Genomic DNA, 55,147 nt, shown 5'->3' on the forward strand with positions numbered 1-55,147 from the left:
AGCCTGTGTCGCCAGCGCCCGGTGCGAGCGGTGTACAGCATGCCGACCCTGCATAACCCGCTGGGCTGGGTGATGAGCCTGGCGCAGCGCGAGCGCTTGGTGGCAATCGCCCGGCAGCACAACCTGATGATCATCGAGGATAGCGCCTATGCGTTTCTCGCCGAAGAAGCACCGCCGCCCTTGACGACCCTCGCACCGGAGCGCACGGTGTACATCGGCGGGCTGTCCAAGAGTGTCGCCACCGGTTTACGCGTGGGCTTTATCGCTGCGCCTATGGCTTGGGTAAGCGGCTTGGAACGCACGATCATGGCCACTACCTGGAACGTGCCGGGGGTGATGAGCGCGATTGCGGTGGGCTGGCTCGAGGACGGCACGGTGGCGCAACTGGAGGCGCAAAAGCGTGCGGATGCCCAGGCTCGTCAAGCGTTGGCAGCACAGGTGCTGAGGGGCGTGAAGACCATCAGTCACCCGTCCTCCTACTTTCTGTGGCTACCGTTGGCGGAAGACGCCCGCGCCGATCAGGTCGCCATGACCTTGCAGCGCGCGGGCATCTCGGTTTCAACCGCCGAACCGTTCGCGGTCTCGGCCCAGGTGCCCCACGCGCTGCGCCTGGCCCTGGGTTCGGTGCCCATGGCGGCATTGCGTGAGGCGCTGGTGAAGGTGCGCAAGGTGGTGGCGTGGTGAGTTTTGCTCAGTACTTGTAAGCCTGGCGCCCAATCAGCAGCCATTGGCCGTGCTGTTTTTGCCAAACCTGAAAGTTGTCGATATCGGTTGGTGTGTCCACACCGCTGTTCACCGCCAGGGCATGGAAGTGGTTGCGCACCAGGGCGGTATCGCCGTTGAGGGTGATGGTCTGGTTTTGCATCTCCAGGGTTTTGAATGCGCTGGTATGGGTTTCCAGGTCGGCAATGAATTGCGCCTTGTTTTGCACCTTGCCGCTGGAGTGGCCGTAGGTGAGCTTGTCGGACGTCAGTGCATGAAGCTGCCTGAGGTCCAGATGCAGCATGGCTTGGGTCAATTGATCGACTGCCTGGGCTACATCCTTCTCGGCGGCGCCGGGCGCGGCGGCGACGTAGCCGGAGAAGAGGCACAGAAATCCGATCAGCACTTTGAAGTTGGACATGGGTGTTTCCTTATTGTTGTTAAGAAATACGATGAGGTATGTCGTCGTACAACCATGCAATATTCTCAAGGCGGAAGGAAAGTGAAATTTTGCAGGAGCTTGAGGTGAGTAGGCGCTAGAGTGTTCATCACATCCGCGCAGCCGAGGTACATGATGGATTTTGACTGGCACAGCGACGTCATCACCCGCGCTACACCCGTCACCCCTAGCTATAAAAACACCCAGAACGTGCGCCGCTTTATGCTTGAGCAGTGTGGCCCGGCGTTCAAGTTCAACCGTCCATTCATGGCGTGGATTCGTAACGGCGCACCCAAGACTTTGGGGGATGTGGTTGAGGAGTGGCAGCGTCGCAACGAGGTGCTTCGGTCCTCGCACCACGGTGTTTGAACTGAAATATGAACAAAAAGTGTGGGAGCGGGCTTGCTGTGGCGAGGGAGCTTGCTCCCGCTCGATAGCGCAGCTGGAGCCGGCTTTTTGGGGGCGCTACGCACCCCAGCGCAAGCAAGCTTGCTCGCCCACAGCAAGCCCGCATTTGAGTGAGGAGCCCAGCTAGATAGCCGCCAGCGGTGGCGTACGCGGCGGGATCATCCGTTTGCTGCCGGTGGCTTCGAACGCCGAGGCAAAGCGCAACAGCGCCGAATCGTCATAGGCACGCCCGGCGAAGGTCAGCCCCACCGGCATGCCGATGTCTGCCATCACCCCCATCGGCACGGTGACGGTGGGCACGCCCAGGTGGCGGATGGCGAGGTTGCCGTTGGCCACCCACACGCCGTTGCTCCAGGCAATGTCGGCAGACGCTTCGTTCACATCGGCATCCGCCGGGCCTACGTCGGCCACGGTGGGGAACAGCACGGCGTCGAGCCCGAGGGTGTCCATCCAGTCTTCCAGGTCCAGGCGCCGGGTTTGCTCCAGGCCGCACAGGCCATCGGGCACGGTGCTGATCTGGTCCCATGGCGTGATGCCGCGTTGGGCCATGCGCACGTATTCGTCCATGCCGGCGGCCAGGTCGTCTTCACGGTTGGGCAGGGTGCCGGGGTCGTGGGGGAAGATGTTCGGCCCGTCCACATCGGCCAGGCGGTTCAGGTGCGGGTCGCCGTTGGCACGCAGGAAATCATCGAAGGCCCATGCAGACAGCTCCCACAGTTCGTCGTGGAGGAACTCTTTAGAGACCAGGCCACGGGTAAACACCGTCGGCGCGCCGGGGCGGTCGCCTTCGCAGTTGGACACCAGCGGGAAATCCACTTCGATCACTTCGGCACCCGCCGCTTCCAATGCCTGGCGCGCGGCTTGCCACAGTTCGATCACCGTGGCGCGGGTGTGGATCTTTTGTCCGGTCGGGCCGCCGATACCCGGTTTTTCGCTGGTGCCAGCATCCGGGTCGGCGTTGATGTACATGCGCGGCACGCCAAAGCGCTTGCCGGCCAGGTTTTCGCTGTCGACTGCCAGCGCGGCGTAGGACACCGGGCGCACCGAGGTGACGCTGGGGATCGGCACCCAGGGTTGCAGGCGCCACAGGTCACCACGTGTGTCCGGGTCTTCGGCCACCACGACGTCGAGCACTTCCAGCAGGTCGGCCATGGTGCGAGCATAAGGCACCACCACGTCCATGGTCGGGGTCAGTGGCCAGTTGCCGCGCACCGAAATCACGCCACGGGACGGCGTGTAGGCACACAAGCCATTATTGGAGGCCGGGCCGCGACCGCTGGACCAGGTTTCTTCAGCCAGCCCGAACGCGGCAAAGCTGGCGGCGGTGGCGGTACCAGCGCCGTTGGAGGAACCCGACGCAAACGGCGCGGTGAGGTAGTCGGCGTTGTAGGGGCTTTCGGCGCGACCGTACACGCCACGCTGCATACCGCCATTGGCCATCGGCGGCATGTTGGTCTTGCCCAGGCAGATAGCGCCACCGGCACGCAGACGCTCAATGGTGAAGGCATCGCGCTGGGCCACCAGCTTGGCAAACGCCGGGCTGCCGGATGCAGCCGTCAACCCCTTGACCAGGTAACTGTCCTTGGCGGTGTAAGGAATGCCATCCAGCGGCCCCAGGGTTTGCCCCTTGGCACGGCGCGCATCGGACGCCTGGGCTTCTTTGAGCGCATCGGGGTTGCGTACCACCACGGCGTTCAGTGCAGTGGCCGTCTGCGGGCCATCGTAGGCATCGATCCGCGCCAGGTACGCCTGCACCAGTTCAACTGCCGTGGTCTGGCCGGCTTCAAGCGCAGCGCGCAATTGGGCAATAGAGACTTCAGTAACTTGCATCACGTTTTTATCGCCGCCTTCAAGTGGGGGTATGGCGGCAGTCTACGTACAGATATTTCACAAAACCAGCGCGGCATACTTCGTGTAGGCGGCGGGAACGACATCACCAAGCAAGGCGTCAGCAACATTGCGAGTGGCCGCCCTTTATCGCTAAGGTGGCCGCGTTGATTAACGTTGCACTTCAAGGAAGAGACCATGCACAGACCTTATATCGCCCTGGCTGCCTTGCTCGGCTTTACCCTCTATACGGTGGCGACCATGCTCACGGCAGAGCAGTCACTGCTGGCATTTGGATGGGAACTGATGTCCCGGCCCGATACGGCGCAGGTGGTGATTGACCTGTATCTGATGGCGGTGCTGGCGTGTGTGTGGATGTACCGGGATGCGCGTGGGCGAGGGCGGTCGATGGCCTCAGTGCTGCCGTATTTTTTACTGACGGCAGTGTTTGTGTCGGTAGGGCCGCTGCTCTATATCGTGGTTAATGGGTTTTCCCGGCGAACGCTCAACTAAGCCTGTATGGCAAGGGCGCAAGCTCCCTTGCCATGGGTAGTGCGCGGCCTTCAGGGATTAAGGAACGCTTGGTAGTTGTCCTTGGTGATCTGCTGATAAGGAATCGTCAGCTCCGCCGTGTACGGCTGCTGCTTGACCATCTTCACCGCCAGGTCGATGGAACCCACTGCCTGGCCCTTGTTGTCCTGGTACACCGTGACCAACAACTGGCCTTTTTTCACCGCGTCCAATCCCGCTGCGCCGCCGTCACTGCCGGCCACTAGGATGTCCTTACCCGGCTGCATGCCTGCCTGGCTGATAGCCATGGCCGCGCCAATCGCCATTTCATCGGCATTCGCGGCCACGGCATCGATTTTGCGCCCTGATACGATCCAGTTGTTCATCAGGTCAATCGCCTTGCCACGCTGCCATTCGGCGCTTTGCTCCTCGACGATCTTGATGTCGGGGTAGTCCTTCAGCACGCTCTTCACCCCCAGCGTGCGGTTATGGGTGGCGTTGTTGGACAGCAGCCCGAGCATGATCGCCAGGTTGCCCTTGCCGCCCATTTTCTCGGCCAGGTAGCGCATCTGGATTTCGCCGGCCTTGATCTCGTCCGAACCGACATAGCCCACGCCCGCTGGTACCTCCTTGAACTCCGGGCGGCGGTTGACGTACACCAGCGGGATCTTGGCCTGCTGGGCATTGAGCGTCATCTTCTGGGTGGCCGCTGTGTCCACCGCGTTGACGATAATCGCGTCCATGCCCTGGGCGGTGAAGTTTTGCACCTGATTGAGTTGTCGCACCACATCGCCCTGGGCGTCTTCAAACTGCAGGGTGACATCGGGCAGTTCCCTGGCGTGGGCGGCCATGTAGTCGCGCATTTGTGCGAGGAATACGTCGTCCACCTGGGCGATGCTCACGCCGATGCGAATGTCGGCCAGCGCCCAAGGGCTGAACGCCAGGACTAACAGTGCCGCAAGGAGTTGCTTCTTCATGGTTTTGCTCCGTTGTTTTTGTTGTTGTCAAAGCAGGGCGGTTTACGCTTGGCGTTTGGCCCGTAGCTGCACCACGGCGGCGGCGAAGTCCGAGCACGGCCAGCGTTCGTCGAGGGCTTGCAGCATCAGCTGTTGCCCGGTTTGTGGGGCCAGGCCCCTCAAGGGTGGGTCGGTGTCGAGGTTGGTGGGGAAGGAGTACCCGTCTGCGGTACAGGCGACCACGGCGTGGGCATCCAGGTTGGGGTTGGCGAGCAGCACCGGGTACACCGCCAGCATCATGCGGTCGCGGTCGATGGCTTCCATCGGCTTGCCGAACGCCGAGGAGATTTGCAGCAGGTTAGCCATGCGCTGGCGATCGGCCGTGCGGTTGGTGCCGGCGGCATGGAACAGCGCCGGGTTGAAGAACAGCAAGTCGCCCTTGTTCAGCGGCAATTGCACCGCGTGTTGCTGGAAGTAGTCGATAAACTCCGTGCGACGCCACGCCAGGTACCCCAAGGCGTACTGCTGGGAAAAGGGCAGCAGTTGGGTGGGGCCGGTTTCCAGCGGCATATCCGAGTGTGCGATAGCACCTTGCAACGTCAAATGTTGGGACAGCGCATGCAGCGGCAGCGGAAAACGTTCGACCACATCGTTGGTCTGAAAACCCAGGTGATAGTCACGGTGCGGCTGCTGCGCCTGGCCACCTGGATGCACCACATTGACTTGCGCCGTGACTTGAAAGCCCGGCCCCAACCAGGCTTCGGCAATCAACCCCAGCAGAGGGTTGGCGTAGTACTCGGCAAAAGACTCGGGGGACTGTAAGGCCGCCTTCTGCAACGCGTTCCAGATCCTGCCATTGCTACCGGCCTTGGCAAAGTGATCGGCAGCCACGCCTTGGGCGGCTTCATGGGCAAAGATCGCGTCGAAGACCTGGCTGTGGCGGTCCACCACTTCCAGGTCTTCATAGGCTTGGCGCACCACCATTACGCCGGGCCCGTCACGGAACAGGTGATGCAGCTCGTTCATGACGACCAGGCGGTCGCTGTTGCGCAAGGTGTGGGCCTGATAGATCGGCACACTGCCTTGTACCTCAAGGCACAGCGGGTAGTCGCTGGCGTTGGTGCGCTGCGCACAGATCCGGCTGAAGTCGGCCAGGCGCACCGCGTCGCCGTTTACAAAAGCCGACATCACACACCTCCTGGAAGGCTCAGGGCCTGGTGAGGTTGCGGGGTGCTGCTGTCGGTGCAGCCGACCACGCCCTGTTCCAGGTCGATGACCGCGCCGCTCATCATTCCCGACTCGGCGGACAGCAAAAATGCCACGCTGCGCGCCACCTCTTCGGGCTTGAGCAGGCGCCCAAACGGTTGGGCGCGTTCGGCTTCGGCCAGCCAGCCGTCCTGGGCGCCGTGGTACTGGCGCTGGATCTGATCCTCGTGGGGCGTGTCCATCCAGCCGATGTTCAGGCCATTCACGCGGATGCGGTTGCGCAAGGCACTGAACGCTACGTTCTTGGTCAGGATCGCCAGCGCGCCCTTGGACGCCGCGTAGGCACTCAAGAACGATTGCCCACCATGGCCGGTAACGCTCTGGATATTGACGACCGCACCTGCGACACCGTTGCTGATCATCAGCTTCAACGCTTCCTGCATGAGGAAAAACGGCGCCCGTACATTGACCGCAAACAAGCGCTCGAACAGCTCCGGCGAGGTGTCGAGAATGGTGCCGCGGTCAGACATGCCGGCGCAGTTCACCAAGCCGTGCAAGGTGCCGAAATGGACGCGCGCTGCTTCGATGATAGCGCGGCAGTCTTCGACCTTTTCCAGGTCGGCCTCGACAAAAATTGCCTGGCAATCCAACTGGGCCAGCTGGCGCACCTGCGCGTCGCCCTCGGTACGGCGACGCCCGCAAATGATCAGCCCGGCCGCACCACGGCGAGCCAGGGTATGGGCCACCGCCGCGCCGAGGCCCTGGGTGCTGCCGGTGACGACAAAGTATTGGCCGCTGAACGAGGTCGCAAGATCGGTGTGGGGCATTGGGGTTCTCCTGGAATTTTTGTTGTTTTGCTGGCCCGGCTCGACGCCGGGCAAAACTGAGACTAGCATTGCAAAACCTCAATAACGCCCAAAAAAGACCTCAAAAACACCTCAGGCGAAACCCATGCTCGAACGCGCAAAACACTTTTCCATCAAGCAACTCGCCACCCAGGCTGGCGTCAGCAAGGCCACGGTGGACCGCGTGTTGCACCAGCGCGGCAGCGTGCACGCCCAGACACGGCGGCGTATCGAGCAGGCATTGGAGGAGTTGGAATCCCAGGAAAAAAATGGCTTGGCCGTGGGGCGTACCTTCCATGTGGACGTGATCATGCACACGCCCCAGCGTTTCAGCGCGGCGGTGCAGGCGGCGATCGTTGGCCAATTGGCCAGCCTGGCACCGTTTCGCATCGCGCCACGTTTTCACCTGTTCGAGGAGATCGAGCCCCAGGCCATGCATGACCAACTGCTGCGCTGCCTCGACACGGGCAGCCAGGGCGTGGTGCTCAAGGCTGCGGATGAGCCGGCGGTGAACCTGGCCGTCAAGCAGCTGATTGCGGCCGGTATTCCGGTGGTGACCTTGGTCACCGACCTGCCCCAAAGCGAGCGCATCGGCTATGTGGGCATGGACAATCGCACGGCCGGCCAGACAGCGGCCTACCTGATGTCGCGCTGGCTGCCGACCGAGGCGCAGGACGTGGCGGTGGTTATCGGCAGCGAATTGTTCCGCGGCGAAGAAGAGCGCGAGATGGGTTTTCGTACCTGGCTGCGTGGCCGCGCCGAGTACCTGCGAGTACTGGATATCAGCGGCGGCTACGGCGTGTATGAGCGCACCTTTGAGCGAGTGACCCAAGCCTTGCTCCAGCACCCCGGGCTGAAGGCGGTGTACAGCGTCGGCGGTGGCAACCGCGCAATTGTCGACGCGTTTACCGCCCAGGACCGTCCATTGGAGGTGTTCATCGGCCACGACCTTGACGAAGAAAACCGCCAACTGCTGAGGGAAGAAAAAGTCGCGGCGATCATCGATCACAACCTGCAGATCGATGCCCGCCACGTATTCCTGCACATCCTGCACTACCACCGGCTCTGGAAGGCCGGGCCGATTGCGCCGTCACAGGTGCAGATCGTCACGCCGTTCAACCTGCCGGACTGAAGCGCTGAAATACCACATCCAATAACAATCCAGGAGTTCGACCATGCTACGTATCGCCGTTCTAGGTGCCGGGCGCATCGCCAAGATCCATGCCGCCAACGTTGCCGCCCATCCCAATGCCACGCTGGCGCTGGTGGCCGATCCCTGGCGCGCAGGTGTCGATGCCTTGAGCACCCAGTTGGGGTGTGAAGCCGCGTATGACTGCGCCGCCGTGCTGAGCCGCGAGGACATCGATGCGGTGGTGATCGGCACGCCCACCGACACCCACATCGACCTGTTGCTGGCTGCGGTGGCCCAGGGCAAGGCGGTGCTCTGCGAAAAACCCATCGACCTGGACATCGCCAAGGCGCGCAGCGCGGCGCAAACCGTGGAGCGCCAGGGCGGCAAGGTAATGCTCGGTTTCAACCGGCGCTTCGACCCAGACATGCTGCGCCTGCGCCAGGCGCTGGACGCCGGCCAGATCGGCGTCGTGCGCCAGGTGATCATCACCAGTCGCGACCCTGGCCTGGCACCGCGTGACTATCTGGAACACTCTGGCGGGATCCTGCGCGACATGACCATCCATGACTTTGACACCGCTCGCCATTTGCTCGGCGAGGAACCGGTAGAAGTCAGCGCCTTCGCCAGTCGCCTGGTGGACCCGACCCTGGAGCAGATCGACGACTACGACAGCGTCATGGTTTTGCTACGCACCGCTTCGGGCAAACAATGCCATATCAACTGCTGCCGCCAGGCGGTGTATGGCTATGACCAGCGCGTAGAAGTTTCCGGCGCCAGCGGCGTGCTGCTGACCGACAATCACCGGCCCAGCACCGTGCGCCATTGGAGCGCTGAGCACACCGAAGCGCTGGAGCCGTTGCAGCATTTTTTCCTTGAGCGTTACGCGGATGCGTATCGCAATGAGCTGACGCAGTTCATCGATGCGTTGAACGAGGGGCGCGAGTTGCCCACCAGTATGCGCGATGGCCTGTATGCGTTGCATCTGGCTGATTGTGCGTTGGAGTCGGTGAAGACCGGGCGCAGTGTGAGGGTCGGTCATGACCTGTAGCACGGCTGGGGGGTAGCTTACGTGGCCAGCGATGCGCTGTGGGTGCGGGCTTGCTCGCGAAGGCGGTGTGACAGTCAAGAACCTCATAGGTTGTGCCACCGTCTTCGCGAGCAAGCCCGCTCCCACATTTGGGGGGCGTGGAGTCAGTCAGGTACCCGTTGGCTTGCAGTCCAGCCCAACCAATCAGACCCCCTTGGTAGAAGGCAGCAGTACCGTCAGGATACCCACCAGCGGCAGGAACGAGCACAGCTTGTACACGTATTCGATGCCGTGATGGTCAGCGAGCATCCCGAGCAGCGCCGCGCCGATCCCGCTGAAGCCGAACATCAGGCCGAAGAATATCCCGGCGATCATGCCCACATTGCCCGGCACCAATTCCTGGGCAAACACCACGATGGCCGAGAACGCCGAGGCGATGATAAAGCCGATGACCACGCTGAGTACGGCGGTCCAGAACAGGTCGACGTAGGGCAGGGCCAGGGTGAACGGCGCGGCGCCGAGGATCGAGAACCAGATGACTTTCTTGCGGCCGATCTTGTCGCCGATCGGGCCGCCGGCGAAGGTGCCCACGGCCACTGCGCCGAGGAACAGGAACAGGTACATCTGCGAGCTGGCTACCGACAGCTGGAATTTCTCGATCAGGTAGAACGTGAAGTAACTGGTCAGGCTGGTCATGTACCAGTATTTGGAAAACACCAGCACAGCCAATACCACCAGGGCGAAGGTCACGCGGCCTTTGGACAAACCGTGGGTTGCCTGGCTGCCTTGCTTGAGCTTGAACAGGTTGAGGTGGTGGCGGTACCAGCGGCTCAAGCCGTACAGCACCAGGATGGCGAACACCGCAAACAGGCCGAACCAGGCAATGTGGCTTTGGCCGTAGGGAATGATGATCGCCGCCGCCAGCAGCGGGCCGAAAGCGCTGCCGGTGTTGCCGCCGACCTGGAAGGTCGATTGCGCCAAGCCGTAGCGCCCACCGGAAGCCAGGCGTGCGACGCGGGAGGTTTCCGGGTGGAAGGTCGATGAGCCCACACCCACCAGCGCCGCCGCGAGCAATATCGCCGGGAAGTTGCCGACAAAGGCCAGCATCAGGATGCCGATCAAGGTGCACACCATGCCCGCTGGTAATAACCAGGGTTTGGGGTGGCGGTCGGTGTGGTAGCCGATCCACGGTTGCAGCAGCGAGGCGGTCAACTGGAAGGTCAGGGTGATCAGGCCGACCTGGGTGAAGCTCAGGCCGTAGTTGGCCTTGAGCATCGGGTAGATCGATGGCAGCACAGCCTGGATCAAGTCATTGATCAGGTGCGCCAGGGCACAGGCGCCCAGGACGCGCATGACTAAGGGGCTTACTTGCGGGCTGGTCGAAGGTGCGGCGGGTGACGCTGTGACTGTGGACATGCGGGCATTCCGTACAAGGCAGCTAACAGGCGTGGAGGCGGGCGGCGGTGATGTGAACCGCCACTCCATCTGGACTCGGCGTTTATGCTAGATTCGGCGCCAATGCCTGTCTCGCGCAATTCGGGCAGAAACCATCGCAAAAAGGGCGAAATGATCAAATCACTGGATAAATTTCTGCGAGAGATCGATGAGGGCGACTGGGCCGTCATCAGTTCGGCCACCGATTACCCCGAAAACTGGGTGATCCCCGAACACAGCCACAACAAGCACCAACTGCTGTACGCCATTGGCGGTGTGATGGTGGTGTACTCGGCCCTGAGGCAATGGACGGTGCCGCCCAATCGTGGCTTCTGGATGCCTTGCGGTCAAGTTCACTCGCTGCGCTGCGTGGGTACGCTGCAGATGCGCAGCGTGTTCGTGCGCCCGGACAGCTTCCCCAACCTGCCGGCCGAGCCCAAGACGGTGACGGTCTCGCCGCTGCTGAGCGAACTGATCAAGGCCTCGGTCAGTTTGAAACCGCCATATGCCGAGGATTCACGTGACGCGCGGATCATGCACCTGATTCTTGACGAGCTGGCCATTCTCCCGGCCTTGCCGCTGTCGCTGCCCCAGCCTGCCGACCCGCGTCTGAGACCGATTTGCCTGGCGTTGCAGGATGAGCCGAGTGATGCCTCCACCGTCGCCGACTGGAGTGCGCGGTTGGGATTGGACCAGACCACCATCCAGCGCCTGTTCCGCAAGGAAACCGGCATGACCTTCGGCCAATGGCGCCAGCAAGCGCGGCTATTGCTGGCGCTGGAACGCATTGCGGTGGGGGAGAAGATCATTGATGTGGCGTTTGAATTGGGCTACGAAAGCCCCAGCGCTTTTACCAGCATGTTCAAGAAACAGTTTGGTAAAACGCCGAGTCATTTTTTCAAGTAGCGTCGCTCGCCATGCGCGCATGAGCAGGGCGGCGGGATGCCAGGTAAGCCAGCAGCGTGGCGACTATCAGCAAGGCGGCGCTCAGCTCGAAGGTGGCCCGGTAGCCGCTCAAGTCGAATGCCACGCCACCGACGGTGGCACCGGCGGCAATCGCCAACTGGATGATGGCGACCATCAACCCCCCGCCGGCCTCGGCGTCGTCGGGCAAGGTGCGTGCCAGCCATGTCCACCAGCCAACCGGAGCAGCTGTCGCTACCAGGCCCCAGCAGCCCAACAGCAGGGTGGTGACAATCGCTGAACCGCCGAACCCCACCAGCGCAAGGGCAATGCCGGCCATGATCAACGGAATGGCAATCAGCGTCGGGTACAGGTGACGCTTGAGCAAATGCTCAATCAACACCGTACCCGCCAGGCCGGCCAGGCCGAGCACCAGCAGCATCAGCGACAGGGTGGACACCTCGACCCGGGTCATGCCTTCCAGGAATGGCCGCAAGTAAGTGAACAGCATGAACTGGCCCATGAAGAACAGGCTGACGGCGCACATGCCCAAGGCTACCTTGGAGTTTTTCAGCAGGCGCAGCGCATTGCCGGTGGCCGCCGTGCCGCTGTGCTTGAGCGCCGGTAAGCTCAGCCACAGCCAGGCCAGCGCAATCACGGCCACTGGCACCACGCAAAAGAATGCGCCGCGCCAGCCAATCAGGCCGCCAAGAAAGCTGCCCAGCGGCGCCGCGATCACCGTCGCCAGGGCGTTGCCACCGTTGACGATGGCCAAGGCCCGTGGCACTTGGGCGGGCTCGACCAGGCGCATTGCCGTGGCCGCCGACAGTGACCAGAAGCCGCCAATCGCCACTCCAATCAACGCGCGCCCGAGCATGAACACCGCGTAATTCGGTGCGAACGCCACCACGCTGCCAGAGACGATCATCAGCAGGGTCAGGGCCATCAGCAGGCGCTTGCGATCCATCCGCGCGGCAACCGCCGCGATCACCAGGCTGGTGAGCAAGGCAAACACCCCGGACACGGAAATGCCCTGGCCGGCCTGGCCTTCAGTGATGTGCAAGTCAGCGGCCAGCGGTGTGAGCAGGCTGACCGGCATGAACTCGGAGGCGACCAAGGCAAACGCCGCGAGCGACATCGCCAGCACCGCGCCCCAGCGTTGCGGTTGAGGGGTAACGGACCTCACTGCAAGTGGCTCTGGAAGAAGGTGGTGAGCGTGTCAAACGGGATCAGTTCGACGCGGTCGTACAGGTCTACATGGCCGGCGTTGGGGATGCTCAGCAATTGCTTGGGCTCGGCGGCGCGTTGATAGGCGTCTTCACTGAATTCACGGGAGTGCGCGTTGGCCCCGGTAATCAGCAGCAGTGGGCGCGGCGAGATCGTCTCGATATCGTTGAAGGGGTAGAAGTTCATGAACTTGACGTTGCTGGTCAGCGTCGGCCGGGTGGTGGTCTGCGATGAGGCGCCTGCCGGGGTGACTTCGCCGCGGGGGGTGCGGTAGAAGTCGTAGAACTCGTCGCCGACCGGGTCGCCGGTAAGGCTCTGCGGCGTGCCACCGGTGTAGAGGGTCTCGCCGCCCTGGAACTCTACATAGCGCTGGTTGGCGGCCTGGCGCAGGATCTGCTGGCGCTGTTGCAAGGTCATGCCGTGCTTGAGGCCATTGCGGTTGGCCGCGCCCATGTCGTACATGCTGACGGTGGCGATTGCCTTGAGACGCGGATCGATCTTCGCAGCACTGATCACAAAACTGCCGCTGCCACAAATGCCGATGGCACCGATGCGTTCCCGGTCGACCTGTGGGCGAGTGCCGAGAAAGTCCACGGCGGCGCTGAAGTCTTCCACGTAGAGGTCGGGCAACACCGCGTTGCGTGGTGTGCCAGCGCTCTGGCCCCAGAACGACAGGTCCAGCGACAGGGTCACGAAGCCCTGTTCGGCCATTTTGGTGGCGTAGAGGTTGGCGCTTTGCTCTTTGACGGCGCCCATCGGGTGGCCGACGACAAGGGCTGCGTGCTTTGAGCCTGGGGCAAGGTGCTTGGGCACGAACAGCGTGCCTGCGACCTGCATGCCGTATTGATTGTTGAAGGTGACAGGCTCGGCCGTCACTGTGTCGCTGCTGTAGAAGTTATCCGCACCGTTAGACATATCGGCTCCAAATGAAGAAAGAGAAGTCACCAACAAACCCAGGGCGAGCAAGAGGCGTTTCATAGGGGTGTTCCTCGTGAAGTGTCAGCACATTTTCCGGGTGACGGCAGGGCTTCTGTAGTGCATTTGAGTGGATTACTTGCCTGATCCTCTGAGTTTCAGGGCCAGGTGACGACGCCCGTGACTTGCGCGGGTAAAGTGCAATGAAGCATTGAAAGGGTCTGTCATGACGTCCACTCCCACCCCACTGAACGCGCTGATCCAGTCGATTGGTTCGCGCACCCCGTCGTCCGGCGACTACGCCATGCCGATCCCCGGCCTGGGCTTTTATCGGCGTGAGCAACCCGCTGCGCCGGTGGTGTGCATGGTTGAGCCGTGCATCGTGCTGGTGGCCCAGGGCGAGAAGCAGTTGTGGGTCGGTGGCGAGGGCTACCCCTACGACACTTCCCGGTTCCTGGTGACGTCGCTGGACATCCCGGCCAATTCCGAGGTGCTGGCGGCCAGCCCCGAGCAGCCGTGCCTGGGGCTGACGTTCAAGCTGGACCTGCGCATGCTCGCGGAGCTGATCGCCCAGGGTGGCTTGCCACCGGTGCGTGAGCGTGCGGTCATGAAGGGCGTGGGGATCGGCACGGTCACCGACGGCATGCTGGCCGCATTCGCGCGCCTGGTGGCGTTGCTGGATGAACCCGAGGCTATTCCGGTACTCGCGCCATTGATCCAGCGCGAGATTCATTACCGGCTATTGAAAAGCGATCAGGCCGGTCGACTGCGCCAGATCTGCTCGGTGGACGGACAGGGCTATCGAATTGCCAAGGCGATCGACTGGCTGAAGTTGAATTTCGACGCAGCCCTGCGTGTGGAAGAGCTGGCAGCGCGGGTGCAAATGAGCGCGGCGACCTTTCACCATCACTTCCGGCAACTGACCGCGATGAGCCCGCTGCAATACCAGAAATGGCTGCGTCTGAATGAAGCACGACGATTGATGTTGAACGAGCACCAGGATGTCTCCAGTGCCGCGTTCAAAGTCGGGTATGAGAGCCCGTCGCAATTCAGCCGTGAGTACAGCCGACTGTTCGGGGTGCCGCCCAAGCGCGATATGGCAACACTGCGGGGCCGGGCGGGTGTCAGTGATCCGCCGGGGTCAGATTAGCGTAGAAGATGCAGCCAATCAGCCGTGCGAACAGGCTCAGGGTTTCCGGCAGGTTGGGGTCGTCGAACAGCATGGCCCGTGAGTCCAGCGCACACAGCGCCCCGAACAGGCGGCCATCGGGCAGGAAGATCGGCGCGCCGGCGTAGCTTTCGATGGCGTATTGCTTGACCACCGGGCGTGACGCGAAACGGCCGTTCTGGCTGATCTGGGGGATGAACAGGGTGTGTGGGTTGATGCAGAACTCACTGCACAGGGTGGTTTCAAGGTCGAGTACGTCGTCGACGTTGATGCCCATTTGCAGCGGGTCGTAGGCCGAACACACCACCCATTCCTGGTCGGTGAACTTGGCGATGCCGGCGAATCTCATCCCGGTCAGACGGGTGACCAGCTTGAGGATATTGGTGGTTGCTTCAATTTCGGCAATGGCGGCGCGCTCGTCTGCGCTGAGTAACCTGTATGCGGCGGTGACGCTTGAAACCATGCTGAACGCTCCAATGGCGTGGTCGCAGGCCGCGACCACGCACAGTCAGGTTATTAGTTGATGCGCGGGTGTTGCTGTACCAGGTTTTCCCGCTTGGTTTGCAGCGCGGCAATCTCGGCATCGATGTCTTCGATTTTCTGCTCGATATTGTCGTGATGCTCCTGCAGCAGCTCCTTGGCTTCTTCCATGTCGGAAGCCGCCGGGGCCGCGCCACGCAGGGGCTTGTTGGCGGTTTCCTTCATGGTCAGGCCCGTGATCAGGCCCACCACTGCAAACACCATCAGGTAATAGGCGGGCATGTACAGGTCGTTGGTGCTCTCCACCAGCCAGGCCACGGCGGTCGGCGTAACACCGGCGATCAGTACCGAGACGTTGAACGCACTGGCCAGGGCGCTGTAGCGCAGATGGGTGGGGAACATTGCTGGCAAGGTCGACGCCATCACGCCGATAAAGAAGTTCAGCACCACCGCCAGAATCAACAGGCCGCCGAAAATCAGGCCGGTCTTGCCGCTGGTGATCAGCATGAAGGCCGGAATCGACAGGAACAGCAGGCCGATGCTGCCGGCGATGATGAACGGCTTGCGGCCGATCTTGTCGCTGACAAAACCAATGAACGGTTGCACGAACAACATGCCGACCATGATCGCGATGATGATCAGCACGCCGCTGTTTTCGGCATAGTGCAGGTTGTGGGACAGGTAGCTCGGCATGTAGGTGAGTAGCATGTAGTAGGTCACGTTGGTGGCCGCGACGATACCGATGCAGGTCAGCAGGCTGCGCCAGTGCTTGGTGGCGATTTCCTTGAACGAGACTTTAGGGCCGTGGCTCAAGCCTTCGCGGTCACCCTGTTCGAGTTTGTCGACATGCTGTTGAAACGCCGGGGTCTCTTCCAGCGCGTGGCGCAGGTACAGGCCGATGATGCCCAGGGGCAGGGCGAGGAAGAACGGCAGGCGCCAGCCCCAGGCCTCGAATTCGGCTTCACCGAGCACGGTGGAGATCAACACCACCACACCCGCGCCGAGCACGAAACCGGCGATGGAGCCGAAGTCCAGCCAACTGCCAAGGAAACCGCGCTTGCGGTCGGGCGCGTATTCAGCCACGAAAATCGACGCGCCGGTGTACTCGCCGCCCACCGAGAAACCCTGGGCCATTTTGCACAGCAGCAACAGGATCGGGGCCCAGATGCCAATGGAGGCATAGCCGGGGATCAAGCCGATGGCAAAGGTGCTCAAGGACATGATCACGATGGTGGCGGCCAGGACTTTTTGCCGCCCGTACTTATCGCCCAGTGCGCCGAAGAACAGGCCGCCCAGCGGGCGAATCAGGAAAGGTACGGAGAAGGTAGCCAGTGCTGCGATCATCTGCACGCTGGGGGAAGCGTCGGGGAAGAACACCTTGCCCAGCACATAGGCGACAAAGCCATAGACGCCAAAGTCGAACCATTCCATGGCATTGCCAAGTGCGGCGGCGGTGATCGCCTTGCGCATCTTGTTGTCGTCGACAATGGTGATGTCTTTCAATCCGATGGGTTTGACGCGTTTTTTACGTAGTTTCATGCGGGCCACTCAAAAGCTGAACAGGGGAGGTGCCATCGCTACGATGGCACCGCTCTGTCAGTTCAGATACAAGTGGACACGAAATAATTCACCGCTTTGTGTATTTTTTCTCGCATGGGTAAAAATGCCTGGTTCTGAAGGCCGATGCATAGCTACCGGCAAAACAGATCAAATGTGGGAGCTGGCTTGCCTGCGAAAGCGGTGGTTCAGTTAAAGATTCAGTGACTGGCACTCCGCTTTCGCGGGCAAGCCCGCTTCCACAAGGGGAGGCATTGTCAGTCAGGCAAAACAGGGAAGTCATTTAAATGCCAAGCAGTCATTCACGCCTTACCTACCGCCAACCACGACCCGCAGACGTTCAGCGATTGTTCGCGATCTTCGGCGATCCACAGACCAACCTGTTCAATCCTGCCGGCCCGCTGCCCAACCTGAGGGCGGCACAACGGCTTTTGGATCACTGGCTGGAGCAATGGGCTTCCCAGGGCTACGGCTGGTGGGCGATTGCCCGCAAAGAGACCCCCGACCACATCATCGGGTTTGGCGGCATCGCGCCCCTTAATTACCTGACGCAGCGGCGCATCAACCTTGGCTATCGTCTGGCCGTGGAGGCCTGGGGGCAGGGGTATGCCACTGAGCTGGGTCGTGACGCCCTGGCGCTCGCGTTCGACACGCTATCGCTACCGGAAGTCTTCGGGTTAGTGCGGCCCGATCATGCTGCGTCGATCCGCGTATTGGAGAAGCTCGGCATGCAACGCTTTGGCCTGCTGGATGATGTCCCCGGTCAAGCGCCCAGCCTAGTGCTCAGGGTTTGTCGTCCTACAACTGCACAGCACTGACATTTTTCGAATTCACGTAATTCCTGGATAAGCGGCAATCTTTGCGATTGACACTGCGCGGGCGTCTCGCTATAAAACCAGCAGTTGTACGACGACATATGACGTTACATATGTCCTACCTAACAAAAATAAAAAGTGATGCCATGAATCTGAACGAGCCCATCAGTGCCCTTCGTGTCGGCCAGGCGGTCGGCAGCTATCGCTGGACGATCTGCGCGATGTTGTTTTTCGCGACCACGGTCAATTACCTCGACCGCCAGGTGCTCAGCCTCTTGGCACCGCAACTGTCAACGCAGTTTGGCTGGAGCAACACCGATTACGCCAACATCGCGGCGGTGTTCCAGTTTGTCTACGCCATTTCCATGCTGTTTGCCGGGCGCTTCGTCGACAGGATCGGCACCAAGGCCGCCTATGTGGTAGCCATTGGCATCTGGTCCACTGGCGCGATCATGCATGCGTTTTCGGTGCCGATGGGCGAGGGCATCGCGGCGGTCAGTGGTGCCATTGGCCTGGCCGTAATCCCGGTGTCCATTGCCGGTTTCATGCTCTCACGAGCGGTATTGGCGATTGGCGAAGCGGGTAACTTCCCGATCGCGATCAAGGCCACTGCCGAATATTTCCCCAAGAAAGAACGCTCCCTGGCCACCGGCATCTTCAATTCCGGCGCCAACGTCGGTGCGATCCTGGCGCCAATCTGTGTGCCACTGATTGCTGGCATGTGGGGCTGGGAGGCGGCGTTTATGGTCATCGGTATGCTGGGTTTTGTCTGGGTTGCCGTGTGGGCCGCCGTGTATGAAAAACCGGAACAGCAAAAACGCCTGTCACCTGAGGAACTGGCCTACATCCGTAGCGACCAGACCGTACAACCATTTACCCCTGCACCGACGGGCACCGCAGGGAAGAAAGTCTCCTGGTTCAAACTATTGACCTACCGCCAGACCTGGGCGTTTGCCTTCGGCAAGTTCATGACCGACGGCGTGTGGTGGTTTTTCCTGTTCTGGTTGCCCACCTACCTGTCTGCCCAATACGGCATGAAAGGCGCCGATATCGTGATGCCGCTGGCGGTGCTGTACAGCATGACCATGGTCGGCAGTATTGGCGGCGGCTGGTTCCCCAGCTACTTCATGGCGCGCGGCGATGCCCCCTATGACGGGCGCATGAAAGCCATGCTGGTGATTGCGCTGTTCCCGCTGGTGGTGTTGCTGGCGCAGCCGTTGGGTTACCTGAGCTTCTGGGTGCCGGTGCTGCTGATCGGTGTGGGCGCTTCGGCACACCAGGCGTGGTCATGCAACATTTTCACCACCGTATCCGATATGTTCCCGCAGAAAACCGTGGCTTCGGTGGTCGGCATTGGCGGCATGGCCGGTGGCCTGGGTGGCGTGCTCATGACCAAGATCGGTGGCTGGGTGTTCGACTATTACAAGTCCATCAACGACATCCATACTGGATACATGATCATGTTTGCCATCTGCGCCCTGGCTTACCTGGTGGCCTGGAGCGTGATGAAGACGCTGGTGCCGCGCCACAAGGAAATCACTGACCTGTAACGCCACCTAGAAAGGTCATCAAGGCAGCGACGATGACCTCGGGCGCGTCCTCTTGCACCAGATGCCCCGCACGCGGGACGCGCAGGTAGCGTGCACCTAATCTACCTGCGAGCGCGTCGCCCTGTGCCACGTTGATCCATTGGTCCTCCTCTCCCCAGAGCAATTGCACCGGGCAACGCAGCCCGGTGAGCCGGTCTTCAATCTGGTCGGTATAGCGCTGGTCCATTTGCGCAATCTGGCGATAGAAGGCGGGCTGGCCAATCTCGCCTGTCCAGGGCGTGACGTAGGCGAGCAGCACCTCGGCAGGTAGCGGCGTGAAGGCGGCGCCCTGTAGATAGGCACGCACAATCGCCTCATGGATATAGGCCGGCGCGTCGCTGAAGGCCTGTTCATGGCGGCGCACATGCTGCACCAGCGGCGAACCCCACGGCGCCATGGCGACGGGGTCGATCAAGGTCAGGCTGGCATAGTCGCAGCCATCGAGTAGATGCGCACGCAGCGCCGTAGCGCCGCCAAAATCATGGGCCAGCACATGAGGACGTTCCAGGCCCCAATGGTGTAGCAGTGCGGCGAGCAACAGGTTTTGCACGCCCAGGGACACGTCCTGGCCCGGCGCCTGTTCAGACTGGCCATAGCCAAGCAGGTCGTAATAGAACACGCGGTACTGCTGGGCAAACAAGGGCGCGATACGCCGCCACACATGGGAAGAGAACGGTGTGCCATGCACCATTACCAGCGCAGGCCCCTGGGTACCCAGCTGGCCCCAGCGCACGGTTTGATAGTGGAAGTCAAAGGTGTGAGGCAGTGCCAGTGCGTCGTTTGAATGGGTCATGGTTGAGTCTCCCCTAAGGTCTGATGGGCTGTGGCGGGTTTTGCCTGCGCCAGGAGGATGCGAACCGCCATGACCACGCCGACGAGCACGGCAGCCAGGCCCACGGCCTCCATTGGCGTCGGCCAGCGCTGGTGAAAGCCTAGACCGAGCAGGCTGGCGAAGAGTGATTCCAGGGCAATCAATTGACCGCTCAGTACCATGGGCAGGCGCCGCGTTGCCGCATTCCAGGCCCAGGCGCCGACCACCGTGGACATCACCGCGATGCCCAGGCCCCAGGCATACAGCGGCCATGCCTGGCTCCAAGCCGCGCCAAGGGTCGGCAACCGGAACAAGCCCAGCGCGTATAGCCATGGCAGCAGGCACAGCGCCGCGCCGCCTGCGCCTACCAGCATCAGGGCAGTCCACAGACCGGTTGCGCTGGCTGGCAGGCGCGCCAGTTGCTGTTGATTGATGACGCTGAACCCCAGCCACAAGGCCACTGCGCCCAGGGAGAAGCACAAAGCCGCCAGCCAGGAACCGGTGCCGGAGGCGGGCAGTTGGAGGCTGCTGACCGTGGCCAGCAACAGCCCCATGGTGAGGCAGGACAACGGCATCACCAACTGGCGCCATTGCAGGGTCTTGTGACTGGCGTTGCCTATCAACGCCAGTAGCACCGGGACCATGCCGACAAACGCTGGCGTCAGCACCGGGCCGCCGAACATCACGCCGGCAGCAATGCACGCGCCATAACCGAGGCAACCCAGTGCGCCCAGTGCTGCCGCCAGTACGCACTGGCCGGTGCTGAGTATACTCAATTGCGCCCTGCACACCATGATCCAGACGAGACCCAGCCCACCGGCCATCAGAAACCGTACGGCCATCAAGTCGTAGAGGCTGTAGACGCCGGTGACGTAGGGCGCAATGAAGTTCAGCGCCCAGCCAAGGGTGGCGACAACGGCAAATATCACACCGGTAAAGAGTGAGGTGCGGGCGCTGGTCATGAGGCTGATCCATGAAGTGAGGGATTCATGGTGCCCAGCGCTGCGGCTGTGCTACAAACGAGTTTTCAGCCTTGGATGCATAACCACAGATTATGAATGCACTTGGCAAAACCTTACCGCCTCTGGCCAGCCTCCTGCCGTTTGAAGCGGCGGCGCGCCTGGAGAGTTTCTCCAAGGCGGCCGATGAATTGCACATCACCCAGGCAGCGGTCAGTCGGCAGATCCGCGGGCTGGAGGACAACCTGGGGGTCAAGCTGTTTTGTCGGCGCAACCGTGGGGTGTTCCTGACGCAAGAAGGGCGTGAGCTGGGGCGGGTGGTCAGCCTGGCCTTGCACAGCATCAGTGAGGGCGCGGTCAGCCTGAGAACATCGCCCCAGCGAAATCGCGTGGTACTGCTATGCCAGCTATGCGAGGCGTTCTATTGGTTGATGCCGCGTCTCGCGACCTTCCACCAGCAATACCCGCAGATCGAGATCCAGGTGGTGACCTGCACGCGGCCGATCACCCAGTTCGACGGGCATTTCGATGTGGCCCTGCAAAGTACCCGGCGCGCCAGTGGCAGCCATACGCTGATGTTCACCGCCTCCGACGAGGTGTTCCCGGTGTGCAGCCCCAGCTACCTCTGCCCGGAACAACCGTTATCACTGGCTGAATTAAAGCCCTGCACCTTTCTGCACCACAGCTCCGAGCCTCCGCATTTGATGGAGTGGAATGAGTGGCTGCAGATGTTCGGCCACACGCTGGCCAGGGATGCACGCAGTGCCACCTTCGACAGTTACCCGCTGATGTTGCAAGCCGCCGTGGAAGGGCACGGTATCGCCATGGGTTGGCGTCGTACCGCAAGCCGGCTGATTGAGAGTGAGGCGCTGGTGCGGCCCTGCGCAGAAAGCGTGTTTTTGCCCGAGGCTATTTCGGTCTACAGGCAGCAAGGGGCGGGCAGTCGGGAGGAGGTCACGGCGTTGTTGGCCTGGCTTGACGCACAATTGCAAAGTGACGGCTGACAGGGGCGTCGCTGCCCCTGTCATCTGCGGTTATTGGTTACGCGTGACGCGCCAAATCGTATTGGCCAGGTCGTCGGCAATGATCAGCGCGCCTTTGGGGTCCACCGTCACCCCCACTGGACGCCCACGGGTCTTGCCATCGTCGCCGCGGAAGCCGGTGGCAAAGTCGATGGGCTCGCCCGCCGGTTTGCCGTTGCTGAACGGTACGAAGATCACCTTGTAGCCCACTGGGTTGTCACGGTTCCAACTGCCGTGCTCGCCGACAAACGCGCCGTCAGCGAATTTTTCACCCATGGCAGGGATGGAGAAATCCACGCCCAGCGCGGCCACATGGGAGCCCAGGCTGTAATCGGGTTTGATCGCCGCAGCCACCTTGGCCGGGTTTTGCGGTTGTGCGCGAGGGTCGACGTTCTGGCCCCAGTAGCTGTAGGGCCAGCCGTAGAAGGCACCTTCACGCACCGACGTCAGGTAGTCTGGCACCAAGTCGGGGCCGAGTTCATCGCGCTCGTTGACCACGGTCCACAGTTGCCCTGAGCCCGGTTGGATGGTCAGCGCCGTCGGATTGCGCAGGCCCGTAGCGTAGGGCTTATGCGCGCCGGTGGCGGCATCGATCTGCCAGACCATTGCGCGGTCGATCTCCACTTCCATGCCGCGTTCGGTGATGTTGCTGTTGGAACCGATGCCCACGTACAGCTGACGCCCGTCGTCACTGACGGCCAATGACTTGGTCCAGTGATGGTTGATCTGCGCCGGCAGGTCGGTGACTTTGACGGGCGGGGCGCTGGCCTTGGTTTGGCCGTCGGCGTAGTCAAAGCGCACCAGTGCGTCCTGGTTGGCCACGTACAGTTTGCCGTCGGCGAATGCCAGCCCGTAGGGAGCGTTGAGGTTGTCGGCGAATACCGTCTTGAGTTCATAGGTGCCGTCACCGTCGGCGTCACGCAGCAGCGTAATGCGGTTGCCGCCCTTGACCTTGGTGTTGCCCTGGGCCTTGATCACACTGGCGATCACGTCCTTGGGCTTGAGTTTGGCCGCACTGCCGCCACGGCCTTCGGCCACCAGGATATCGCCGTTGGGCAGCACCAGGGTCTGGCGCGGGATCGCAAGGTCGGTGGCGATGGCGGTGACGCTGTAGCCTTCGGGCACCTTGGGCTTTTGATCGCCCCACGGCGTGGGCTCGGCAATCTTCATGCTCGGCAACAGGCTGCTTTGTTGTTCGGGCAGCTTGGGGTCAGGGCCGCGCGCCTGGGTCTTGTCACCTTCGCCGCCACAGGCACTCAGCAACAGGGCGGCGCTGAGCAGGGTCAGTGTGTTGAGTGGTTTCATCGGGCAGCTCCTGAGCGCAGGTTGGTCAAGCCGATCCAGGTGGCGACAATCGCCAGCACGGTGACGATCGCCGACAGCACCAGGCCAGCAGGCATCATGGCGTAGGCATCCTTGGCATGTTGAAAGGCGTTCACCAGCCCCAGCACCCAAGTGCCCAGCAACAGCAGGAAGTACGCCACCGGGCGTCCGCCCTTTTGTTCGGCGCGCACCAGGTTGACCAGTGCAAACAGCAGGGCAAAACCACAGAACACCAACGCCCCGGCGATCAGCCAGGAGGCAAAATTGGCCCATTGGATCTGGTAGGTCTGGCCGTAGGCGATATCACTGAGCAAGGCCCCGAGAAACAACGGCACGGTGCCGGCAAGCAATGTGCCATGCAACGGCCCAGGCCTGACGACGGGGTAAGTGGAGAGGGTAGTCATGTTGGTGGCGGCTCCTTATCGTTCTGCACCCTGGGCTCAGGGCGCGCTGACTTCGCATAGGAAAGGAGCGTGGCACTTGTAAGAAAGTTCACTGGGATGGCGTGTCGAGGTGTTTCTCGAACCATGCCCAATAGGGCGTATTTTTGACCTGGCGGCGGTTGTAATCCGGGCTGCCATCGCCCCACCACACAGGGCCACGCTCGCCCAATGCCACCTTGGCACGCTGCACCCGTTGCCGGGCGGCGTTCAAGGCTTCGGGGTCGGCGCTGCCCTTGGCTGACTTGACCGCCCGGCGTGCATCCATCAATTCATTGACCCAGTATTGGCGCGTCGCTTCATCCAGCGCCGGATTGGTACAGCGCCACAACTGCCCCTTGACCACAAAATAGCGACCGTCCGGGGTGCTAAGCATGGTGCCAGCGCAGCACTCGCAGCACACCCCATAGCATCGAAATCACAATCGCCATCCAACCGGCAAACAGACTGAAGAGTGTCATTGCAAGGTTCATCACCACCTCCAATTGCGTTGTCGTCTCCTGATAGGTGACCTCGCTCGGGAACGAGGATTCAACTGGATGTGTTTACGATAATGCCTGTATGACTCATCCTGTTGGGCTCCTCCAAGGAATCGTTTTATGCCAACCCTGCACCTGTTATGCGGCAAGATCGCCTCCGGCAAGTCCACACTCGCCAAGACCCTTGCCACCGAGCACGCAGCCATTGTGCTCAGCGAAGACCAGTGGCTGGCCAGTCTCTACCCTGGTCAGATCCAGAGCATTGCCGACTACCTGCGCTGTGCCCAGCAGGTTCGTGGAGTACTTGAGCCGCTGGTGATCGATCTGTTGGCGTGCGGCGTCAATGTGGTGCTGGATTTTCCGGCCAATACCCTCGCCAATCGTCAATGGTTACTCGGCCTGGCCCAGGCAGCCAAGGTGCCGCACTGCCTGCATTACCTGGAGCTGGACGATGCCACCTGTCGTGCGCGCCTGCATGCGCGCAATGCCCGAGGTGAACATGATTTTGCCGCCACCGATGCCGAGTTTGACCTGATCACTCGCCATTTCAGTGTGCCGAGTGAAGAGGAAGGGTTGGTGATTGAGGTGCATCGCCCGTGACTACCCAAAAACCTGCTGGCATCGATGGCGACGGCTATATCCTCACCGTCGCTGATGGACCTATACAACCGGAGTTCCAGCCCCTGCTGGCGGACGTTTGCGCTACCTTGTCCCGGCCTGAGCTGGGGCTGCACGGGATCTACCTGTATGGCAGCATCGCACGGGGCGAAGGTGAGACCGGCATTTCTGATCTTGACCTTTCCCTGATACTGGTCGAGCCACCGGATGCGCCTGTGCTTGAACAATTGGAGTCGGCCCGACTCGCTTTGGAGCAACGGCATCCCCATGTCACCAAGATCGACTTTGATATCGGTCACCGCGCCCAGGTGTTGGCGCCTGAAAACCTAAACAGTTGGGGCTTCTGGCTCAAACATCATTGCCGCTGTCTCTGGGGCGAAGACCTGTCACTGCACGTCGAACCGTTTCGCCCGTCCCGCGCCATCGCCCTGGCGGTCAACGGCGATTTTGAACAGGCGCTGACGGCGTACCTGTTGCGCATCGAACAGGCCAGCACTGAACACACACGGCTTGGCCTGCAGCGGGAAGCATCGCGGGCCTTGATCCGCGCTACCCACACCCTGCGAGCCGAGGATGCGCAAACCTGGCCGCAAACCCTGGAAGACTACGTCGGGCTGTTCGTTCAGCATTACCCGACCATGCGCGTGCAAATCGCCTACTTCCTGTTTGAGGCACGCAACCCGAGTGCCGAGGGCGAGGCATTTACGACACGCCTACGGGCGTTTCTGAGCTGGATGGTTTCGGCCCTCATAGAAAGGAATCAATCAGATGCGTGAACGCAAAGCCGCACGATTACTGGTCATCAACCCTGCACAGCAAGTGTTGCTGTTTCGCTTCGTGCATAAAGACGGCGCCCTGGCCGGCCAGGATTACTGGGCCACGCCCGGCGGTGGCGTGGAGGCGGGGGAGAGCTTTCACAGCGCCGCGATTCGTGAGTTGCGCGAAGAGACGGGTATCACGGTCAGCAGCGTTGGGGAATCCGTGGCAGAGCGTAGTTTCCCGTTGATGTTACCCAGCGGTGAAACCGTGTTGGCAGTAGAGCGGTACTTCGTTGTGCATGCATCCAGCGACGCGCTTTCCAGGGCCGAATGGACAGTAGAGGAGACCCAGGTGATGGCGGATCATCATTGGTGGTCGGCAGAGGCGCTGCTCGCGACGAGCGATACGGTATGGCCGCAGGCGTTGCCGCAAATGCTGGAGGATGCCGGGGTGTTTTAGCCGTTTTCCATGAACGATGGGGGCAGGCGAATCGGGGCGACATTTAGGTAAGCGGCGGCTTTAGGGCTGTCACGGGAGCAAGCTCCCTCGCCACAGGTGCAGCATTGCATCAAAAAGCGCATCGCGGGTTATATGGATCTAATATTTCCCCGGTATTGAACACCCTTGCATAGTCCATCGCCAAGTTACTGAGCGACAACGCATGCACATCCTCTGCGACCCACAGCCGTCCCGACAAGTCGGTTTGATCGAAGGTAAAACACGCATCCGCCGCCACGATCACGTCGAACCCCAGGTTGCCGCCCGAGCGTGCGGTGGATTCCACTGAATTGTTGGTGATGACCCCGACGATTACCAACTGCTGGATCGAGCGCAGGTGCAGCCAGCGCTCCAGGCCCGTGGCGCTGAATGCATCCGGTACGTTTTTTTCCACCACATGCTCATGGGCCAGAGGGTGCAGCGCATCCTGGAACTCACAGCCGGGCTGGCCTGGCCTGAACACCGAAGCGCCAGAGCGGGAGATATGCCGCACATGAATGATCGGGCGTTGCGCCTGGCGCCAGGCATTGAGCAATTGCTGTATGTGCTGCTCAGCGTCTGGGTTGTTGCGGCGGCCTAGTGTGGGATCGGCCATGCCTTTTTGCATATCGATGATCAACAGTGCGGCGTTCGTCGCTATCGGTTCCATGGCCTGTCCTGGCGGTGGTGAACATTATCTAACTGGAGCAACGCGCTCCCACAGGGCGGACGTTAGCACTGATCAGCAGCCCATACGCAAAACCCTGAGACTTCCCGGCGAAACGCTTCATAATGGCGGCCAATTTGTTTAGCTCGTTATTCTGGTGTGCCCGCATGGAAATTAAGGTCAACTTTCTCGACAACCTTCGGCTTGAAGCCAAGTTCGATGACTTCACGGTCATTGCCGACCAGCCCATCCGCTACAAGGGCGATGGTTCGGCACCGGGGCCATTCGACTACTTCCTGGCTTCGTCGGCGTTGTGTGCGGCGTACTTTGTGAAGTTGTACTGCCAGACGCGCAATATTCCCACCGAGAATATTCGCCTGTCGCAGAACAACATCGTCGACCCGGAAAACCGCTACAACCAGATTTTCAAAATCCAGGTCGAATTGCCCGCAGATATCTCCGACAAGGACCGCCAAGGCATCCTGCGTTCCATCGACCGCTGCACCGTGAAGAAAGTGGTGCAGGCCGGGCCGGAATTCGTGATTGAGGAAGTCGAGAACCTCGACGCCGATGCCCAGGCGCTGTTGATGCCCAACTCCACGTCCGCAGCAGGCACATACATTGCCGGCAAGGACCTGCCGCTGGAGCAGACCATCGCCAACATGTCGGCGATTCTCGCGGGCCTGGGCATGAAGATCGAGATTGCCTCGTGGCGCAATATCGTGCCCAACGTGTGGTCGCTGCATATCCGCGACGCCCATTCGCCGATGTGCTTTACCAACGGCAAAGGCGCGACCAAAGAGGGCGCGCTGGCGTCGGCGCTGGGTGAGTTCATCGAGCGTCTGAACTGCAACTTCTTCTACAACGACCAGTTCTGGGGCGAGGACCTGGCCAACGCGCCGTTCGTGCATTACCCGGACGAACGTTGGTTCCAGCCGGGCCCCAACGATGAGCTGCCGAGTGAAATCCTCGATGCCTACAGCCTCAAAGTCTACAACCGCGAGGGCGAGCTGCGTGGTTCACACCTGTTCGACACCAACTCCGGCAACGAAGCCCGTGGCATTGTCTCGCTGCCGTTCGTGCGTCAGTCCGATGGCGAGGTGGTGTATTTCCCGTCCAACCTGATCGAAAACCTCTACCTGAGCAACGGCATGAGTGCTGGCAACACCTTGGCCGAAGCCCAGGTGCAGTGCCTGTCGGAGATTTTCGAGCGAGCGGTGAAGCGCGAAATCATCGAGGGCGAATTTGCGCTGCCGGACGTACCCGCCGAAGTGCTGGCCAAGTACCCGGGCATCCTGGCGGGTATCGAAGGCCTGGAAGCCCAGGGCTTTCCGGTGCTGGTCAAGGACGCGTCCCTGGGCGGTGAATTCCCGGTGATGTGCGTGACCTTGATGAACCCGCGTACCGGCGGCGTGTTCGCTTCGTTCGGCGCGCACCCCAGCCTGGAAGTGGCACTGGAACGCAGCCTCACCGAGCTGCTGCAAGGCCGTAGCTTCGAAGGCTTGAACGATCTGCCGCAGCCGACCTTCGAAGGCCAGGCGGTCACCGAGCCGAACAACTTCGTCGAGCACTTTATCGATTCCAGCGGCGTAGTGTCGTGGCGCTTCTTCAGTGCCCAGTCGGATTATGAATTCGTCGAGTGGGACTTCTCCGGCCAGGGCGAAGACTCCAATGCCCAGGAAGCCGCCACGCTGTTCGGCATCCTCGAAGGCATGGGCAAAGAGTCGTACATGGCGGTGTATGAGCACCTGGGCGCTACTGCCTGCCGCATCCTGGTGCCGGACTACTCGGAAATCTATCCGGTGGATGACCTGATCTGGGACAACACCAACAAGGCGCTGTTTTTCCGCGAAGACATCCTCAACCTGCATCGCCTCAGCGAGGAGGAGCTGCAGGCGTTGGTCGAGCGCCTGATAGAAAGTGAGCTGGACGACTACACCGATATCACTACGTTGATTGGCATTGAGTTCGACGACAACACCGCGTGGGGCCAGTTGACCATCCTGGAGCTGAAACTGCTGATCTTCCTGGCGCTGAAGCAGTATGAAGAGGCTAAGGAATGCGTAGAGATGTTCCTGCAGTACAACGACAACACCGTTGAGCGCGGCCTGTTTTACCAGGCGATGAACGCGGTGCTGGAGATGGAACTGGATGATGACCTCGAGCTGGCTGACTACGAGGCCAACTTCCGGCGCATGTTCGGTAATGAGCGCATGGACGCGGTGATCGGTTCGGTTGACGGCAGTGTGCGCTTTTATGGGCTGACGCCGACCAGCATGAAGCTGGAAGGCCTGGACCGGCATTTGCGCTTGATCGACAGCTACAAGAAGCTGCATGCGGCGCGGGCCAACATCACCCAAGGCTGATACACGCCCCTTGACTGATCGTTCCCACGCTCCGCGTGGGAATGCAGCCAGGGACGCTCTGCGTTCCCAAGCGTGACGCAGAGCGTCACCGAATGCGTTCCCACGCAGAGCGTGGGAACGATCATGGCGGTTAAATGTGGGCCAAGGCCTGAGCCAGATCGGCGCGCAAATCCTCCACATCCTCAACCCCCACCGACAAGCGCACCAGCCCATCGCCAATCCCCAATTGCGCTCGTGTCGCCGCCGGGATGCTGGCATGGGTCATGATCGCCGGGTGCTCGATCAGGCTTTCCACGCCCCCGAGGCTCTCGGCCAGGGCGAAGATCTTCACGCTTTCCAGAAAGCGCGTCGCGCCGGCCAAGTCGCTGTTCAAGTCCACTGAAATCATCCCGCCAAAGCCGCGCATCTGCTGTTTCGCCAGGTCGTGCTGTGGGTGGGATTTGAGGCCCGGGTAGTGAACCCGTGACACTTGCGGCTGTTGCTCCAGCCAGGTGGCCAGGTCCAGGGCATTGCTGCAATGGCGCTCCATGCGCAGCGCCAGGGTTTTTACCCCGCGCAGGGTCAGGAAGGCATCGAACGGCCCGGCGATGGCGCCGATGGAGTTTTGCAGGAAGCCCAGGCGTTCGGCCAATTCAGCGTTATCACCGACAACAGCGATACCACCGATCACATCAGAATGCCCATTGAGGTATTTGGTGGTGGAGTGCACCACGATGTCGAAGCCCAACTCCAGCGGGCGCTGGATCCAGGGGCTGGCAAAGGTGTTGTCGGCCACACAGATAATCCCGCGGGCACGGCAGATGCGGGCGACGGCGCGCAGGTCGGTCAGGCTCAGCAGCGGGTTGCTTGGGGTTTCGACCCAGACCATGCGCGTGTCGTCCTGCAATGACGCTTCAAACGCCGACAAGTCGCTGAGGTCGACATAGCTGAAACGGTGCCCGGCACTGCGCTGGCGCACTTTGTCGAACAGCCGGAAAGTGCCGCCGTACAGGTCATTGCCCGAGACGATATGCGCGCCAGCATCCAGCAGTTCGAGCACGGTGGAGATCGCCGCCAGCCCCGAGGCAAATGCAAATGCCTGGCTGCCGCCTTCAAGGTCGGCCACGCAGCGTTCCAGGGCGAAACGCGTGGGGTTATGGGAGCGGCCATAGTCAAACCCCTTGTGCACGCCGGGGCTGTCTTGCAGGTAGGTGGAGTTGGCGTAGATCGGCGGCATCAGCGCGCCCGTGGTCGGGTCGGGTGACTGCCCGGCGTGGATCACTCGGGTGGCAAACGCGCTTTTATCGGGCTGGCTCATGCAAGGGATCTCCGTAGGTGGTTAAGCAGATCGACGCGGGTGATCAGGCCATGAAAGCCTGCGGCGTCGGCAATGATGGCGACCAGGCCGCGATCCAGTTCAGCCTGCAGTTCGGCCAGGCTGGCGTTGGGGGCCAGGGTGTGCAGGGTGTTGGTCATGGCGCTGGCGACGGTCATGGAAAAATCTGCGGCGTCGTGGTGCAGGCCCAGCAGGATGTCGGACTCGTCGATCACGCCCACCAGGGTCTGGCCATCGACAAGCACCGGCAGTTGCGACACGTCCGCCAGGCGCATGCGCTGGAAGGCGGTGAGCAGGGTGTCGTCGGGGCTCACGCTGATCACGCGGCCGTCTTCGAAGCGGCGCGCGATCAGATCGCGCAGGTCGCCGTAGTGTTTGTACTGCAGCAGGCCCGCGTCGTTCATCCACTGGTCGTTGTAAACCTTCGACAGGTAGCGCGTACCGGTGTCGCAGACGAAGGTGACCACGCGCTTGGGCTCGGTTTGCTCGCGGCAGTAGCGCAAGGCCGCGGCGAGCAGTGTGCCGGTGGATGAGCCGCCGAGGATGCCTTCGGCCTTGAGCAATTGGCGGGCGTGGTCGAAGCTGTCGGCATCGCTGATGGAGTAGGCGTGGCGCACGCTGGACAGGTCGGCAATCGAAGGGATGAAGTCTTCGCCAATACCTTCCACGGCCCAGGAACCAGGGGTTTCCAGCTTGCCGCTGCGGCTGTATTCGGCCATCACCGAACCGACCGGGTCGGCCAGCACCATGGCCAGTTCGGGTTGCACGCGCTTGAAGAAACGCGTCAAACCGGTGAGCGTGCCGGCCGAGCCGACGCCCACCACAATGGCGTCCACGTCGTGCTGGGTCTGCGCCCAGATCTCCGGCGCGGTGCTGGTCTCGTGGGCCAAGGGGTTGGCCGGGTTATTGAACTGGTCGGCGAAGAACGAGCCCGGAATATCCTTGGCCAGCCGTGCCGCCACGTCCTGGTAATACTCGGGATGGCCCTTGCCCACATCGGAGCGGGTGATATGCACCTCGGCGCCCATGGCCTTCAGGTGCAGCACCTTTTCCGTGGACATCTTGTCGGGCACCACCAACACCACCCGGTAGCCCTTGGCCCGGCCCACCAGCGCCAGGCCCAGGCCGGTATTGCCGGCGGTGGCTTCAATGATGGTACCGCCCGGGCGCAAGCGACCGTCGCGTTCAGCGGCGTCGATCATCGCCAGGCCGATGCGGTCCTTGATGGAACCTCCGGGGTTTTGCGATTCAAGCTTGAGAAACAGCGTGCAGGGGCCGGTATCGAAGCGGCTGACCTTGACCAGCGGGGTGTTGCCGATCAGCTCAAGTACAGCAGGGCGTGAAGGGGTGGGCATGTCGTCTCCTGGTTACGGGATGGGCGCAGGGCGGGGGACAGCAAAAAAACAGCATGGCTTGGAACATAGGCCGGTATTGACGGTGTCGCAACCGGGCGTCCGTTGTATGACTTTTTTTGCCGCATGGGGGAGGGCGCGCGATCCAGAAGTGGGAGCTGGCTTGTCGGGTCGCCGCATCGCTGCGATGGCGGTGGTGCTGTTGGCATTTGTGCTGCCTGACCCACCGCCATCGCGGCCTCGCTAAGGCTCGAGCGCTCCCACCGTTCAGTTTCCGGCAATGGCGGCTTCGATGGCAGCGATGTCGATTTTGGTCATGGTCATCATCGCTTCAAATGCACGCTTGGCGACGGCAGGATCTTTACTGGTAACTGCATCGACCAACACCCGCGGCGAGATCTGCCACGACAGCCCCCACTTGTCCTTGCACCAACCGCAAGCGCTCGCCTGCCCACCGTTGTCGATGATGGCATGCCAAAAGCGGTCGGTTTCCTCCTGGTTATCCGTGGACACCTGAAAGGAAAACGCCTCACTGTGTTTGAACGCCGGGCCGCCATTGAGGCCCACGCAGGGGATACCCAGCACGGTGAACTCCACGGTCAACTCATCGCCCTGCTTGCCAGCCGGGTAGTCGCCAGGCGCACGGTGCACGGCCTTTACTTCGCTGTTGGGGAAGGTGTTGGCGTAGAAGGTCGCTGCCGCCAGGGCATCGCCGTTGTACCAGAGGCAGATCGTATTTTTGTTGTTCATCGCAAGGCTCCTCGGGTTGAAAGGTGCATGAAGTCTAGACGAACAACCTGCAACGCCACTCAGGCTTGCACCGCCTCCCGGCCAGCGCGTGCGTCGGCCCGCCGCGAACGCCAGCTCAGCCCCAATACCATCAGCAAGCCCAGGCCCGCCATCAGTGCGCCTGCCAGGGATATGGCCGGGTAGCCCAGCCCGGCATTGATCACCGCGCCACCCAATGCCGCACCAATCGCATTGCCAAAATTGAACGCACCGATGTTCATCGCCGAAGCCAGGTTAGGCGCATCTTTGGCGGCCTCCATCACCCGCATCTGCAGCGGCGGCACCAGAGCAAAGCTGGCAGCGCCCCACAGTAGGATCGACAGTGCAGCGGGCAACGGCCATTGCATGAGCACCGAAAAGGCCAACAGCACGGCAATCAACACCACCAGCGAGATGATCAACGTGCGGTCTACCGAGCGGTCCGCTGACTTGCCACCCCACACATTGCCCAGGGTGAGCCCGATTCCGAACAGCACCAGCATCCCGGTGACGAAGTTGGTCGAAGCGTGGGTAACGTCCCGCAGAATCGGCGCGATGTAGGTAAATACCGTAAACATCGCACTCGAGCCCACTACTGTCAGCGCCAACGCCGCCAGCACAGGCCCGCGACCCAGCACACGGATTTCCGCCATCAGCCCGCCGCCTTTGGGCGCCGGCGCATTGGGCAAGGCCCACCACAGCGCCGCCATGACCACCGCGCCAAGCCCACTGATGCCCCAGAACGCGGTACGCCAACCAAAGTTTTCGCCAAACCAGGTCGCCAGAGGCACGCCGCCAATGGTTGCGAGGGTCAGCCCCATGAACATCGCCGCCACAGCGCCCGCGCGCTTCTCGGGCGCCACCAGGCTTGCGGCCACAATCGAGCCAATCCCAAAGAACGCTCCGTGATTGAGCGACGTCACCAGCCTGGCGATCATCAGCGTCTGGTAGTTGCTGGCCAGCGCCGACAGCAAATTACCCAGGGTAAAAATCGCCATCAGCCCGATCAGCAAATAGCGGCGGGGCACCCTGGCCGTCGCCAGGGTCATGATCGGCGCGCCAATCAGCACGCCCATGGCGTAGGCGCTTACCAACAGCCCCGCAGCGGGAATGGAGACATCAAGATCAGCGGCGATACCGGGCAACATGCCCATAGGTGCAAACTCTGTGACCCCGATGCCAAAGGCACCGACGGACAATGCTACAAGGGGGGGATTGATACGCATAGGTGACTCCTCATCTGTGAGTCAAATGCTACAATCCTGCCTTTTGCAGCAGTAGCCCTTGGTTGGGAACTACAGCTTTGCGCGGGAGGCACAAATGGACATCGGCGGGCGTTCGGGAGAGATGGAAGTGTTCACCATGGTCGCCGAGCACGGCAGCCTGTCGGGTGCGGCAAGGGCGTTGGGACTGACGCCTTCGGCCATCAGCCGCATCATCACCCGCACCGAACAGCGCATCGGCACCCGTCTGCTACTGCGCACCACCCGCGCCATCACCTTCACCGCCGAAGGCGAAGCCTACCTGCGCGGCGCCCGACGCATCCTCGCCGACATGGCCGAAGTCGAAGATGCCATCACCGACCAGGGCGCCCCACGCGGACGCCTGCGCGTCAGCGCCGCAGTGGCCCACGGCCGCATGACCATCGTCCCCCTGATCGCCGCCTTCAGCGCCCGCTATCCCGCCATCGTCGTCGACCTGATGCTCGGCGATGAAGTCGTGGATATTCTCGGCGGCCAAGCCGATGTCGCCATCCGCTTCGGACCCCTTGCTGACAGCCCCCTGACTGCTCGCCTTATCGGCTCTACCGGGCAGGTTATCGTTGCTTCACCGGAGTACCTGGCACGGCATGGCACCCCCGTGACGCCGCAGGATTTACTGCAACACAACTGCCTGCGCTTCAACTTCCGTAGAGCGGCGCCGGATTGGCCGTTTCGGGTGGAGGGACGGGAGTTTTCGTTGAAGGTGACGGGGACGATTGAGGGCAATAGTGGTGAGGCATTGGCGCAGTTGGCGAAGCTGGGGGCGGGGGTGGCGAGGATTGGGGCGTTTAGTGTGGTGGAGGAGGTGAGACGGGGGGAGTTGGTGGTGTTGTTGGAGGAATTTAATCCTGGGGACGTGGAGCCGATTCATGCGGTGTTTGTGGGGGGAGGGGCGATGCCGGCGCGGGTTAGAGCGTTTGTGGATTTTTTGGTGGAGAGGTGTGGGGGTTGAGGGGAGGGATTTTTGGGGAGGAGGGGGCTGACCGGCGGATTTCGGCCAAAAGGGACCATTAGATTGGGGTGATTGATCGTTCGAACCCGCTAACCTTCTTGGTTACTAACGCCCATGTTATCCGACCACGTTGAGCCGGTGGTTAGAAGTTCTCTGGTGGGGCATGCTGACTCAAGTAGACTAAACGCCATTATGCCAACTAATGTAGTGTGATAGTTTTGAAGAAAAATTGACCTACCTTCATCCCTGATACCGGAAAGTAGGCTCTTGCCTCCATTTTCCGGGCCAGGCAAGAACCCTGATGGGCTTATTGATTCAGCAATTATTTTGAAGCTAACTAGCTCGTTGTAAGGCTTTCCTATGCATAGGGAAACCATTAACAGTTCGGTAAATATATCAAGGTTGTTGTCACCAAGAAAAATTCTCTTCCAGGCAGGCAGCCAGGTTCTTATGTAGCTGGTGGTTGCTGGTGTTAGAGAGTCAGGTGATGCGCCAAAGTTTGTTATGTAGAAAACTTCGTGAGTTAGCGCATAGGCTGAATCATTTTCGATGATCCATGGCTCTGGGCGATGATATGACCACGTAAGATCAGGCGAGTAGTTTAAGCTTTCAAACACTTCCAGGTCGCACAATGCCCTATTTAGATCCAGGCGGCGCCAGTAAGGGTATTGAATGGATTTTGAGAACTCTGACTCTGAGAAGTTTTTTATCAATCGCCCTAGGGATTCGTTTTTTATGTTGTTTCGATAAAATGTTGCGTAAAGAGAGCTAATCATCATTAGTCCTGGGCGACTGATTAGCGCCAACTTGAGGAAGTCGCCAGAGTCGAGCTCTAGCCAAGCCCACTCTAGCAACTCTCTCGCTGCTACGGAATGCAAATTTCCTCGGATCATTAGGTCGCAGCAAAGAGCGAGCTCACCAATTGGCTTAAGCAGAATAAGCTGCTCATCAGTTGTTTTGCCTAACTTGTGGGAAAAATTATCTCGATTGGCTACTACCCAGTTAATTAGCTTTAGCACCGCCTCCACATTTTTTTCAATGTTCATATGCGCTCCCTATGCGGCACTAGATTGGCCATTTTTAGCCACCACTTCAATTTTGCATCAGCCATTGACTCGGCCGTTATGTTTATGTAATTAACTGCTTGCTTTATCGAGAGAGCTTCCGTCTCACTCAGTTCGCGTTTCGCGGATAAGGCAGCATGAACCCAAAATATTGATTTGAATAAATCTCGTGAAGAAAGTGAGAGCGCCAACTCTTCACACGGCTTGATTGCAAATGAATCCGTGGTGTTTTCGTTGAAAATTATTCCATACTTGAATAGCTCTTCAGTGCAATTGGATTCACTTATATCTCTATGTATTGATGGGGGCTTTTGTGGGTAATTTTTTATGACGGACTTAATAAAATCTGCGCTCGGTGTATTTGTTAAAAATACTTCACTATAATCGGCTAGGCATGACAGTATCTCCTTCGGGGCGACTATCTCTTCGAGTTTGTATGCTGCAAGAATATCAAGGGAGAAAAGGGAAACATTCAATGCTTCCTTGGCTGAAATTGATTCAGCTCTTAAAAAGGCTTGAATGCTCCCGATGCCTGATAACAATATTTTATAGTTCAATTTCACCACGCTTACGTTAAATTTCGTCGATTTTTACCCATGTTGTATCGAATCTAACCAAGAATTGAGGCGTTATTGTTCCAAGTCCAACGTAGGCCTTTAGATCCTTTATTAGATCTCGCTCAGATTGGTCAAGTGAGTTTAAATCTCCAGAGGACAGAAGCTTTTCAAGCGCTATCTTTTGATCAGGGGTAGCATTTAGATTTGAAATATCCACTTCAATCGCTGTGCCTGTGTCTCCAGTGAGTCTGATTTTGGGTGTAGCTGAGACGGTCGTCGATTTCATTTTGAGATCCTTTGGCTGGATTTCAGTTGATTGGTTCGTCTTTGGCTTGTTTTTGAATTTTGTTCGCAGCGCTCCTTTCGTGCTCAGATGTGAGTTTCTAACTATAAATAGACGGCAAAAGTGGTGTAATGCTTTCCGCTGCTGTGTCTGATTGTGCTCCTTGCCTGTGCATCACTCCCTGCTCTGTCTCATGTGTCGCGCCAGAAATAGGAAAAGCGATATGGCTTTTGGCCACATCCCGAAGCCTAGCAGGTTATCTATGGTCTGCAATTGGCCGTTTGCAGCCAAGGAGTCAACGCAAGGTTGTAACCGGCACGGATGGACCAAAGCTCATACACCGCCCACTCGCGTTTTCGTTCCAGCCTGCCCCCAAGCGCATCGCCTTTTCATGGCCTTTCCCCGCACTGTCGCGTCTTTTAAGCTTGCTGAAACGTTTCATCGAGTTTATAAAGCGCAAACAACTCCAATAAAGGCGACCGCCATGACCCCGCTAAAACTCCTCGTTGCCCTCAGCGCATTCTCTGCCGCCTCCCACGCCATGGCCTGGGATTACGTGCTGCTCGACACCGACAAAGCCGCCCAGAACTGGCAAATCACCAGCCAGCAACTCGGCATCCAAACCGACAAGCCCTTCAGCGTCACCCTGCGCACCTTGCACGGCGGTCGGCAGGAGGGTGTGAGCATCGTGGATATCGACAACGGCACGATGAAGCTCTCGGTAGTGCCGACCCGTGGCATGAACGTGTTGCAGGCGTCGGTTGGCGATGTGCGGATGGGCTGGGATTCGCCGGTCAAGGAAGTGGTCAATCCTTCCTTCATCGAGCTCAATGGCCGCGGTGGTCTGGGATGGTTGGAAGGTTTCAATGAGCTGGTTACCCGTTGCGGCTACGAATGGGTGGGGCATCCTGGCATCGACAACGGCGAGTTGCTGACCCTGCACGGGCGGGCGGCCAATATCCCTGCGAATAAAGTCACCCTGCATATCGATGAAAAACCGCCGTACGCCATCACCCTGCGCGGCGAGCTGAAAGAGCAGGCGTTCAAGAAGGTCGATTTCTCTGTTGCGACCGAACTGGTCACCGAGCCTGGCAGTGTGGTGTTCGCCCTCAACGACACGCTCACCAACAATGGCGATTATCCGAAGGAATACCAGGCGCTGTATCACAGTAACTTCAGCACGCCGTTCCTGGAGCAGGGCGCGCGTTTCGTTGCGCCGGTGAAGCAGGTGTCGCCGTTCAACGACAAGGCCAAGGGCGAACTGGCCGACTGGCAAACCTATCGCGCACCGACCAAGGACTATGACGAAACGGTTTACAACGTGGTGCCGTATGCCGATGCCAAGGGCGATACCTTGACCGTGCTGCATAACAAGGCCGGCAGCCTGGGGGTTTCGGTTGGCTTCAATACGCAGACACTGCCGGTGTTCTCGCTGTGGAAGAACACTGATACCCAAGGGCAGGGCTATGTCACGGGGTTGGAGCCGGGGACGAGTTTTTCGTACAACCGTCGTTATCAGCGGCCATTGAACCTGGTGCCTACGATCGGGGCGAAGGAACATAAGCAGTTCCGTATCAGCTACAGCTTGTTGGCGGATAAGGCGACTGTTGAAAAGGCCTTGAAGCAGGTCAGCGAGATTCAGGGTGGGCGGGAGACTGAGGTGCGGCAGACGCCTTTGGTGGATCTGACCAAGGGGTGACATTGGCTGGAGCCTTCACGCGGGGCCCGGCGTTCTTCATCGACGCCGGAATCGCCCTGCAACTGTAGGAGCGAGCTTGCTCGCGAAAAAACCACAGGCGCCGCGTTCACTCAGGAAGCCCGCGTTATCGTTGAAGTTCTTCGCGAGCAAGCTCGCTCCTACATTGGGGTTGGCATTTATATTGGGCCCTGTTCAGCGCAGGGCTTTCTGTCATCGACGGGCATGCATACTGGAATAACCGTATTTCAGGAGCATCTCCATGATTCGCAGAGCATTACCCACCGACGCAAAAGCCATTGCCCAGGTGCATATCAGCAGTTGGCAAGACGCCTATCGTGACCTGATGCCTGCCCAGTTCTTGAGCGGATTGCAAGCAACGCTGGCTAGGCGCGAAGCCCATTGGGTACGCTCGATTGCCTCGGGTGAGTCAACGGTATGGGTCGCCGAGGTGGGCCAGCAGGTGGTTGGCTGGTTAGCCGTCGGCGCCAGCCGTGACGAAGACGCCGTGCAGGCCATTGCAGGTGAGGTCATGGCCATCTACGTACTCGCCGGGCATTGGCAAACAGGCGTTGGGTTGGCCTTGTGGAATGCCGGCCTGCAGGATCTGTTGGCGCAAGGCTATGAGCGTTTAACGCTGTGGGTCTTGGCCGGTAATGAAAGGGCGATTCGATTTTATCGCCGGTCGGGATGCGTCGAGGAGGCCGGGACGGAGCGCCATCTTGAGAGGGGCGGTGTGGCGCTGGTGGAGGTGAGGTATGGTTTGCCGTTGAGATAGCCTAGGTATTTACGCAACTTGGGCATCAGTGGGATCGTTGTCGGCTGCCAGGCCGTCATCGCAGGCAAGCCAGCTCCCACATTTGGATCACGGGGCATCAATTATATTGGCGTCGGCTGCCAGGTCGTCACGGGAGCAAGCTCCCTCGCCACAGGTGCAGCGTCTTACTGAAGGTAGGTGGATGTCGATGACGGTCAACTTCACAGGGGCATTCACACCTCACTCATGCCTTACGCGCAGTCAACAACACCGCCGCGGCCGCTGACAACAAACCCGCGCAGCAGCGATTGAACAGGCGCTTGCCCTTCGGCTCGGCAAACCAGCGGCGCATATGCAGGCCCATATAGGCGTAGGCGCTGATAGCCACCCATTCCAAGGCCAGGAACATCACACCCAGCAGGGCAAATTGCGCGGTGATGGGTTGGCCGGGCACCACGAATTGCGGGAGGAAGGCGGTGAAAATCAGGATCGCTTTGGGGTTGCCCGCGGCCACCAGAAATTCCTGCCGCGCCAAGGCCCACAGGCCCACCTTCCTCGTTGCGGTGTCCACCTGCTGCTGCGGGTCTGCGCGCCATAGCTGATATGCCAGGTAAAACAGATACGCCGCGCCGAGAATCTTGATCCCGTAGAACAACAACTCCGAGGTTTGCAGTACCACCGCCAAGCCAGCGGACGCGAGGGCGATCATGCCGGCGAAGGCCAGCAGACGGCCGAGACCGGCGAGGCAGGAGGTGCGGTAGCCATAGCGGGTAGCGTTGCTCACGGATAGCAGGTTATTGGGGCCGGGGGCCATGTTCAGGGCGAAGCAGGCGGGCAGGAAGAGGGCTAGGGTGGCGAGGTCCATGGCGGCTCCGGGTTGGCAGGTCGGGGAGTCTTGAGGATAAACGCATGAAGCGCGGTTTAACACTCCGTGGCTGGGCTTATGGCCCCGCGAGCGCTTCAGGTGCCGCGCCAAACAAACGATCGGCAATTTGCCTGCCCCGTTCCAAGCCTTCCTGCGTCAACCAAATGGATTTGTTTTTGTTCACCGGATTACTGATAAAACCTTGCTCGTGGAGTCGGTTCATTATTTGAAAGTCGTGGCCTTTCCATGAGTTGCCGTTATCAAAGCTGAAGGTGGTCAGCAGGGCAAGTACGGCTTCCTCAATCAGTTTTTCGTCGTATTCCATATTGGGTACTCCGCTTGAGTTACACAGACCCTGTCGAGCTTAGCGCAGCATTCGCTTGAAGCGTTATGATGCCAATTCCTGTTTTGGTCATGGACGGAAAAATCTTGGCGACTCGCTCTGGAAGTCACACATTGGGTGCACCGTCCGAACTCGATTATTACGATTACAGGTCAGTGCCATTGTCGGCTGAGATCAGCGCGCTGGATGCCTGGAACATCATGACCGCCGAATCAGGGCCGCTGTTGCGATTGGCCTTTCGGATCAGGGATGGGATTTCTTCAAGGTTTGGCGTAAAGCGCATCGGCGGGTTCTCCGGCAATCGGCGCGTGACGGTGCAAGCGGGTGAGCGGCTTGATTTTTTCTTGGTAGAGGACTGCGCGCCGGATAGGCTGGTGCTGACTGAGCGTGACCGGCACCTGGATGTGATGATTTGCCTTTCAATTGCTGATCGTGTGCTGACGATCACTTCATCGGTGATCACCCACAACACCTTCGGGCGCCTTTACATGCTACCGGTGGGGCCGGCGCACAAACTGATCGTCAATCGGTACATGACGCGCTTGCAGCGCAAGCTGCAACAGCTTTGAACCCAGAACAGGCTCACACAACGCAACCTGTTCTCGGTTGGAGATGTCGAGCTTCAGCGATACAGCGAAAGCGCTGGATCACGGCGCAACGCTCCACACCGCCAGTTCATACCCATCCAGGTCGGTAAAGTGGAACCGGCTGCCACCAGGAAACGAAAATGTCTGGCGGGTTATCACCGCTCCCAGCTGTTGAAGCCGCTGCTGCACACTGTCCAAGTCATCTGCGTACACGATAACCAAGGGGCCGCCCGGCCGCACAGGCTCGCCGGTGGTGAAACCACCCGTGAGCCGGCCATCGCTGAACTCGCTGTAGGTGGGGCCGTAATCGACGAAAGTCCAGCCGAATGCAGCGCCGTAGAAGGCTTTGCTGCGGGCAATGTCGCTTACGTTGAATTCGATATTGTCGATCTGTCGGTCTCTGCCACGAGTACTCATGGGGGCTTCCTTGGCCGGTGTGCAAGGCCGGAGTGTAGCGTACCTCACATCCTATTCATTCACCGGTAGGGCCTTTGTGATTAGGCAGTATCTCTGAACACTGCATCCAGCCAAGGTGTGCTTATCTTTGTCGAGGGCCACTCTAGAATGGCGGCGTACTTCTCCCAATTAAAGGAATGTTGTCATGCCTAATCATTCAATCAACGGCAAGGTTGCACTGATCGCGGGTGGTGCGAAGAACCTCGGCGGGTTGATCGCCCGCGATCTGGCCAAGCATGGCGCCAAGGCTGTGGTCGTGCACTACAACAGCGATTCCAGCCAGGCTGACGCGAACGCAACCGTCACCGCAATTGAGGCGCTAGGCGCGAAGGCTGTGGCCTTGCAAGCAGACCTGACCACGGCGGGAGCGATGGAAAAACTCTTCAACGATGCCGTCGCGGCAGTCGGCAGGCCGGACATCGCGATCAATACCGTGGGCAAGGTGCTGAAAAAGCCAATGGCTGAAATCACGGAGGCGGAGTACGACGAGATGATGGCCGTCAATTCCAAGACTGCGTTCTTTTTTATCAAGGAAGCCGGCAAGCACCTCAATGACAATGGCAAGATCTGCACTATTGTCACTTCACTGCTGGGCGCTTTCACGCCCTTCTACGCTGCATATGCCGGCAGCAAGGCGCCGGTAGAGCAATTTACGCGAGCGGCGGCGAAGGAGCTGGGCGTTCGGGGTATTTCGGTCACAGCAGTAGGGCCGGGGCCGATGGACACGCCGTTCTTCTACCCGGCCGAAGGTGAGGATGCGGTCAGTTACCACAAGACGGCTGCCGCGCTGTCGCCGTTCTCGCGCACGGGCCTGACAGATATTGAGGATGTGGTCCCGTTCATCCGTAACCTGGTCAGTGACGGCTGGTGGGTGACTGGCCAGACAATTTTGATCAATGGCGGCTACACCACCAAGTAAACGGTCAACGCACAGGCGCAGACGTGGTGAGCGCCGATCGATCCGTGCCCCCCGAGCATTGAGAGCCCATGGATAGAATCGAACAGTACCGCGTCTTCGTTCAGGTCGCAGAGCTTGGCAGTTTCATACAAGCGGCACGGCTGATGAGGCTGCCACGCGCGAGCGTGTCGGCCGCCATTCAACAGCTGGAGGGCAATGCCGGCACTCGACTGCTGCACCGGACAACCCGCAAGGTCTCCCTGACCGCCGATGGCACCCAGTTACTGCTGAAGGCGCGCCAGGTCTTGCTGGACATCGATGATATCGACCAACTGTTTAACAGCCATCAGGAACAGGTCATGGGCCGTCTGGAAGTGGACGTGCCCAGCCGCATAGCGCGGCGCCTGGTGATGCCTGCGTTGGCCGAGTTTCTCCGCCGCTACCCTGGGCTCCAACTCGGCCTGGGCTCCACCGATCGCGCCATTGATTTGGTACAGGAAGGCGTTGACTGTGTCATTCGTTTTGGCACCCCGCAGAACAGCAGCCTGGTGGTGAAACCGTTGGGCAAGGTGTTGCTGGTCAATTGCGCGAGCCCCGCATACTTGGCGGAATTCGGGGTGCCCACACAGCCTTGCGATCTGCAAAACCGGCATGTCTGTATCGGCTACAGCACGAGCGCAGGCGGGCAGGAAACGGCCTGGGAATATTGCGTCGATGGCACCGCGCAGGCTGTCATGATGCCGAGCCGTGTGGTGGTCAATAATGCCGAAAGCTATATCGCAGGATGCTGTGCAGGGCTTGGCTTGATTCAGGTGCCGTTGTTCGATGTTCAGCATTTATTGGACAGCGGCGAATTGGTGGAGGTGATGGCGGCCTATCGGCCGGCCCCCATGTGCGTTTCAGTCCTGTACCCGACTCGCCGCCAACGCTCTCGTCGCCTTGGCGCGTTCATCGATTGGTTTGCCGCCTTGATGGCTCCGCATCTGGAACCTTGATGCACTCCAGCGGTATGCCCACCTGTTCTCTCTGACTCGCCATGTTCCGGGTCGGGCTCAAGGATGAAACCTGCGCCCCAACGCATCCAGCCGCACCGCGATCGGTGGCAGGCGTTCGCTGCTGCGGGCGAGCGTCTCGACGTCGTCGGCGGTGTTCTGGGCGATGCTTTGCACCGACTGCAAGCGCTCGACGATCTCCAGGTTTGCCGAGGTCTGCTCGCGGGTGGTGGTGACGATGTGGCCGTTGAGTTGGTCGATGTGCGCGATGTCCTCGCCCACAGCCCGTAGCATGTCCACGGCCACTTGGCTGTCTGCCACGCAGCGCTCTACGCCTTCGCGGCTGGCGTGCATCGCTTCGACGGCTTGTCGGCTGCCGTGTTGCAGGCCCTCGATGATGCTCTTGATTTCCTGGGTGGAGAGGGCGGTGCGCTGGGCCAGGCTGCGCACTTCATCGGCCACCACGGCAAAGCCACGGCCTTGCTCGCCGGCGCGGGCGGCCTCGATGGCGGCGTTGAGGGCCAGCAGGTTGGTCTGGTTGGCGATGCTGCTGATCACTTCCAGCACCGAGCCGATTTGCTCTGCCTGCACCGCCAGGGATTCCACGGTCGACTCCGTGCCGTTGATGCGCGAGGCCAATTGGCTGATTTCATGTTGGGCGCGGCCGACGCTTTCCTGGCCGCGCACAATCTGCTGGCTGGCCTGGCCTGCATGTTCCACTGCCTGTTCGACCTGCACCGTAATGTGGCCCATGGCGTCTTCCATGCGCTGCATCGAACCGGTCATTTCGCCGATCTGCGCCAGTTGATGCCGTGCGCCTTTTTCCAGGGTGCCGCTCGCGCTGGCCAGTTCCTGGCCGAGCTGGCCCAGGCCATGGGAGTCGCGGGCGACGCCGTCGATCAGGTGGGTGAGTTGCTGCAGGAAGTGGTCGAACCGCTTGGCGAGGGATACGTGGGCCTTGCCTTCACCTTGGGCGGTTTCCACCGTGAACTGCGAGGTAACGGCGAGCATCTTCTCCAGCATTTCCTGGCTCTCCACCGCTTCGGCCTGGCTATGGAAGGCCAGGTAGAGCAGGGCGACGGTCTCCATCACCACATAGAAGGCGTGGACGAACACCATCGTCCAGCCGCCGTGATGCTCCATCACAAATACAGGAAAACCCTGGTGCTGCAAGGCATGGAACACCACGTGATGCACCGCGATGGTCAGTGCCGCCACCAAAATCGGCAGCCAGTCACGGTAGAAGGTCAGCACCGCCAACAGCGCGAAAATGCCGAAGTGGGATTCGATCACCCCGTGCGCCTGGTTGATGTGCAACGCCGCCATCACCATCAAGCCGGCGCCCAGTGCACAGCGCATCACGCGGGTGCCGCCGATGACGCGATACAGCGCCGTGAGCACCACGCCGGTGCCCCCACCGACGATCACGGCCTGCATGAGGGTGTCGTGCCAGAACGCCAGGCCGAGGGAGAACAGGAACATCAGCCAGATCAATGCCAGCATGATGCGGTCGGCCTTGCGATAGTGCTCTTGAAAACGAACGGGCATTCACTCTTACTCCATGAGAGGGGGGCGTCGAGGTCAAGCAAGCACGCGGTGTGCCACACAGGCGCGCCGCTGTGGAGTCAAGCAGATATTCAGGATTGTTGCCGGTTACCCACGCGTTATCGGCATGTGGGCGTGGGACTTTAAGAGCGGCTGCCCGAGCGGGCAGCCGAGGTGGGCATGGGGCTCAGAAACTGTACTTGGCGGTCAGCATCATATTGCGGGGGCTGCCATAGGAGTCGCCACCATAAGTCACTGAGTTGGAGATGGACTGGTAGTAGTGGCGATCGAAGATGTTGTTGGCATTGAGCTGCAAGTCCAGGTGCTGATTGACCCGGTAGCCCGCCATCAAGTCGGTGACGGCGTAGCCGCCTTGCTGGAGCCGGTAGTTGCTGCCATCCGCTAGCTTGATGTCGTTGTACATGCGGCTCTGCCAGGAGATATTGCCGCCGACGCGGAGTTTTTCCAGCGGGCCCTGGAAGTTGTAGCGTGTGGTCACTTTGAACAGGTGCTCCGGAATGTCGGTATCGAACTGCTTGTTGACCTTCTGCGGGTTGGCGTCGTCCTTGATGGTGTGGGTGCGCGCATAGGTATAGCCGCCGCCGACCTGCCAGTTTTCGGTCAAGGCGCCTTGCAGTTCGAAGTCGATACCCTGGCTGCGGATTTCGCCCGAGGCTTCTGCACAGGACGCCTGCGGGCAGTTGGGCACCACCACGGCCACGGCGCGGTTTTCCTGGTCGACGCGGAACAGCGCCACGCTGGCATTCAGCGCGCCACCAAAATATTCGCCTTTGACGCCCACCTCATAATTTTTACCGACGATGGGTTTGAGCGGAGTGCCGGCTGTGCTCTTGTCTTTTTGCGGCGTGAAGATGTCGCTGTAACTCACATAAACCGAATGCTGGTCGTCCAGATCGTAGATCAGGCCGGCGTAGCGGGTGAGGTTGCGGGTGACCTTGTAGTCGCCAGCGGCATCACGGTTGTCGTAGTCATACCAGTCCAGGCGAGCGCCGAGGATCAGCTTCAGCGGGTCGGCCAGGCTCAGGCGGCTGGTCAGGTAGAAACCGTCCTGGGTGGTGACTTCGCGAACGTTGTTGGTGCGGGTGAAGTTCGGTTTGCCCGCATTGATCGGCCAGTTGAGGTCGTAGGGGCTGTAGTTGTGGGTGGTCATGTCGTAGATGCGCTTGCTGGCGCCCACCACCAGTTCATGGGTGCGGCCGAACGCCTCGAAGGGGCCGCTGGCAAAGGCGTCGAGCCCGGCCTGGCTTTCATCGTAGCTGGCCTGGTACACCGTGCGGGCCAGGGTGTCGTTGGTCCAGCGCGATTGGTAGGAGCCGGAGAACAAGGCGTTCTGTTCGGCGTAGTTGGCGTTGACCTGCAGGCTCCAGTCGTTGGCCAGGCGCTGGCGCAGCTCAGCGAACACGGTGTTGATTTCCTGGTCCTTGTTCTCCCAATCGGTGCCTGGGTTATAGGAGCGCGACAGGCCCAGGTGGCGTCCATCCAGGCCGACCATCGAAGCGCCCCAGAAGTAGTTGGTCTTGTCCTTCTGGTTCGAGTAACCGAGGGTCAGGGTGGTGTCTTCGCTCAGGTCGGCTTCGGTGACGGCATAGAAAAGGCCATGATCCTGCTCGGCCTTGTCGATAAAACTGTTGGCATCGCGGTAAGAGGTGACGACGCGGCCGCGCCAGGTGCCACTGTCATTGAGTGGGCTGGAGGCGTCGAGCTCGCCACGGTAGTCGTCCCAGCTGCCGACGGCGCCGGTGAGCGTGACTTTCTGCTCATCCAGTGGCCGCTTGCGGATCAGGTTGATGGCGGCCGAAGGGTTGCCTGCGCCGGTTACCAGGCCGGTAGCGCCGCGCACCACTTCGACGCGGTCGAACATTGCCAGGTTCGGCTGGGCGCCTACCGACGCACCGTTGTAGCCGCTGGGGATACCGTCATACATGAGGTTGTCGATATCGAAACCGCGTGCGGTAAAGCCTTGTCGCCCAGGGCCGTTGGAGTAATTGAGGAACAGCCCCGGCGTGGCGTTGACCACGTCGTTGATGCTGGTCATGGCCTGGTCATCCATGCGCTGGCGCGTGATCACGGTGACGGCCTGCGGGGTTTCGCGCAAGGTCAGCGGCAGTTTGGTCGCGGTCTTCATCGAGCCGGTGGTGTACGACTCGCTGCCTTCGGTGGTTGCGCCAAGCTGTTGGCCCGAGACCTGGGTAGCGCCCAGCTCGATGGTGGCCGGTGCTTCGGCGTCGGCGGCAATGGCCGCATTGGAGGTTGCTAGCGCGATAGTGATTGCCATCAGACTGGGTGTAAAAACGTTGCCGCCGCGTTGTTGCACAGACATGAAAGTAGGGCTCCCCAAGCGCCTTCCGTGGCGAATAGTAAATCTGTTGATAATTATTCGCATCAGCCTGACAGATTGAGTCTGTAGGGAAAAGTCCAAACTCTGTAGGAGCGAGCTTGCTCGCGAAAGACTCATGGGCGCCGCGTTTATCCAGGACGCACGCGTTATCGTAGAGGTTTTTCGCGAGCAAGCTCGCTCCTACAGGGTGGTGGTCAGGTGAACAGGATTTCGTAGGGCTCGCGCATGCGCTCTAGCAATATCTGCGCGAGCATCGGTGGTAAGCCAATTTGTGGGTCACCCACCAACTGGCTGGCGTAGGCATGGGCGGCGTGCAACTTGCGCGCGACGGTCCAGGTGTCCAGGCGGACCTTGCGTGCACGTTGCCAGGGCATTACCGCGCTTTCCCGGGCCGGCCAATGCCAGGCCCAGATCGGCAGTTCATACAGTTGCGCACCTACCAGGCTGCACGCCTTGGCACTCGCGCGGCCGACGGCGTCGTGGTCGTCATTGCCGTCGTTGCGCCAGGTGTTGAACACCACATCGCCAGGTTGCAGGTAGCGCGCGATGAATTGGCTCATGGGCTGTTCACGGGCGGCCAGTGCATCATCACAAAACCCGCCACGAATCCATTTCAGGCTGTGCAAGGGCATACCCAATCGGCGCAGGGCCTCTGCGCTTTCCTGGGGGCGCACCACGCTCAAGCGGCTGGCCGGCCATACCTGAGAGCCGGGATGGCTGGCGCTGCCATCGGTGATGGAGATCAATTGCAGCGGATGCTCGCGGGTGCTGAGCAGTTGCAGCAAACCGCCGCACGCCAGCACTTCATCGCCAGGATGAGGTGCGATTACCACGACGCGAGCACCGGGTGGTACCAGGGTGTTCAGGGAGATGATGGGGGTTTGCGCCAACTGCGGCGCACTGTTCCAGATTTGCACGGGGCCGCGACGGCCTTCGCTTAAGGAGGCAGGCTTCATGGGGTGTCACATCCTTGTCGGTTGATACCGGGTCGTGCTCCGTTGACGGGACGACGCTCTTGTCTTCACCGCAGGCTCCGCTGGGTGAGTGCGCAGCATGCCAATCAAGGAATGCCATGCAAGGCGTTAGGAGCATAGACAGGCATGGGTATCTGCACAACTTTGATGCGATGTTTGCTGGGCTGACGTCATCGCAGGCAAGCCAGCTCCCACAGGGGGCTATGTTGCCCACAATATCTGCGCCTGGCACGGATCCCTGTGGGAGCTGGCTTGCCTGCGATTTTGTTTTCACCCAGCCCGCATCAAGCTCTTCAAGTAATCACCAAATCCACCCTCAGCCCGGCAATCCAGTCGCGCACTGGTCACCACTTGCGGCGCATGGCTCCAGGCAATGGAGGCACCGCAACGCTCCAATTCACGTACCAGTTGTACATCCTCATGGCATTCCAGCGGTTCAAACCCACCGGCCTCTACGTAGGCGCGGGCACTCACGCCCAGGTTGGCACCGTGGATATGCCGATGCCCATCGCGGGCCTGGTAGGCCTGCTGATAGCGAATCTGCGCGGCCGGGTCGAAGCCGTCGCTCCAGGCGTCCACGGTGACTGTGCCGCACACCGCGTCGCAGCCTTGGGCCAGTTGGGCCACCAACCAGTCAGGGGCGACACGGCTGTCGGCGTCGGTGCAGGAAATCCACCGCGCGCCTTGCTCCAGCAAGTACCGTGCACCCACGCCGCGGGCGTGGCCGACATTGCGCGCCTGCACGTGCAGGCAATGCACCTGGTGGGCCTGGGCAATCGCCGCGCTGGCATCGCTGCAACTGTCGAGTACTACCAGAATCTGTACCGCTTCACCCAGCAAGCCCGGGTGGTTGGCGGCGATCCGCGCAGCCCTCAGGCAATCATCCAACAGGGCTTCTTCGTTATGTGCCGGGATCAGAATACCGATCATCGTAAACCCTCATGGCGAGCGACCGAGGTGCCATCGAGGCTCCACAGGTCGAGCAGGAAATCCGGGTCCTGGTACTGCACCAACGGTGCTACACCCAGACGCTGTTGCAGCACGGCGTGCACCTGTTCGGCTGTTTGCGGGCAACCGTCAATGGGCACTCGCCAATGACAGGCCAGAATTTGCCCGTCAGCGGTCAAGGCGGCGAGGGCGCAATCGATCAGACGATTAAAATCATCGACATCAAGGTAATAACAAAGCTCACTCAATACGATCAGTTCGAATTGCCCGCCGGGCCATTGTTCTGGCAGGCGACGCTGCTCCACGCGGGCATGAGGGAAATGCTCCAGCCGCGCCTGTGCCAGACGCACCGCAGCGGTGGCGGTGTCGCAACACAGCAGGCGGTCGCAACGCGGGGCCAGCTCGGCACTCAATTCACCGTTGGCACAACCCGGCTCGAATATCGACGCATAGCGCGGCCGCGTCAGCATGGCCAAGGTCAGGGCGCGCTTGCGTTGTTCGTACCAGCGCTGACGAAAAGCCCAAGGGTCGTCATTACCCGCAAACAACTGGTCGAAGTAGGGGGTTGCCACACTCATACGAACACCATCTCAAAAGGCTGCAGCAAGCGCTCCACCACATAGGGCGCCAGCACCGGAGGCAGGCCGATTTGCGGGTCGCCCTCCAACTGGCTGGCGAAGGCGTGGATCGCATGGCGTTTGCGTGCCACTTGCTCGGCGGTCAGCGGGATCTTGCGCGCCCGATGCCAGGGCACCTTGTGGTCTTCGGCGGTGGCCCAGTGCCAGGTCCACACCGGTAGCTCACACAACACTGCGCCGACGGCCTTGGTTGCCTGGGCACTGGCGCGGCCCACGGCCTCATGGTCGCAATGCCCGTCCTCGCACCACGTGGCGAACACCACGTCGTTGGGCTTGAGGTGGCGCTGGATAAACTCGCAAAGCTGGGCTTCGCGCTCGGCCACATGGCTGTCGGTAAACCCGCCGCGCAGCCATTTCAAACTGTGCAGCGGCAAGCCAAGGCGGTGCAAGGCCTGGGCCGATTCCTGCGGACGCACCACGCTCAGGCGCTCCACCGGCCAGCGCCGGGAGCCAGGGTGGCTGGCGCTGCCATCGGTGACGGAGATCAACTGGATAGGGCGATCCAGCGCAGCCAGCCCTTGCAGCAGGCCACCACTGCCCAGCACCTCGTCATCCGGATGCGGGGCGACGATCACCGCTCGATGCCCTGGCGGCACCAACTGCGCCACACTGATGTGCTGCAATTCGGCCAATCGTGCGCTGTTTTGCCAGTGACTCAACGGCGTGCCCTGGCCAACAATCGGATTGGGCCTCATAGCGCCCATCTCCCTGTGGGCTCGCCGGCGACCTGCTCACCGAGGGCGGCCAAGTCGCGTTCGGCATGACTTTGCCGCACATATACCGGTAAATCGGCCATCAACTGGGCAAAGTGCGGGTCCTTGCAATACGGCCCGGCGCCGACCGCACGGCCCACATGCTGGATCACCTGCTCGACGGTGTCCTCGATACAGGCGCGCGTCTGTTGCGCCAGTTGTCGCGCATCGGCGCGAGGCTGGCGGTCGATCTGCGCGGCGCTGGCGCGTAACACGCAGGCGGCGCTGTTCAAGGCGCTGTCGACCGCGCCGAGGTGGGCCAGTGCATGGGGCTCCGCACGCTTGGCACATTGGGCGCGCAGCACTTCACCCAGGCGTTGCGCCGCGCCGTACCAGCACGCGGCAATGCCGATCCCACCGTGCCAGAAGCCCGGACGGGACAGATAGTCGCCTGGGCCGCCAACGGCAATTCCCCTGGCGGCGCTGAACAGGATGTCGACGCTACCGGTCGCCGCCATGCCCACCGCCTTCCACCCCTCATCCGTCACCCTGATGCCCGGTTGATCCATCGCCACGGCCACCAATTGCTGGCGGTCCTCTTCGTCCCAGGCCGTCAGCAAACCATGGCTGACCACCGCCGCACCGGAACACCAGGCTTTGCGCCCCTCGACGAGCAGCCGCTGGCCGTCGCGACGCACGCGCACCTTGGCCGTCGGCGGCTCGGCCGCCCACATGCCCCAGGTGCTGCCCAGCGGCGGCAAGGGGCTGTCGAGTTCGGCAATGATCGCCAGGGCATCGGTATGGCCTTCGAACAACTTGCACAGGCGCAGGTCATGCCCGGCCACCTGGGCCAATTGGCTCAAGCGGGACAGGGTCTGGCCGCTGCCCGGCAACGGCAGTTGATCAAGGCCTTCTTCTTGAAGGGCCCTCAGGGCATTACCCAGGGCTTGCGTGTCGGCATAGCCCCGGTAGCCCTGAAGGAAACCGTGCAACGCCATTTCACACCTCGCCTTCGTGCTGCAGTTCAAACAGCAGCAGCGAGCGAGCGGTGACCGCGTACTCATGCTCGAAATCAAAGCGTTCCTGGCCACGCACAGCCGGGTCGTTGGTGTCGAGCAGGCATGTCCAGAACTCGCCCTCCGGCACCGGCGGCAGGCGGAAATTGACCAGGTCGTGATGGGCGTTGACCACCAGCAGCAACGTGGCGTCGGCCCCGGCACGACGAATCCCGGTTTCCTGGGCGCGGCCATCCATCAACATGCCCAGGCAGCGGCCCTGGCTGTCTTCCCATTGCTCGGTAGTCATTTCGTTGCCATCCGGCGCCAGCCAGGTGACGTCCTTCACGCCGATGTCTTCGTTGTAGTCGCCCACCAGGAAGCGCCCACGCCGCAGGATCGGGTACGCCAGGCGCAGCTTGATCAGGCGCTTGACGAACTTGAGCAGGGCCTTGCCGTCATCGTCCAGGTCCCAGTTGACCCAGCCGATCTCGCTGTCCTGGCAATAGGCGTTGTTGTTGCCGTGCTGAGTGCGAGCGAACTCGTCCCCGGCGACGATCATTGGCGTGCCCTGGGCCAGCAGCAAAGTGGCGAAGAAGTTGCGCATCTGGCGCAGGCGCAGCGCGTTGATCTCCGGGTCGTCGGTAGGGCCTTCGACGCCGTGGTTCCAGGACAGGTTGTTATTGCTGCCGTCCTGGTTGTTCTCGTCGTTGGCCTCGTTGTGTTTGTCGTTGTACGACACCAGGTCGTGCAGGGTGAAGCCGTCGTGGGCGGTGATGAAGTTCACCGAGCTGTACGGCCTGCGCCCGCGGTGATTGAACATCTCGCCCGAGGCGGTCATGCGCCCGGCGAAGTCTGCGAGTTGGCCGTCGTCGCCTTTCCAGAACGCACGCACGGTGTCGCGGAAACGGTCGTTCCATTCCACCCAGCCCGGCGGGAAGTTGCCCACCTGGTAGCCGCCGGGGCCACAGTCCCAGGGCTCGGCGATGAGTTTCAACTGGCGCAGTACCGGGTCCTGGCGGCACGCCACGAGGAAACTGTGGCGCTCATCGAACCCGTCGCGGTAGCGCCCGAGGATGGTCGCCAGGTCGAAGCGGAAGCCGTCCACGTGCATCTCGGTGGCCCAGTAACGCAGGGAGTCGGTGACCATTTGCAGCACGCACGGGTGGCTCAGATCCAGGGTGTTGCCGGTGCCGGAATCGTTGATGTAGAAACGCTTGTCGTCGGGCATCAGCCGGTAGTAGGAGGCGTTGTCGATGCCACGCATGGACAGGGTCGGGCCGCGCTCGTTGCCTTCGGCGGTGTGGTTGTAGACCACGTCCAGAATCACTTCCAGCTTTTGCTCGTGCAGGTGCGCGACCATCTCCTTGAATTCGGCGATCTTGCCGCTGGCCAGGTAGCGTGGGTCGGGGGCAAAGAACGCAATGCTGTTGTAGCCCCAGTAGTTGGTCATGCCTTTTTCCAGCAGATGCTGGTCGTTGACGAAGGCGTGCACGGGCAACAGCTCGACCGAGGAAATGCCCAGTTGGCGAATATGCTTGAGCACGTCATCTTCCATCAGACCGGCGCAGGTGCCCCGCACCGACTCGCCGACCGAAGGATGACGCATGCTGATGCCGCGCAGGTGGGTTTCGTAGATGATCGTGCGGTCCCACGGCACCCGTACCGGTTGGTCGTTGCCCCAGGTGTGCGCCGGGTCGATGACCTTGCACTTGGGCACGAAGGGCGCACTGTCGCGTTCATCGAAACTGAGGTCGTCGTCCGGGTGGCCGATGGTGTAGCCAAACAGCGCTTCGGACCATTTGAGTTCGCCCACCAGTTGCTTGGCGTAGGGGTCGATCAGCAGCTTGTTGTGGTTGAAACGATGACCGTTGGCCGGGTCATAGGCACCGTATACGCGGTAGCCGTAAATCAGCCCGGGGTGAGCATCGGGCAGGTAGCCGTGGAAGATCTCGTCGGTGTATTCGGGCAGTTCGATGCGTTCCAGCTCGACCTCGCCGGTATCGTCAAACAAGCACAGCTCCACCTTGGTGGCGTTGGCGGAGAACAGCGCAAAATTAACACCCAGGCCATCCCAGGTGGCGCCGAGGGGGAAGGGCAAACCTTCACGGATCCGCGACGGCTCATGAACCGGCGTCGCTGTGGTGTTGTCGGGTTTGCTCATCGAGTTGCTCCTGCAAAAGGTCTTTTTTCGGGCCGAACGCCGCCGTACTGACGGTGCTTCAGCGCATGGCTTGGACGGAAAAGGGCCTGCAGCGCGCAATGCGTGCTGCAGGCCCGAGAAATCATGGGGCGGGCGGTTTGGGCTTCTTCGGGGCGGCGGGTTTCTTCGCCGCAGGTTTGGCGGCGGCAGGCGCAGCAGGTTTGGGCTTTGCCGCAGCCTTGGGCGCGGTTTTCGGCTTGGCGGCCGGTTTAGGCTTGCTCGGCGTCAGCGCCTCGGCTTCCGCCAGCTTGCGCGCCATCTCCCAGTGGCGATCGTGGGCGCCATCGGGCTTGCCTTCAGACTCCCAGATCTGATGCGCCAGTTCGCGAATGCGTTTGTCTTCTTTACTCATCACAAACTCCTCACAGAAAATTTTCAGCTTTCTTGATTATCAGGATTGATAAAGACATTGACCGGGAGATCCCCCAGGGCAGCGCTGATCAACAGCTCCTTGTTGGGTGTGACTACGCCCGTTTGAAAAAGTCCCTTCCAGTTTTGTGCAGGGGCGGCGAACGGTAATTTCACCCGAGTATCGCCCCAAACCTGCGCATTGATCTGGGGAAACATCCCGTTTTCAAGCAACGGATAAGACCAGCGCGGCACCACCACCAGTAACTGCTTGCCTTGATGTTCACGGTAGAACGCAACCACACGCTCAGCGTGCTGGCCCACCACTTCCAAAGGCGTATAGCTGCCATGGCGCAGCAGCTCGGGGCAGGCTTTACGCAGGCCCAGTACCTGGGCGATCACTGCCTGTTTGATACGCCCGTCGCGCCAGTTGAACAACAGTTCGCCGATGTCCGGTGGTGCCTGCAATGCACGTTGCCGCGCAGCGAAGTCCACCGGGCGCCGGTTGTCCGGGTCGACCAGGCTGAAGTCCCAGAACTCATCGCCCTGGTAAATATCCGGCACACCCGGCACGGTCAGATGAAGCAAGGTTTGCGCCAGCCCATTCAGGGCGCCGGCGGGGGCGATGGCCTGCGCAGCGCTGTCCAACGCACTGCGCAGCGGCGCTCCGGCCTCACTGAGCAACAAGCGCTTGAGGAACGCTTCTACCGCCTGTTCGTAAGCCTCGTTGGGCGCGCTCCAACTGCTCTGCAACTTGGCCTCGCGCAAGGCTTTTTGCTGCCACTGCCACAGGCGTTGCTGGTACGCCTCCAGATCGGGGTTGGGCTCCAGCGGCCAACTGCCCAGCAGCACTTGATAGAGAATCAGCTCATCACCCGCCGAGGGGCTATCGGCGCTCTCGCGCAAGGGCTCGGCCAGACGACGCCAGTGCTCGACCTGTTCGGCATACCAGGGGGCGCACTCGCTGAGCACCGCCAGGCGCGCACGGGTGTCTTCGCCGCGTTTGTGGTCGTGGGTGGCGGTGGCCAGCAGGTTGCCGGGAAAGGTCTTCAGGCGCTGTTGATTGGCCGCATGGAAATCTGCCAACGGCGCACTGAATTGCTCGGTACTGAAGCCCACATCGTTGCGCGACAACAACACCGCCGAACGGTAGAACGCGGTGTCTTCCACAGCCTTGGCGGCGGCGGGCGAGGTCAGTTGCTGGAAGCGCACGCAGGCATGCTTGAGCATCTTGCGC

Annotated in this window: 56 protein-coding genes (2 of these 56 cut by a window edge); 20 read left to right on the forward strand and 36 right to left on the reverse strand. The window is 60.8% G+C overall.

What is annotated here, in order from left to right; all coding sequences use genetic code 11:
* Positions 1-684, forward strand: partial view of an aminotransferase-like domain-containing protein gene (locus BT204_RS08420; RefSeq protein ID WP_072446347.1) — the 3' portion only. It extends 642 nt beyond the left edge of the window; 684 of the gene's 1,326 nt are visible here — the last part of the coding sequence; its start codon lies beyond the left edge, outside the window; the stop codon is at positions 682-684.
* 7 nt (positions 685-691) lie between these two features.
* Here BT204_RS08420 and BT204_RS08425 read toward each other — a convergent pair whose 3' ends face one another.
* On the reverse strand, positions 692-1,123 hold the full coding sequence (locus tag BT204_RS08425; RefSeq protein ID WP_072446350.1) for a nuclear transport factor 2 family protein: 432 nt from the start codon (positions 1,121-1,123) through the stop codon (positions 692-694).
* Positions 1,124-1,276: 153 nt separating this feature from the next.
* Here BT204_RS08425 and BT204_RS08430 point away from each other — a divergent pair, with 153 nt between their 5' ends.
* On the forward strand, positions 1,277-1,510 hold the full coding sequence (locus BT204_RS08430; protein ID WP_003190852.1) for a DUF6434 domain-containing protein: 234 nt from the start codon (positions 1,277-1,279) through the stop codon (positions 1,508-1,510).
* 162 nt (positions 1,511-1,672) lie between these two features.
* On the opposite strand, the gene BT204_RS08435 is transcribed toward BT204_RS08430, so the two are convergent.
* Positions 1,673-3,382, reverse strand: a complete 1,710-nt coding sequence (locus tag BT204_RS08435) for an amidase (RefSeq protein WP_054897343.1) — start codon at positions 3,380-3,382, stop codon at positions 1,673-1,675.
* 192 nt (positions 3,383-3,574) lie between these two features.
* On the opposite strand from BT204_RS08435, the gene BT204_RS08440 reads away from it, so the two are divergent.
* A complete protein-coding gene (locus BT204_RS08440; protein WP_057975761.1) occupies positions 3,575-3,889 on the forward strand; it encodes a DUF2834 domain-containing protein in 315 nt (104 codons plus the stop codon).
* Between the two features lie 50 nt (positions 3,890-3,939).
* On the opposite strand, the gene BT204_RS08445 is transcribed toward BT204_RS08440, so the two are convergent.
* Genes BT204_RS08445 through BT204_RS08455 form a run of 3 tightly spaced genes read right to left on the reverse strand, consistent with a single transcriptional unit; the run spans position 3,940 to position 6,875 of the window.
* Positions 3,940-4,863, reverse strand: a complete 924-nt coding sequence (locus tag BT204_RS08445) for a sugar ABC transporter substrate-binding protein (RefSeq protein WP_057975762.1) — start codon at positions 4,861-4,863, stop codon at positions 3,940-3,942.
* Between the two features lie 42 nt (positions 4,864-4,905).
* Positions 4,906-6,030: a phytanoyl-CoA dioxygenase family protein gene (locus BT204_RS08450; RefSeq protein WP_072446352.1), complete on the reverse strand. Its 1,125-nt coding sequence runs from the start codon at positions 6,028-6,030 to the stop codon at positions 4,906-4,908.
* Entirely contained in the window at positions 6,030-6,875 is an 846-nt protein-coding gene (locus BT204_RS08455; protein ID WP_072446354.1) for an SDR family oxidoreductase, read from the reverse strand. The genes BT204_RS08450 and BT204_RS08455 overlap by 1 nt, the downstream gene beginning before the upstream one ends.
* A gap of 124 nt (positions 6,876-6,999) precedes the next feature.
* Between BT204_RS08455 and BT204_RS08460 the strand changes: the two genes are divergently transcribed.
* The gene (locus tag BT204_RS08460; RefSeq protein WP_057975765.1) at positions 7,000-8,025 is read left to right on the forward strand and encodes a LacI family DNA-binding transcriptional regulator; all 1,026 of its coding nucleotides are present in this window, start codon (positions 7,000-7,002) and stop codon (positions 8,023-8,025) included.
* 43 nt (positions 8,026-8,068) lie between these two features.
* Positions 8,069-9,073 (forward strand): inositol 2-dehydrogenase, encoded by a 1,005-nt coding sequence (iolG, locus tag BT204_RS08465; protein ID WP_057975766.1) that lies wholly within the window; start codon positions 8,069-8,071, stop codon positions 9,071-9,073.
* A 183-nt stretch (positions 9,074-9,256) separates the two neighbouring features.
* Here iolG and BT204_RS08470 read toward each other — a convergent pair whose 3' ends face one another.
* Entirely contained in the window at positions 9,257-10,468 is a 1,212-nt protein-coding gene (locus BT204_RS08470; protein ID WP_003190861.1) for an MFS transporter, read from the reverse strand.
* 102 nt (positions 10,469-10,570) lie between these two features.
* Between BT204_RS08470 and BT204_RS08475 the strand changes: the two genes are divergently transcribed.
* Positions 10,571-11,392, forward strand: coding sequence for an AraC family transcriptional regulator (locus tag BT204_RS08475; protein WP_072446356.1), 822 nt, complete (start codon positions 10,571-10,573; stop codon positions 11,390-11,392).
* Here BT204_RS08475 and BT204_RS08480 read toward each other — a convergent pair.
* Together BT204_RS08480 and BT204_RS08485 are read right to left on the reverse strand one after the other, a co-directional pair.
* The gene (locus BT204_RS08480) at positions 11,385-12,575 is read right to left on the reverse strand and encodes an MFS transporter (RefSeq protein ID WP_072446358.1); all 1,191 of its coding nucleotides are present in this window, start codon (positions 12,573-12,575) and stop codon (positions 11,385-11,387) included. The two genes, BT204_RS08475 and BT204_RS08480, sit on opposite strands and share 8 nt — an antisense overlap.
* Positions 12,572-13,594, reverse strand: coding sequence for an alpha/beta hydrolase (locus BT204_RS08485; RefSeq protein ID WP_072446360.1), 1,023 nt, complete (start codon positions 13,592-13,594; stop codon positions 12,572-12,574). The genes BT204_RS08480 and BT204_RS08485 overlap by 4 nt, the downstream gene beginning before the upstream one ends.
* 163 nt (positions 13,595-13,757) lie before the next feature.
* On the opposite strand from BT204_RS08485, the gene BT204_RS08490 reads away from it, so the two are divergent.
* A complete protein-coding gene (locus tag BT204_RS08490; protein ID WP_072446361.1) occupies positions 13,758-14,681 on the forward strand; it encodes an AraC family transcriptional regulator in 924 nt (307 codons plus the stop codon).
* Here BT204_RS08490 and BT204_RS08495 read toward each other — a convergent pair.
* Positions 14,656-15,162, reverse strand: a complete 507-nt coding sequence (locus tag BT204_RS08495) for a GAF domain-containing protein (protein ID WP_072446363.1) — start codon at positions 15,160-15,162, stop codon at positions 14,656-14,658. The two genes, BT204_RS08490 and BT204_RS08495, sit on opposite strands and share 26 nt — an antisense overlap.
* Before the next feature lie 53 nt (positions 15,163-15,215).
* Entirely contained in the window at positions 15,216-16,718 is a 1,503-nt protein-coding gene (gene proP, locus BT204_RS08500; protein WP_014718644.1) for a glycine betaine/L-proline transporter ProP, read from the reverse strand.
* 305 nt (positions 16,719-17,023) lie between these two features.
* Between proP and BT204_RS08505 the strand changes: the two genes are divergently transcribed.
* Positions 17,024-17,554, forward strand: a complete 531-nt coding sequence (locus tag BT204_RS08505) for a GNAT family N-acetyltransferase (RefSeq protein WP_054897348.1) — start codon at positions 17,024-17,026, stop codon at positions 17,552-17,554.
* Between the two features lie 143 nt (positions 17,555-17,697).
* Positions 17,698-19,101: an MFS transporter gene (locus tag BT204_RS08510; protein ID WP_054897349.1), complete on the forward strand. Its 1,404-nt coding sequence runs from the start codon at positions 17,698-17,700 to the stop codon at positions 19,099-19,101.
* Here BT204_RS08510 and BT204_RS08515 read toward each other — a convergent pair.
* Positions 19,088-19,933: an alpha/beta fold hydrolase gene (locus BT204_RS08515; protein WP_072446364.1), complete on the reverse strand. Its 846-nt coding sequence runs from the start codon at positions 19,931-19,933 to the stop codon at positions 19,088-19,090. The genes BT204_RS08510 and BT204_RS08515 overlap by 14 nt on opposite strands.
* Entirely contained in the window at positions 19,930-20,913 is a 984-nt protein-coding gene (locus tag BT204_RS08520; RefSeq protein WP_072446366.1) for a DMT family transporter, read from the reverse strand. The genes BT204_RS08515 and BT204_RS08520 overlap by 4 nt, the downstream gene beginning before the upstream one ends.
* A gap of 92 nt (positions 20,914-21,005) precedes the next feature.
* Between BT204_RS08520 and BT204_RS08525 the strand changes: the two genes are divergently transcribed.
* Positions 21,006-21,914 (forward strand): LysR substrate-binding domain-containing protein, encoded by a 909-nt coding sequence (locus tag BT204_RS08525; RefSeq protein ID WP_072446368.1) that lies wholly within the window; start codon positions 21,006-21,008, stop codon positions 21,912-21,914.
* Positions 21,915-21,944: 30 nt separating this feature from the next.
* Here BT204_RS08525 and BT204_RS08530 read toward each other — a convergent pair whose 3' ends face one another.
* From BT204_RS08530 to BT204_RS08540, 3 genes are all read right to left on the reverse strand, one after another.
* Positions 21,945-23,237 carry a PQQ-dependent sugar dehydrogenase gene (locus tag BT204_RS08530; RefSeq protein WP_014718638.1) on the reverse strand — a complete coding sequence of 431 codons (1,293 nt, stop codon included), beginning with the start codon at positions 23,235-23,237 and terminating at the stop codon, positions 21,945-21,947.
* Positions 23,234-23,659 (reverse strand): DUF2231 domain-containing protein, encoded by a 426-nt coding sequence (locus tag BT204_RS08535; RefSeq protein WP_072446370.1) that lies wholly within the window; start codon positions 23,657-23,659, stop codon positions 23,234-23,236. The genes BT204_RS08530 and BT204_RS08535 overlap by 4 nt, the downstream gene beginning before the upstream one ends.
* An 88-nt stretch (positions 23,660-23,747) precedes the next feature.
* Positions 23,748-24,071 carry a hypothetical protein gene (locus BT204_RS08540; RefSeq protein ID WP_072446372.1) on the reverse strand — a complete coding sequence of 108 codons (324 nt, stop codon included), beginning with the start codon at positions 24,069-24,071 and terminating at the stop codon, positions 23,748-23,750.
* A gap of 223 nt (positions 24,072-24,294) precedes the next feature.
* On the opposite strand from BT204_RS08540, the gene BT204_RS08545 reads away from it, so the two are divergent.
* Genes BT204_RS08545 through BT204_RS08555 form a run of 3 tightly spaced genes read left to right on the forward strand, consistent with a single transcriptional unit; the run spans position 24,295 to position 26,010 of the window.
* Entirely contained in the window at positions 24,295-24,774 is a 480-nt protein-coding gene (locus BT204_RS08545) for a P-loop nucleotide/nucleoside kinase family protein (RefSeq protein WP_034127588.1), read from the forward strand.
* Positions 24,771-25,568: a nucleotidyltransferase domain-containing protein gene (locus tag BT204_RS08550; protein ID WP_034127587.1), complete on the forward strand. Its 798-nt coding sequence runs from the start codon at positions 24,771-24,773 to the stop codon at positions 25,566-25,568. The genes BT204_RS08545 and BT204_RS08550 overlap by 4 nt, the downstream gene beginning before the upstream one ends.
* Positions 25,561-26,010, forward strand: coding sequence for an NUDIX hydrolase (locus tag BT204_RS08555; RefSeq protein ID WP_034127586.1), 450 nt, complete (start codon positions 25,561-25,563; stop codon positions 26,008-26,010). Before BT204_RS08550 ends, BT204_RS08555 begins: the two co-directional genes overlap by 8 nt.
* A gap of 109 nt (positions 26,011-26,119) precedes the next feature.
* Here the strand turns inward: BT204_RS08555 and BT204_RS08560 are convergent, their stop codons facing one another.
* Entirely contained in the window at positions 26,120-26,698 is a 579-nt protein-coding gene (locus BT204_RS08560; protein WP_072446374.1) for a cysteine hydrolase family protein, read from the reverse strand.
* Between the two features lie 164 nt (positions 26,699-26,862).
* On the opposite strand from BT204_RS08560, the gene BT204_RS08565 reads away from it, so the two are divergent.
* Positions 26,863-29,061 carry an OsmC domain/YcaO domain-containing protein gene (locus tag BT204_RS08565; protein ID WP_072446376.1) on the forward strand — a complete coding sequence of 733 codons (2,199 nt, stop codon included), beginning with the start codon at positions 26,863-26,865 and terminating at the stop codon, positions 29,059-29,061.
* Between the two features lie 130 nt (positions 29,062-29,191).
* Here BT204_RS08565 and BT204_RS08570 read toward each other — a convergent pair whose 3' ends face one another.
* The 4 genes from BT204_RS08570 to BT204_RS08585 form a co-directional block, all read right to left on the reverse strand.
* Positions 29,192-30,358 (reverse strand): cystathionine gamma-synthase, encoded by a 1,167-nt coding sequence (locus BT204_RS08570; RefSeq protein ID WP_072446378.1) that lies wholly within the window; start codon positions 30,356-30,358, stop codon positions 29,192-29,194.
* Entirely contained in the window at positions 30,355-31,731 is a 1,377-nt protein-coding gene (locus BT204_RS08575) for a pyridoxal-phosphate dependent enzyme (RefSeq protein WP_060764260.1), read from the reverse strand. Before BT204_RS08575 ends, BT204_RS08570 begins: the two co-directional genes overlap by 4 nt.
* A 264-nt stretch (positions 31,732-31,995) precedes the next feature.
* Positions 31,996-32,478, reverse strand: a complete 483-nt coding sequence (locus BT204_RS08580; RefSeq protein WP_072446380.1) for a VOC family protein — start codon at positions 32,476-32,478, stop codon at positions 31,996-31,998.
* A 59-nt stretch (positions 32,479-32,537) separates the two neighbouring features.
* Entirely contained in the window at positions 32,538-33,722 is a 1,185-nt protein-coding gene (locus BT204_RS08585; RefSeq protein WP_014718628.1) for an MFS transporter, read from the reverse strand.
* 94 nt (positions 33,723-33,816) lie between these two features.
* Between BT204_RS08585 and BT204_RS08590 the strand changes: the two genes are divergently transcribed.
* Positions 33,817-34,710 carry a LysR family transcriptional regulator gene (locus tag BT204_RS08590; RefSeq protein ID WP_072446382.1) on the forward strand — a complete coding sequence of 298 codons (894 nt, stop codon included), beginning with the start codon at positions 33,817-33,819 and terminating at the stop codon, positions 34,708-34,710.
* An 89-nt stretch (positions 34,711-34,799) separates the two neighbouring features.
* Here the strand turns inward: BT204_RS08590 and BT204_RS08595 are convergent, their stop codons facing one another.
* From BT204_RS08595 to BT204_RS08605, 3 genes are read right to left on the reverse strand one after another with little or no spacing between them, the layout of a single operon-like run.
* Entirely contained in the window at positions 34,800-35,756 is a 957-nt protein-coding gene (locus tag BT204_RS08595; protein ID WP_072446384.1) for a DUF6895 family protein, read from the reverse strand.
* Complete coding sequence (locus BT204_RS08600) at positions 35,753-36,337, reverse strand: hypothetical protein (RefSeq protein ID WP_139271489.1); 585 nt, start codon at positions 36,335-36,337, stop codon at positions 35,753-35,755. Before BT204_RS08600 ends, BT204_RS08595 begins: the two co-directional genes overlap by 4 nt.
* Before the next feature lie 10 nt (positions 36,338-36,347).
* Positions 36,348-36,617 (reverse strand): hypothetical protein, encoded by a 270-nt coding sequence (locus BT204_RS08605; RefSeq protein WP_072446388.1) that lies wholly within the window; start codon positions 36,615-36,617, stop codon positions 36,348-36,350.
* 481 nt (positions 36,618-37,098) lie between these two features.
* Between BT204_RS08605 and BT204_RS08610 the strand changes: the two genes are divergently transcribed.
* Complete coding sequence (locus tag BT204_RS08610) at positions 37,099-38,313, forward strand: aldose 1-epimerase family protein (protein ID WP_072446390.1); 1,215 nt, start codon at positions 37,099-37,101, stop codon at positions 38,311-38,313.
* Positions 38,314-38,572: 259 nt separating this feature from the next.
* A complete protein-coding gene (locus BT204_RS08615; RefSeq protein WP_072446392.1) occupies positions 38,573-39,088 on the forward strand; it encodes a GNAT family N-acetyltransferase in 516 nt (171 codons plus the stop codon).
* A gap of 223 nt (positions 39,089-39,311) precedes the next feature.
* Here the strand turns inward: BT204_RS08615 and BT204_RS08620 are convergent, their stop codons facing one another.
* Both BT204_RS08620 and BT204_RS08625 read right to left on the reverse strand, forming a co-directional pair.
* Positions 39,312-39,932 carry a LysE family translocator gene (locus tag BT204_RS08620; RefSeq protein ID WP_072446394.1) on the reverse strand — a complete coding sequence of 207 codons (621 nt, stop codon included), beginning with the start codon at positions 39,930-39,932 and terminating at the stop codon, positions 39,312-39,314.
* Between the two features lie 76 nt (positions 39,933-40,008).
* Positions 40,009-40,257 (reverse strand): DUF6429 family protein, encoded by a 249-nt coding sequence (locus tag BT204_RS08625; RefSeq protein WP_003191615.1) that lies wholly within the window; start codon positions 40,255-40,257, stop codon positions 40,009-40,011.
* A gap of 65 nt (positions 40,258-40,322) precedes the next feature.
* On the opposite strand from BT204_RS08625, the gene BT204_RS08630 reads away from it, so the two are divergent.
* Positions 40,323-40,844 carry a DUF2867 domain-containing protein gene (locus tag BT204_RS08630; protein ID WP_052199971.1) on the forward strand — a complete coding sequence of 174 codons (522 nt, stop codon included), beginning with the start codon at positions 40,323-40,325 and terminating at the stop codon, positions 40,842-40,844.
* Positions 40,845-40,922: 78 nt separating this feature from the next.
* Here the strand turns inward: BT204_RS08630 and BT204_RS08635 are convergent, their stop codons facing one another.
* Positions 40,923-41,279, reverse strand: coding sequence for a VOC family protein (locus tag BT204_RS08635; RefSeq protein WP_034127570.1), 357 nt, complete (start codon positions 41,277-41,279; stop codon positions 40,923-40,925).
* 184 nt (positions 41,280-41,463) lie between these two features.
* Here BT204_RS08635 and BT204_RS08640 point away from each other — a divergent pair, with 184 nt between their 5' ends.
* Both BT204_RS08640 and BT204_RS08645 read left to right on the forward strand, forming a co-directional pair.
* Positions 41,464-42,237, forward strand: a complete 774-nt coding sequence (locus BT204_RS08640; protein ID WP_057975786.1) for an SDR family oxidoreductase — start codon at positions 41,464-41,466, stop codon at positions 42,235-42,237.
* Positions 42,238-42,305: 68 nt separating this feature from the next.
* Entirely contained in the window at positions 42,306-43,211 is a 906-nt protein-coding gene (locus BT204_RS08645; RefSeq protein ID WP_072446396.1) for a LysR family transcriptional regulator, read from the forward strand.
* A 57-nt stretch (positions 43,212-43,268) separates the two neighbouring features.
* On the opposite strand, the gene BT204_RS08650 is transcribed toward BT204_RS08645, so the two are convergent.
* The 10 genes from BT204_RS08650 to BT204_RS08695 all read right to left on the reverse strand — a co-directional run.
* Positions 43,269-44,756, reverse strand: coding sequence for a methyl-accepting chemotaxis protein (locus tag BT204_RS08650; protein WP_072446398.1), 1,488 nt, complete (start codon positions 44,754-44,756; stop codon positions 43,269-43,271).
* A gap of 184 nt (positions 44,757-44,940) precedes the next feature.
* Positions 44,941-47,094: a TonB-dependent siderophore receptor gene (locus tag BT204_RS08655; RefSeq protein WP_072446400.1), complete on the reverse strand. Its 2,154-nt coding sequence runs from the start codon at positions 47,092-47,094 to the stop codon at positions 44,941-44,943.
* Between the two features lie 212 nt (positions 47,095-47,306).
* Complete coding sequence (locus tag BT204_RS08660) at positions 47,307-48,068, reverse strand: PIG-L deacetylase family protein (protein ID WP_072446402.1); 762 nt, start codon at positions 48,066-48,068, stop codon at positions 47,307-47,309.
* 288 nt (positions 48,069-48,356) lie between these two features.
* A complete protein-coding gene (locus BT204_RS08665; RefSeq protein WP_072446404.1) occupies positions 48,357-49,016 on the reverse strand; it encodes a glycosyltransferase family 2 protein in 660 nt (219 codons plus the stop codon).
* On the reverse strand, positions 49,013-49,612 hold the full coding sequence (locus BT204_RS08670) for an SAM-dependent methyltransferase (RefSeq protein ID WP_072434635.1): 600 nt from the start codon (positions 49,610-49,612) through the stop codon (positions 49,013-49,015). The genes BT204_RS08665 and BT204_RS08670 overlap by 4 nt, the downstream gene beginning before the upstream one ends.
* Complete coding sequence (locus BT204_RS08675) at positions 49,609-50,367, reverse strand: PIG-L deacetylase family protein (protein WP_072446405.1); 759 nt, start codon at positions 50,365-50,367, stop codon at positions 49,609-49,611. Before BT204_RS08675 ends, BT204_RS08670 begins: the two co-directional genes overlap by 4 nt.
* Positions 50,364-51,362, reverse strand: a complete 999-nt coding sequence (locus tag BT204_RS08680) for an acyl-CoA dehydrogenase family protein (RefSeq protein ID WP_072446407.1) — start codon at positions 51,360-51,362, stop codon at positions 50,364-50,366. The genes BT204_RS08675 and BT204_RS08680 overlap by 4 nt, the downstream gene beginning before the upstream one ends.
* Position 51,363: 1 nt before the next feature.
* Positions 51,364-53,523, reverse strand: a complete 2,160-nt coding sequence (gene glgX / locus BT204_RS08685; RefSeq protein ID WP_054897376.1) for a glycogen debranching protein GlgX — start codon at positions 53,521-53,523, stop codon at positions 51,364-51,366.
* Between the two features lie 121 nt (positions 53,524-53,644).
* Entirely contained in the window at positions 53,645-53,914 is a 270-nt protein-coding gene (locus tag BT204_RS08690) for a DUF2934 domain-containing protein (protein WP_003191595.1), read from the reverse strand.
* A 23-nt stretch (positions 53,915-53,937) separates the two neighbouring features.
* Positions 53,938-55,147, reverse strand: partial view of a malto-oligosyltrehalose synthase gene (locus BT204_RS08695; protein WP_060772955.1) — the 3' end only. 1,541 nt of this gene lie beyond the right edge of the window; 1,210 of the gene's 2,751 nt are visible here — the last part of the coding sequence; its start codon lies off the right edge, out of view; it ends in the stop codon at positions 53,938-53,940.

Source organism: Pseudomonas sp. NFPP02 (assembly GCF_900119355.1).
Classification (GTDB): Bacteria; Pseudomonadota; Gammaproteobacteria; order Pseudomonadales; family Pseudomonadaceae; genus Aquipseudomonas; species Aquipseudomonas paracarnis.

Excerpts from the sequence above, each read along its gene's own strand:
- BT204_RS08425 (WP_072446350.1), bottom strand. The coding sequence starts at position 1,123 with ATGTCCAACTTCAAAGTGCTGATCGGATTTCTGTGCCTCTTCTCCGGC.
- BT204_RS08430 (WP_003190852.1), top strand. The coding sequence starts at position 1,277 with ATGGATTTTGACTGGCACAGCGACGTCATCACCCGCGCTACACCCGTC.
- BT204_RS08440 (WP_057975761.1), top strand. The coding sequence starts at position 3,575 with ATGCACAGACCTTATATCGCCCTGGCTGCCTTGCTCGGCTTTACCCTC.
- BT204_RS08445 (WP_057975762.1), bottom strand. The coding sequence starts at position 4,863 with ATGAAGAAGCAACTCCTTGCGGCACTGTTAGTCCTGGCGTTCAGCCCT.
- BT204_RS08450 (WP_072446352.1), bottom strand. The coding sequence starts at position 6,030 with ATGTCGGCTTTTGTAAACGGCGACGCGGTGCGCCTGGCCGACTTCAGC.
- BT204_RS08455 (WP_072446354.1), bottom strand. The coding sequence starts at position 6,875 with ATGCCCCACACCGATCTTGCGACCTCGTTCAGCGGCCAATACTTTGTC.
- BT204_RS08460 (WP_057975765.1), top strand. The coding sequence starts at position 7,000 with ATGCTCGAACGCGCAAAACACTTTTCCATCAAGCAACTCGCCACCCAG.
- iolG (WP_057975766.1), top strand. The coding sequence starts at position 8,069 with ATGCTACGTATCGCCGTTCTAGGTGCCGGGCGCATCGCCAAGATCCAT.
- BT204_RS08470 (WP_003190861.1), bottom strand. The coding sequence starts at position 10,468 with ATGTCCACAGTCACAGCGTCACCCGCCGCACCTTCGACCAGCCCGCAA.
- BT204_RS08475 (WP_072446356.1), top strand. The coding sequence starts at position 10,571 with ATGCCTGTCTCGCGCAATTCGGGCAGAAACCATCGCAAAAAGGGCGAA.
- BT204_RS08485 (WP_072446360.1), bottom strand. The coding sequence starts at position 13,594 with ATGAAACGCCTCTTGCTCGCCCTGGGTTTGTTGGTGACTTCTCTTTCT.
- BT204_RS08490 (WP_072446361.1), top strand. The coding sequence starts at position 13,758 with ATGACGTCCACTCCCACCCCACTGAACGCGCTGATCCAGTCGATTGGT.
- BT204_RS08495 (WP_072446363.1), bottom strand. The coding sequence starts at position 15,162 with ATGGTTTCAAGCGTCACCGCCGCATACAGGTTACTCAGCGCAGACGAG.
- proP (WP_014718644.1), bottom strand. The coding sequence starts at position 16,718 with ATGAAACTACGTAAAAAACGCGTCAAACCCATCGGATTGAAAGACATC.
- BT204_RS08505 (WP_054897348.1), top strand. The coding sequence starts at position 17,024 with ATGCCAAGCAGTCATTCACGCCTTACCTACCGCCAACCACGACCCGCA.
- BT204_RS08510 (WP_054897349.1), top strand. The coding sequence starts at position 17,698 with ATGAATCTGAACGAGCCCATCAGTGCCCTTCGTGTCGGCCAGGCGGTC.
- BT204_RS08515 (WP_072446364.1), bottom strand. The coding sequence starts at position 19,933 with ATGACCCATTCAAACGACGCACTGGCACTGCCTCACACCTTTGACTTC.
- BT204_RS08520 (WP_072446366.1), bottom strand. The coding sequence starts at position 20,913 with ATGACCAGCGCCCGCACCTCACTCTTTACCGGTGTGATATTTGCCGTT.
- BT204_RS08525 (WP_072446368.1), top strand. The coding sequence starts at position 21,006 with ATGAATGCACTTGGCAAAACCTTACCGCCTCTGGCCAGCCTCCTGCCG.
- BT204_RS08530 (WP_014718638.1), bottom strand. The coding sequence starts at position 23,237 with ATGAAACCACTCAACACACTGACCCTGCTCAGCGCCGCCCTGTTGCTG.
- BT204_RS08535 (WP_072446370.1), bottom strand. The coding sequence starts at position 23,659 with ATGACTACCCTCTCCACTTACCCCGTCGTCAGGCCTGGGCCGTTGCAT.
- BT204_RS08540 (WP_072446372.1), bottom strand. The coding sequence starts at position 24,071 with ATGCTTAGCACCCCGGACGGTCGCTATTTTGTGGTCAAGGGGCAGTTG.
- BT204_RS08545 (WP_034127588.1), top strand. The coding sequence starts at position 24,295 with ATGCCAACCCTGCACCTGTTATGCGGCAAGATCGCCTCCGGCAAGTCC.
- BT204_RS08555 (WP_034127586.1), top strand. The coding sequence starts at position 25,561 with ATGCGTGAACGCAAAGCCGCACGATTACTGGTCATCAACCCTGCACAG.
- BT204_RS08560 (WP_072446374.1), bottom strand. The coding sequence starts at position 26,698 with ATGGAACCGATAGCGACGAACGCCGCACTGTTGATCATCGATATGCAA.
- BT204_RS08565 (WP_072446376.1), top strand. The coding sequence starts at position 26,863 with ATGGAAATTAAGGTCAACTTTCTCGACAACCTTCGGCTTGAAGCCAAG.
- BT204_RS08570 (WP_072446378.1), bottom strand. The coding sequence starts at position 30,358 with ATGAGCCAGCCCGATAAAAGCGCGTTTGCCACCCGAGTGATCCACGCC.
- BT204_RS08575 (WP_060764260.1), bottom strand. The coding sequence starts at position 31,731 with ATGCCCACCCCTTCACGCCCTGCTGTACTTGAGCTGATCGGCAACACC.
- BT204_RS08580 (WP_072446380.1), bottom strand. The coding sequence starts at position 32,478 with ATGAACAACAAAAATACGATCTGCCTCTGGTACAACGGCGATGCCCTG.
- BT204_RS08585 (WP_014718628.1), bottom strand. The coding sequence starts at position 33,722 with ATGCGTATCAATCCCCCCCTTGTAGCATTGTCCGTCGGTGCCTTTGGC.
- BT204_RS08590 (WP_072446382.1), top strand. The coding sequence starts at position 33,817 with ATGGACATCGGCGGGCGTTCGGGAGAGATGGAAGTGTTCACCATGGTC.
- BT204_RS08595 (WP_072446384.1), bottom strand. The coding sequence starts at position 35,756 with ATGAACATTGAAAAAAATGTGGAGGCGGTGCTAAAGCTAATTAACTGG.
- BT204_RS08605 (WP_072446388.1), bottom strand. The coding sequence starts at position 36,617 with ATGAAATCGACGACCGTCTCAGCTACACCCAAAATCAGACTCACTGGA.
- BT204_RS08610 (WP_072446390.1), top strand. The coding sequence starts at position 37,099 with ATGACCCCGCTAAAACTCCTCGTTGCCCTCAGCGCATTCTCTGCCGCC.
- BT204_RS08615 (WP_072446392.1), top strand. The coding sequence starts at position 38,573 with ATGATTCGCAGAGCATTACCCACCGACGCAAAAGCCATTGCCCAGGTG.
- BT204_RS08620 (WP_072446394.1), bottom strand. The coding sequence starts at position 39,932 with ATGGACCTCGCCACCCTAGCCCTCTTCCTGCCCGCCTGCTTCGCCCTG.
- BT204_RS08625 (WP_003191615.1), bottom strand. The coding sequence starts at position 40,257 with ATGGAATACGACGAAAAACTGATTGAGGAAGCCGTACTTGCCCTGCTG.
- BT204_RS08630 (WP_052199971.1), top strand. The coding sequence starts at position 40,323 with ATGATGCCAATTCCTGTTTTGGTCATGGACGGAAAAATCTTGGCGACT.
- BT204_RS08635 (WP_034127570.1), bottom strand. The coding sequence starts at position 41,279 with ATGAGTACTCGTGGCAGAGACCGACAGATCGACAATATCGAATTCAAC.
- BT204_RS08640 (WP_057975786.1), top strand. The coding sequence starts at position 41,464 with ATGCCTAATCATTCAATCAACGGCAAGGTTGCACTGATCGCGGGTGGT.
- BT204_RS08645 (WP_072446396.1), top strand. The coding sequence starts at position 42,306 with ATGGATAGAATCGAACAGTACCGCGTCTTCGTTCAGGTCGCAGAGCTT.
- BT204_RS08650 (WP_072446398.1), bottom strand. The coding sequence starts at position 44,756 with ATGCCCGTTCGTTTTCAAGAGCACTATCGCAAGGCCGACCGCATCATG.
- BT204_RS08655 (WP_072446400.1), bottom strand. The coding sequence starts at position 47,094 with ATGTCTGTGCAACAACGCGGCGGCAACGTTTTTACACCCAGTCTGATG.
- BT204_RS08660 (WP_072446402.1), bottom strand. The coding sequence starts at position 48,068 with ATGAAGCCTGCCTCCTTAAGCGAAGGCCGTCGCGGCCCCGTGCAAATC.
- BT204_RS08665 (WP_072446404.1), bottom strand. The coding sequence starts at position 49,016 with ATGATCGGTATTCTGATCCCGGCACATAACGAAGAAGCCCTGTTGGAT.
- BT204_RS08670 (WP_072434635.1), bottom strand. The coding sequence starts at position 49,612 with ATGAGTGTGGCAACCCCCTACTTCGACCAGTTGTTTGCGGGTAATGAC.
- BT204_RS08675 (WP_072446405.1), bottom strand. The coding sequence starts at position 50,367 with ATGAGGCCCAATCCGATTGTTGGCCAGGGCACGCCGTTGAGTCACTGG.
- BT204_RS08680 (WP_072446407.1), bottom strand. The coding sequence starts at position 51,362 with ATGGCGTTGCACGGTTTCCTTCAGGGCTACCGGGGCTATGCCGACACG.
- glgX (WP_054897376.1), bottom strand. The coding sequence starts at position 53,523 with ATGAGCAAACCCGACAACACCACAGCGACGCCGGTTCATGAGCCGTCG.
- BT204_RS08690 (WP_003191595.1), bottom strand. The coding sequence starts at position 53,914 with ATGAGTAAAGAAGACAAACGCATTCGCGAACTGGCGCATCAGATCTGG.